Origin of the sequence: Lysinibacillus sphaericus (assembly GCF_015844675.1) — a bacterium.
Lineage (GTDB): Bacteria > Bacillota > Bacilli > Bacillales_A > Planococcaceae > Lysinibacillus > Lysinibacillus sphaericus_E.
In genome coordinates this window covers 1-57,671 of record NZ_LDGC01000021.1, presented here as the reverse complement: position 1 = coordinate 57,671, position 57,671 = coordinate 1, and the positions used below count along the sequence as shown (strand labels likewise).

The 57,671-nt window shown below is 38.3% G+C and carries 57 protein-coding genes (1 of these 57 running past the window's edge); 8 read left to right on the top strand and 49 right to left on the bottom strand.

Going from position 1 to position 57,671, the window contains the following annotated elements; all coding sequences use genetic code 11:
* Positions 1 to 980 carry the 5' portion of a Zn-dependent hydrolase gene (locus ABE34_RS07630; RefSeq protein WP_197141483.1) on the bottom strand. Its footprint begins 265 nt before the window's first position, so the window shows 980 of its 1,245 coding nt (coding positions 1-980); the start codon lies at positions 978 to 980; its stop codon lies beyond the left edge, outside the window.
* 140 nt (positions 981 to 1,120) lie between these two features.
* On the opposite strand from ABE34_RS07630, the gene ABE34_RS07625 reads away from it, so the two are divergent.
* Positions 1,121 to 2,290 (top strand): PucR family transcriptional regulator, encoded by a 1,170-nt coding sequence (locus tag ABE34_RS07625; protein WP_197141482.1) that lies wholly within the window; start codon positions 1,121 to 1,123, stop codon positions 2,288 to 2,290.
* A gap of 250 nt (positions 2,291 to 2,540) precedes the next feature.
* Here ABE34_RS07625 and ABE34_RS07620 read toward each other — a convergent pair whose 3' ends face one another.
* The gene (locus tag ABE34_RS07620; protein WP_197141480.1) at positions 2,541 to 2,897 is read right to left on the bottom strand and encodes a DUF378 domain-containing protein; all 357 of its coding nucleotides are present in this window, start codon (positions 2,895 to 2,897) and stop codon (positions 2,541 to 2,543) included.
* A gap of 533 nt (positions 2,898 to 3,430) precedes the next feature.
* Between ABE34_RS07620 and ABE34_RS25035 the strand changes: the two genes are divergently transcribed.
* Positions 3,431 to 4,387 (top strand): 7TM-DISM domain-containing protein, encoded by a 957-nt coding sequence (locus ABE34_RS25035; protein ID WP_241747166.1) that lies wholly within the window; start codon positions 3,431 to 3,433, stop codon positions 4,385 to 4,387.
* A gap of 98 nt (positions 4,388 to 4,485) precedes the next feature.
* Positions 4,486 to 4,887 (top strand): GGDEF domain-containing protein, encoded by a 402-nt coding sequence (locus ABE34_RS25030; RefSeq protein ID WP_346655535.1) that lies wholly within the window; start codon positions 4,486 to 4,488, stop codon positions 4,885 to 4,887.
* 918 nt (positions 4,888 to 5,805) lie between these two features.
* Here ABE34_RS25030 and dinG read toward each other — a convergent pair.
* The 4 genes from dinG to panB all read right to left on the bottom strand — a co-directional run bounded on the left by dinG (position 5,806) and on the right by panB (position 11,349).
* Complete coding sequence (dinG, locus tag ABE34_RS07600; protein ID WP_197141476.1) at positions 5,806 to 8,577, bottom strand: ATP-dependent DNA helicase DinG; 2,772 nt, start codon at positions 8,575 to 8,577, stop codon at positions 5,806 to 5,808.
* 696 nt (positions 8,578 to 9,273) lie between these two features.
* On the bottom strand, positions 9,274 to 9,657 hold the full coding sequence (gene panD / locus ABE34_RS07595) for an aspartate 1-decarboxylase (protein WP_197141474.1): 384 nt from the start codon (positions 9,655 to 9,657) through the stop codon (positions 9,274 to 9,276).
* Position 9,658: 1 nt separating this feature from the next.
* Positions 9,659 to 10,513 (bottom strand): pantoate--beta-alanine ligase, encoded by an 855-nt coding sequence (panC, locus tag ABE34_RS07590; RefSeq protein WP_197141472.1) that lies wholly within the window; start codon positions 10,511 to 10,513, stop codon positions 9,659 to 9,661.
* A complete protein-coding gene (gene panB / locus ABE34_RS07585) occupies positions 10,513 to 11,349 on the bottom strand; it encodes a 3-methyl-2-oxobutanoate hydroxymethyltransferase (RefSeq protein ID WP_197141497.1) in 837 nt (278 codons plus the stop codon). Before panB ends, panC begins: the two co-directional genes overlap by 1 nt.
* Before the next feature lie 628 nt (positions 11,350 to 11,977).
* Here panB and ABE34_RS07580 point away from each other — a divergent pair.
* From ABE34_RS07580 to ABE34_RS07565, 4 genes are all read left to right on the top strand, one after another.
* Positions 11,978 to 12,298: a PadR family transcriptional regulator gene (locus ABE34_RS07580; protein ID WP_197141470.1), complete on the top strand. Its 321-nt coding sequence runs from the start codon at positions 11,978 to 11,980 to the stop codon at positions 12,296 to 12,298.
* The gene (locus ABE34_RS07575; protein ID WP_197141468.1) at positions 12,291 to 12,902 is read left to right on the top strand and encodes a DUF1700 domain-containing protein; all 612 of its coding nucleotides are present in this window, start codon (positions 12,291 to 12,293) and stop codon (positions 12,900 to 12,902) included. The genes ABE34_RS07580 and ABE34_RS07575 overlap by 8 nt, the downstream gene beginning before the upstream one ends.
* A complete protein-coding gene (locus ABE34_RS07570) occupies positions 12,902 to 13,735 on the top strand; it encodes a DUF4097 family beta strand repeat-containing protein (RefSeq protein ID WP_197141466.1) in 834 nt (277 codons plus the stop codon). The genes ABE34_RS07575 and ABE34_RS07570 overlap by 1 nt, the downstream gene beginning before the upstream one ends.
* Before the next feature lie 125 nt (positions 13,736 to 13,860).
* Positions 13,861 to 14,277 (top strand): GNAT family N-acetyltransferase, encoded by a 417-nt coding sequence (locus ABE34_RS07565; protein ID WP_197141495.1) that lies wholly within the window; start codon positions 13,861 to 13,863, stop codon positions 14,275 to 14,277.
* A gap of 303 nt (positions 14,278 to 14,580) precedes the next feature.
* Here the strand turns inward: ABE34_RS07565 and ABE34_RS07560 are convergent, their stop codons facing one another.
* From ABE34_RS07560 to ABE34_RS07535, 6 genes are all read right to left on the bottom strand, one after another.
* The gene (locus ABE34_RS07560; protein WP_197141464.1) at positions 14,581 to 15,564 is read right to left on the bottom strand and encodes a biotin--[acetyl-CoA-carboxylase] ligase; all 984 of its coding nucleotides are present in this window, start codon (positions 15,562 to 15,564) and stop codon (positions 14,581 to 14,583) included.
* A 477-nt stretch (positions 15,565 to 16,041) separates the two neighbouring features.
* The gene (locus tag ABE34_RS07555; RefSeq protein ID WP_197141493.1) at positions 16,042 to 17,220 is read right to left on the bottom strand and encodes a CCA tRNA nucleotidyltransferase; all 1,179 of its coding nucleotides are present in this window, start codon (positions 17,218 to 17,220) and stop codon (positions 16,042 to 16,044) included.
* Positions 17,207 to 18,352, bottom strand: coding sequence for an N-acetyl-alpha-D-glucosaminyl L-malate synthase BshA (gene bshA / locus ABE34_RS07550; protein ID WP_197141462.1), 1,146 nt, complete (start codon positions 18,350 to 18,352; stop codon positions 17,207 to 17,209). Before bshA ends, ABE34_RS07555 begins: the two co-directional genes overlap by 14 nt.
* A gap of 32 nt (positions 18,353 to 18,384) precedes the next feature.
* A complete protein-coding gene (mgsA, locus tag ABE34_RS07545) occupies positions 18,385 to 18,789 on the bottom strand; it encodes a methylglyoxal synthase (RefSeq protein WP_197141460.1) in 405 nt (134 codons plus the stop codon).
* Positions 18,790 to 18,808: 19 nt separating this feature from the next.
* Positions 18,809 to 19,606, bottom strand: coding sequence for a 4-hydroxy-tetrahydrodipicolinate reductase (dapB, locus tag ABE34_RS07540; protein ID WP_197141458.1), 798 nt, complete (start codon positions 19,604 to 19,606; stop codon positions 18,809 to 18,811).
* Entirely contained in the window at positions 19,606 to 19,941 is a 336-nt protein-coding gene (locus ABE34_RS07535) for a nucleotide pyrophosphohydrolase (RefSeq protein WP_079559931.1), read from the bottom strand. Before ABE34_RS07535 ends, dapB begins: the two co-directional genes overlap by 1 nt.
* A 115-nt stretch (positions 19,942 to 20,056) precedes the next feature.
* Here ABE34_RS07535 and ABE34_RS07530 point away from each other — a divergent pair, with 115 nt between their 5' ends.
* Complete coding sequence (locus tag ABE34_RS07530) at positions 20,057 to 20,926, top strand: YitT family protein (protein WP_079559930.1); 870 nt, start codon at positions 20,057 to 20,059, stop codon at positions 20,924 to 20,926.
* Positions 20,927 to 21,047: 121 nt separating this feature from the next.
* On the opposite strand, the gene ABE34_RS07525 is transcribed toward ABE34_RS07530, so the two are convergent.
* From ABE34_RS07525 to tnpA, 37 genes are all read right to left on the bottom strand, one after another.
* Positions 21,048 to 21,722, bottom strand: coding sequence for a zinc metallopeptidase (locus ABE34_RS07525; protein WP_197141491.1), 675 nt, complete (start codon positions 21,720 to 21,722; stop codon positions 21,048 to 21,050).
* Positions 21,723 to 21,788: 66 nt separating this feature from the next.
* Positions 21,789 to 22,385, bottom strand: coding sequence for a DUF1405 domain-containing protein (locus tag ABE34_RS07520; RefSeq protein WP_197141456.1), 597 nt, complete (start codon positions 22,383 to 22,385; stop codon positions 21,789 to 21,791).
* Positions 22,386 to 23,106: 721 nt separating this feature from the next.
* Positions 23,107 to 23,901, bottom strand: coding sequence for a menaquinol-cytochrome c reductase cytochrome b/c subunit (locus tag ABE34_RS07515; protein ID WP_197141455.1), 795 nt, complete (start codon positions 23,899 to 23,901; stop codon positions 23,107 to 23,109).
* 42 nt (positions 23,902 to 23,943) lie between these two features.
* Positions 23,944 to 24,618 (bottom strand): menaquinol-cytochrome c reductase cytochrome b subunit, encoded by a 675-nt coding sequence (gene qcrB, locus ABE34_RS07510; RefSeq protein ID WP_049666761.1) that lies wholly within the window; start codon positions 24,616 to 24,618, stop codon positions 23,944 to 23,946.
* Between the two features lie 17 nt (positions 24,619 to 24,635).
* A complete protein-coding gene (locus ABE34_RS07505; protein WP_197141453.1) occupies positions 24,636 to 25,139 on the bottom strand; it encodes a ubiquinol-cytochrome c reductase iron-sulfur subunit in 504 nt (167 codons plus the stop codon).
* 154 nt (positions 25,140 to 25,293) lie between these two features.
* A complete protein-coding gene (locus ABE34_RS07500; RefSeq protein WP_197141451.1) occupies positions 25,294 to 25,743 on the bottom strand; it encodes a DUF2487 family protein in 450 nt (149 codons plus the stop codon).
* 164 nt (positions 25,744 to 25,907) lie between these two features.
* The gene (locus tag ABE34_RS07495) at positions 25,908 to 26,465 is read right to left on the bottom strand and encodes a ReoY family proteolytic degradation factor (protein WP_079559925.1); all 558 of its coding nucleotides are present in this window, start codon (positions 26,463 to 26,465) and stop codon (positions 25,908 to 25,910) included.
* 14 nt (positions 26,466 to 26,479) lie between these two features.
* Positions 26,480 to 27,748: a tetratricopeptide repeat protein gene (locus ABE34_RS07490; RefSeq protein WP_197141449.1), complete on the bottom strand. Its 1,269-nt coding sequence runs from the start codon at positions 27,746 to 27,748 to the stop codon at positions 26,480 to 26,482.
* Positions 27,749 to 28,065: 317 nt separating this feature from the next.
* A complete protein-coding gene (aroA, locus tag ABE34_RS07485) occupies positions 28,066 to 29,352 on the bottom strand; it encodes a 3-phosphoshikimate 1-carboxyvinyltransferase (protein ID WP_197141447.1) in 1,287 nt (428 codons plus the stop codon).
* A 92-nt stretch (positions 29,353 to 29,444) separates the two neighbouring features.
* Positions 29,445 to 30,545 (bottom strand): prephenate dehydrogenase, encoded by a 1,101-nt coding sequence (locus ABE34_RS07480; protein WP_197141445.1) that lies wholly within the window; start codon positions 30,543 to 30,545, stop codon positions 29,445 to 29,447.
* Positions 30,542 to 31,642 (bottom strand): histidinol-phosphate transaminase, encoded by a 1,101-nt coding sequence (gene hisC / locus ABE34_RS07475; RefSeq protein ID WP_197141443.1) that lies wholly within the window; start codon positions 31,640 to 31,642, stop codon positions 30,542 to 30,544. The genes ABE34_RS07480 and hisC overlap by 4 nt, the downstream gene beginning before the upstream one ends.
* An 18-nt stretch (positions 31,643 to 31,660) precedes the next feature.
* Positions 31,661 to 32,029, bottom strand: coding sequence for a chorismate mutase (gene aroH, locus ABE34_RS07470; protein ID WP_079559920.1), 369 nt, complete (start codon positions 32,027 to 32,029; stop codon positions 31,661 to 31,663).
* Positions 32,026 to 33,117, bottom strand: coding sequence for a 3-dehydroquinate synthase (gene aroB / locus ABE34_RS07465; RefSeq protein ID WP_197141441.1), 1,092 nt, complete (start codon positions 33,115 to 33,117; stop codon positions 32,026 to 32,028). Before aroB ends, aroH begins: the two co-directional genes overlap by 4 nt.
* Positions 33,118 to 33,120: 3 nt before the next feature.
* The gene (aroC, locus tag ABE34_RS07460; protein WP_197141438.1) at positions 33,121 to 34,302 is read right to left on the bottom strand and encodes a chorismate synthase; all 1,182 of its coding nucleotides are present in this window, start codon (positions 34,300 to 34,302) and stop codon (positions 33,121 to 33,123) included.
* A gap of 358 nt (positions 34,303 to 34,660) precedes the next feature.
* Entirely contained in the window at positions 34,661 to 35,431 is a 771-nt protein-coding gene (locus ABE34_RS07455) for a CheR family methyltransferase (RefSeq protein WP_197141436.1), read from the bottom strand.
* An 84-nt stretch (positions 35,432 to 35,515) separates the two neighbouring features.
* Positions 35,516 to 35,746 (bottom strand): hypothetical protein, encoded by a 231-nt coding sequence (locus ABE34_RS07450; protein ID WP_197141434.1) that lies wholly within the window; start codon positions 35,744 to 35,746, stop codon positions 35,516 to 35,518.
* 266 nt (positions 35,747 to 36,012) lie between these two features.
* On the bottom strand, positions 36,013 to 37,638 hold the full coding sequence (locus ABE34_RS07445) for a long-chain fatty acid--CoA ligase (protein ID WP_197141432.1): 1,626 nt from the start codon (positions 37,636 to 37,638) through the stop codon (positions 36,013 to 36,015).
* A gap of 504 nt (positions 37,639 to 38,142) precedes the next feature.
* Positions 38,143 to 38,904, bottom strand: coding sequence for a 3-hydroxyacyl-CoA dehydrogenase (locus ABE34_RS07440; RefSeq protein WP_197141430.1), 762 nt, complete (start codon positions 38,902 to 38,904; stop codon positions 38,143 to 38,145).
* Between the two features lie 15 nt (positions 38,905 to 38,919).
* Positions 38,920 to 40,068, bottom strand: a complete 1,149-nt coding sequence (locus ABE34_RS07435) for a thiolase family protein (RefSeq protein ID WP_197141428.1) — start codon at positions 40,066 to 40,068, stop codon at positions 38,920 to 38,922.
* A gap of 365 nt (positions 40,069 to 40,433) precedes the next feature.
* Complete coding sequence (ndk, locus tag ABE34_RS07430) at positions 40,434 to 40,850, bottom strand: nucleoside-diphosphate kinase (protein WP_142508373.1); 417 nt, start codon at positions 40,848 to 40,850, stop codon at positions 40,434 to 40,436.
* 86 nt (positions 40,851 to 40,936) lie between these two features.
* Entirely contained in the window at positions 40,937 to 41,911 is a 975-nt protein-coding gene (hepT, locus tag ABE34_RS07425; RefSeq protein WP_197141426.1) for a heptaprenyl diphosphate synthase component II, read from the bottom strand.
* Between the two features lie 19 nt (positions 41,912 to 41,930).
* Entirely contained in the window at positions 41,931 to 42,635 is a 705-nt protein-coding gene (locus ABE34_RS07420; RefSeq protein ID WP_197141424.1) for a demethylmenaquinone methyltransferase, read from the bottom strand.
* Positions 42,636 to 42,650: 15 nt separating this feature from the next.
* Positions 42,651 to 43,418, bottom strand: a complete 768-nt coding sequence (locus ABE34_RS07415) for a heptaprenyl diphosphate synthase component 1 (protein WP_197141422.1) — start codon at positions 43,416 to 43,418, stop codon at positions 42,651 to 42,653.
* A 526-nt stretch (positions 43,419 to 43,944) separates the two neighbouring features.
* The gene (mtrB, locus tag ABE34_RS07410) at positions 43,945 to 44,163 is read right to left on the bottom strand and encodes a trp RNA-binding attenuation protein MtrB (RefSeq protein WP_197141420.1); all 219 of its coding nucleotides are present in this window, start codon (positions 44,161 to 44,163) and stop codon (positions 43,945 to 43,947) included.
* Between the two features lie 63 nt (positions 44,164 to 44,226).
* Positions 44,227 to 44,796, bottom strand: coding sequence for a GTP cyclohydrolase I FolE (gene folE / locus ABE34_RS07405; RefSeq protein ID WP_079559906.1), 570 nt, complete (start codon positions 44,794 to 44,796; stop codon positions 44,227 to 44,229).
* 551 nt (positions 44,797 to 45,347) lie between these two features.
* Positions 45,348 to 45,620, bottom strand: coding sequence for an HU family DNA-binding protein (locus ABE34_RS07400; RefSeq protein ID WP_004232618.1), 273 nt, complete (start codon positions 45,618 to 45,620; stop codon positions 45,348 to 45,350).
* A 199-nt stretch (positions 45,621 to 45,819) separates the two neighbouring features.
* The gene (gene spoIVA, locus ABE34_RS07395; protein ID WP_197141418.1) at positions 45,820 to 47,298 is read right to left on the bottom strand and encodes a stage IV sporulation protein A; all 1,479 of its coding nucleotides are present in this window, start codon (positions 47,296 to 47,298) and stop codon (positions 45,820 to 45,822) included.
* A gap of 91 nt (positions 47,299 to 47,389) precedes the next feature.
* The gene (locus ABE34_RS07390) at positions 47,390 to 48,169 is read right to left on the bottom strand and encodes a hypothetical protein (RefSeq protein WP_197141416.1); all 780 of its coding nucleotides are present in this window, start codon (positions 48,167 to 48,169) and stop codon (positions 47,390 to 47,392) included.
* Between the two features lie 22 nt (positions 48,170 to 48,191).
* Positions 48,192 to 48,404 (bottom strand): DUF2768 domain-containing protein, encoded by a 213-nt coding sequence (locus tag ABE34_RS07385; RefSeq protein WP_197141414.1) that lies wholly within the window; start codon positions 48,402 to 48,404, stop codon positions 48,192 to 48,194.
* 445 nt (positions 48,405 to 48,849) lie between these two features.
* Entirely contained in the window at positions 48,850 to 49,866 is a 1,017-nt protein-coding gene (locus ABE34_RS07380; RefSeq protein ID WP_197141412.1) for an NAD(P)H-dependent glycerol-3-phosphate dehydrogenase, read from the bottom strand.
* A gap of 142 nt (positions 49,867 to 50,008) precedes the next feature.
* Positions 50,009 to 51,319, bottom strand: a complete 1,311-nt coding sequence (der, locus tag ABE34_RS07375) for a ribosome biogenesis GTPase Der (protein ID WP_197141410.1) — start codon at positions 51,317 to 51,319, stop codon at positions 50,009 to 50,011.
* A gap of 277 nt (positions 51,320 to 51,596) precedes the next feature.
* Positions 51,597 to 52,733 carry a 30S ribosomal protein S1 gene (rpsA, locus tag ABE34_RS07370; RefSeq protein WP_197141408.1) on the bottom strand — a complete coding sequence of 379 codons (1,137 nt, stop codon included), beginning with the start codon at positions 52,731 to 52,733 and terminating at the stop codon, positions 51,597 to 51,599.
* A 102-nt stretch (positions 52,734 to 52,835) separates the two neighbouring features.
* A complete protein-coding gene (cmk, locus tag ABE34_RS07365; protein ID WP_197141406.1) occupies positions 52,836 to 53,510 on the bottom strand; it encodes a (d)CMP kinase in 675 nt (224 codons plus the stop codon).
* 332 nt (positions 53,511 to 53,842) lie between these two features.
* Positions 53,843 to 54,502, bottom strand: a complete 660-nt coding sequence (locus ABE34_RS07360; RefSeq protein WP_197141404.1) for a flagellar brake protein — start codon at positions 54,500 to 54,502, stop codon at positions 53,843 to 53,845.
* Between the two features lie 85 nt (positions 54,503 to 54,587).
* The gene (locus ABE34_RS07355) at positions 54,588 to 55,871 is read right to left on the bottom strand and encodes a PepSY1/2 domain-containing protein (protein ID WP_197141402.1); all 1,284 of its coding nucleotides are present in this window, start codon (positions 55,869 to 55,871) and stop codon (positions 54,588 to 54,590) included.
* Between the two features lie 15 nt (positions 55,872 to 55,886).
* Positions 55,887 to 56,708 carry a spore cortex-lytic enzyme gene (gene sleB, locus ABE34_RS07350; RefSeq protein WP_197141400.1) on the bottom strand — a complete coding sequence of 274 codons (822 nt, stop codon included), beginning with the start codon at positions 56,706 to 56,708 and terminating at the stop codon, positions 55,887 to 55,889.
* Between the two features lie 434 nt (positions 56,709 to 57,142).
* Positions 57,143 to 57,619, bottom strand: a complete 477-nt coding sequence (gene tnpA, locus ABE34_RS07345; RefSeq protein WP_197141399.1) for an IS200/IS605 family transposase — start codon at positions 57,617 to 57,619, stop codon at positions 57,143 to 57,145.
* Positions 57,620 to 57,671 lie beyond the last annotated feature (52 nt).

The window sequence follows — 57,671 nt, the reverse complement described above, 5'->3', positions numbered from 1 at the left end:
TGAGTATCAAAATAAACTGTATCTCTCCCCCAAAGTTTAATCGGCTTAATGTTACAGCCCATATCCTCTGTAGGAAGATGTTTCAGTATATCTTCAACTTTTTGTATAATCTCTGGTTTTTGATGACGTGAATCAATCGTAAACGTCACTTTGTTCGGTATAACGGTATGGATATTTGGAGATACATTCATTCGACCAAAAGTAAATACCAACTGTTCATCAATTTTTCCGAGTTCTTCATGTAAATGCGTAATAATTTTTGAAGTTACAATCATCGGATCTTGGCGCATTGTCATCGGCGTCGTACCAGCATGATTGGACTGCCCTGTAACCGTAATTTCATAGCAAACCATTCCTAATACACCTTCAACAACTCCGATTTCAAGTTGCTTCGCCTCTAGAACAGGTCCTTGCTCAATATGCAATTCAATGTAAGCAAGAGCTTCCGTTAAACGATTTTCTTGATCCCCTTCATACCCACTCGCTTGCAGTGCTTCTTTAAAACTAGTGCCATTTTTGTCGACAGATTGCAGCATTTTTTCTTTTTCAAATTTAGATGAAATGACACCAGAGCTCATCATTGCTGGATCAAAACGAGCACCTTCTTCATTCGTAAAATTAACAATCATTATAGGGATATCTAGCTCAATCTCGTTTTCCTTTAACGTCCTAATGGCTTCTATAGCCGTTAAAACGCCTAATACACCATCAAATTTTCCACCCTTTTCAACGGAATCTAAATGCGACCCCATAACAATTGGAGCGACATCCTTTTTCCCAGGGAGAATAGCATAAATATTGCCCATATCATCGACTTTAATGTCCATTCCTAATTCATCACAACACTCACAAAAATAGTTTCTTGCTAGTACATCCTCATTCGAAAGAGACAAACGAGTTACGCCACCATTTTCAGTAGCTCCAAATTGACTAAATTGTTCAATTAACTCTTGCAATCGTCTACTATTACACTTATACATATGCAATTCCTCTCTTTCACAGTAGTTATTCACATTCTATAAAAGATAAAAATTATGAGATATAGCTAGCAAACTAAAAAAATATGTGCATCTGCACATAATATATGGTAAGTTATGTTCATAATAAGGGGGGGGAAGAAATGGGGACAATTCGCAAAATTGTAGAGGGAGTTCAATTCCCAATGCTAACATTAGTAGCTGGACATAACGGAACGTATCGAAGAGTTACAGGGATTAACGTAGTAGAAAGCATCGATTTAATTATGTTTTGTAGACCTAATGAATTAGTCGTGACTACAGGTATCAATTTATCTTCTGACGGAGATTCCTTAGAGCAGCTTGTAAAACTAGCTTTCTCTAAAAAGGTAGCAGGTTTTATCATCAATACTGGTCCATATATTCCTAATATACCAAATTCAGTCATCTCTTTTGCTAATGAACATGATTTCCCTATTTTTCTTATGCCATGGAATTATCGAATAGCCGATCTATTAAAAACAACATTTCAATTTATTGCTAATCACCATCAAGAGCTGTCTATCGAAGAAAAGGTTCTTTATAACATACTTTTTCGCTACAAACAAAACGCCAACTATATTAAGGATCAATTAGCACTACTAGGATTTCCACAAAGTAGAGAACTGGCCATCATTTCATGTACAACACATAATGTCCAAGCTAACATTGACCGTTACGAGGTCATGATCCAATTTGCATTTCAAAACAGATATAAACGCTTCTTAAAACTAAAGCATAAAAATCACCTCATCTTTTTAATCGACAAAGCACAAATCAATACACCTAATACTCCCTTCTCAAAAATTGTTGAAGAAATTTACGACAAAATTACACAAAAAAATGGTTACTTAGATATTATCATTGGTAAAGGAAATTTTCATAAAGAGCTTGAAAATGTTCGCAAAAGCTATGATGAGTCATTAACAGTAATCCATTTAGCAAAGCTTCATAACAACCGCTTCCTATATAAATATAAAGAAATTGGTGCCTATAAAATTATTATGGCTGTGCAAAATCAAACATTGATCAAATCCTATAGCCAAGATATTTTAGGTCAGCTTTATCGCTATGATGAATTGCATAACACAGATTATGTACAATTTTTACGCATTTTTCTCGAGGAGAATGGTAGTACTCGTAGGATAAGTGAACGACAATTTATTCATCGCAACACAGTACTTTATAAACTAAAAAAAATAGAGACTCTTTTAGATATGGACCTAAGTAATCCATTTACAAAAACAAATCTATATATCGCATTTTTGATTGAAGATGTATTGGCACACCAATAATTCTTCACCATAAGACTTCCAATTTGAGCGGCCCATCCGATATCCAAGTCGAGATAGATCGTGTAAATAATCCAATTTTTGTTTTATAAATCTACCTAATCCTTCACCTTTCTAAGTAATAGCCAATATCCGCTTCACTATCAGGGTGCTATCTTTGCGGATATTCTCTTATTTTTCATAGGCCACGAACAAAAAAACTGACGAACCATTGTTCATCAGTTTTTTTGGGGGAATATCAATAAACTAGGAGTTATTTTCTGTTATTGTGTTTATTTTTACTATGTGAATCCTTTTTTTCTTCTTTTACCACATCCGTTGTGTTGAATGCAGTAAAATCTTCTTCATCACCAATCTCCATGCCATAGCTTGGATTCCTGTCTATGCGCGTATGAGGATCAAGGTCTTCATCCTCATCAAATCGCATAATTAGAATCGGAATAGATATTAGTCCGGCTAACCCGATAAAAGCATAAATCCATCGAGACAATACTGCTGTTTGTCCACCGAATAAATAGGCAACTAAATCAATTCTAAAGAATCCTATAAGTCCCCAGTTGATTGCTCCAATAATGACTAACACTAGAGCGATTCTATATACTACGCTCACGTTTACACCTCCCTTATTTGTAAATACGAAGCCAGTTATACACTTGAAGTTTATTCTTCACATGTATGAAAAGCGTCGTCATTGCAAAAAAACTGTCATAACAAGCGAGAAAACAACAAATACTTATTGTAATTAAATCGCTCATTTTGACGGTCTTATTTTTAGCAATAACCGTTATTTTATACAAAGTGCATAGCAGGCTACAAACAAAGGGAATGCTAGTGAATCATATATAATAAATCGCCTTTTAATGGCTTAGCAGCATAACGTGGAGATCCTTTTTCGCTCTCTTTTAAATCATATTTTTGATTTTTATTGCTTAAGTCCTTTCTCCACATCCCTCCTGCATAGCCTGTTAACGCTCCTTTTAGTTCCCTCAAAAGCGTAAAAAGCCAATCCCCCAGCTAGTTGTACCAATTGCATTCGAAGCTCGCTTTCGCTTTAGTAATGCAGATAATAAATCCCACCATTACCTATAAATAATAGCTCTTCAGCTGAATGTAGTTCATACGAATGATACAATTTGGCTTCGATTGGATACTGAAAATATATTAAAGGATAAACAGGAGACTTACTGGTTAGAGGTAACAGACAAACTAGATAGCATTGAAATGTATTTAGTCAAAGAAGATGGCTCCTATCGTGTTCAAAAAAGAGGAATATCAAATGTGGACGATCAAAATATTCATTATCGTTCGAATTTATTTCAAATCCAAGAACCTTCCGTCAAAGAAATTTATTTAAAATTAGATGGAAAATTACCATTAAGTTCAATTTCTTTTCTTTTTGTAACGGATAGCTTCATCAATAAGATTATTGACTATAAATATTTAACAGGAATGTTTTATGGGTTCTTATTAGCTTTATTAATTTACAATTTATTTTTATTCTTTTCGTTAAAAGAAAAGGCTTACTTTTACTATGTTTTGTATATGTTTAGTTTTATCCTCTATCAGGCTACATTGAATTCTTTAGATGTTGAGCTATTAGGACAATTTTTGCCAAAATGTTTTTTTATAAAATCCTCCGCTATCAGTGGGAATCTTTTACTTTTTTTTATGATTCTATTTTGTAAAGAGTTTCTTGAACTAAAAAAATATTCACCTCGATTCCACAATTTCGGAAATTTACTATTATGGACCACTATACTTTCTTTAATTGCTTCATTCATTATCTCTGATGTGGCAATTACTAATAATGTCACAATTATTTCGGCTGTAATTGTCTTTATTTTCCTTTGGTTATCAGGAATTTTTGTATTGTTAAAAGGTCAGAAAATGGCTAGATTTTATATGGTAGGTTGGACTGTTTTACTTGGTTCTATCAATGTGCAAGCATTGGCTTTTTTAAGTATAATTCCATTCCATCCAGTTATATTTGAGGAAGTTCCTGCAGTTGGTGCTATTTTTGAATCTATATTTTTGTCATTAGCATTAGGTGATAAAATCAATATTATTAAAAAAGAGACTCAGGAAATACAACAAAACTAAATGAAACACTCGAATATAAAGTTAAAGAACGAACACAAGAGCTAGAAAGAGCAAAACTTGAGCTTGAAAAGTTAGCAAATACAGATCGCCTAACTAAAATTCCAAATCGTGTAAGGTTAGATTATGTGTTAGAAGAAGCACTTGAACAGGCTCAACATCATGAGACTACGTTTTCTATTATTCTACTAGATATTGATTATTTTAAGGAAGTCAATGATGGGTTCGGCCATCAAGTTGGTGACCTAGTTTTAATGAACGTAGCTGAGATATTGCAAAATACGATTCGAGAGCAAGATACAGTTGGAAGATGGGGTGGTGAGGAGTTTTTAGTTATTTGCCCTCAAACTACATTAGATGATGCTGTTAAGCTTGCTGAAAATCTTCGTCAACAATTAGAAAATTATCAATTCCTTCTTGTGCAGAGAAAAACTAGTAGTTTCGGTGTCACTAGCTATGTAGATGGCGATACACGAAATACTTTATTATCAAGATGTGTTTAGCATTATACAAAAGAACGAGGCAGAAACTGTGTTGAATTTTTAATAGATGATGGTAATGACAAGATTTCTTGTACGTAATAGATCACTCATTATGAGTGGTCTATGTTTTCAACTTAAGAACTTCACTACATTGAATAACTATTTTCACCTTACACTGACATTGGTCCAGATGCCAATTGAAGAGTATCTGTAATGGCAATTTGCGGCACAATCCAAAATCGTCCTTTGCAAAAATCCCAAACCTGTGTCTTAGTCTAAGCCACTTCATTGATTGAACATAGCCTATACTATATCAATTGAAGGGAGTTATAAAAATGGTAAATCCAATGCGTTTTAATGACGGACGCCGATTTTCTCCAGGCATGGGCCAATTCGGAAGACCTTTTTTCCCAGGGAGACCATTCTTCCCAGGAAGACCTTTTTTCCCTGTCAGCCCATTTTTCCCAGTAAGTCCATTCTTTCCTATATTCCCATTTTTCCCCGGCTTTAGACCTGGTTTCCGTAGATGGTAGGAATTCTTTTTTGAACTATCGATTTATTAGACAAAAATTTAAAACAACGCTATAGAACTAGACTTTGTAAAAGCTCAAGAGAAGATGCAAAAGTTTCTATAGCAATTATTAGTGGCAAGATCAATAACATTACTGATGAAGGTATGATGATTACGGGATATCTAGTCCTTTCGGCAGACCAAAGAAGTTTTATAATAGCAACTAGCCCCCGCAATCGTCGAGGGCTTTTTAGTGAGTAAATCTGATTCTTGGCTTGCAGACTATATAGCTCGGGACTCTATTTTCCTTATATTCGCTCGAGTCACCTTCGTTTTTACTTTCTTCAAAATTCGCTCAGGTAGCCTTACTTTGGGATAAATCCCATCAAAAAAATCCCTTTTAGCAAAACTACTAAAAGGGATTTCAACTATTTCTGCCAATTATTAAGTTCCTTTAACAACTCCGGTAGCTGCAATTTCTTCACATCAATCGGTGGTAACGCCTTAACAAATTCCTTACCGTACGACTTTGTTGAAATACGGCGGTCCAAAACTATAAAGGCTCCTTTATCCTGTGATGAACGGATTAAACGACCAAAGCCCTGTTTAAAACGCATGATGGCTTCTGGTAGTGATAGCTCATTGAAAGAATTGCGACCTTGTGCGGTAATATGTTTTGCTCGCGCTTTAAATACTGGCTCTTCCGGTGAGGAGAACGGCAGGCGTACAACGATCACCGATGCAAGAGCGTCACCCGGAACGTCCACACCCTCCCAGAAGCTATTTGTCCCAAAAAGAACGGCATGGCTAAACTTTTGGAATGATTTCAGAATTCGCATACGGCTACCACCCGTAACTCCTTGCGCAAAGAGCATATAGTCATCAAGGAGTTCACTATCTTGAATAAGCTCCACTGTTTTTCGAAGCATGTCCTGAGAAGTAAATAGGACAAAGCAACGTCCTTCAGTCATTCTCACGGTACGTGTAATTGCATGAGCGACTGCTTCAATATATTCGTCCTGAGTCACATGTTGAATTTCAGGCATATCGGTGACAATAAATGCCTTCGCACCTGCATAATAGGATGGTGGTGCTTGGAGCTTTATTACTTGCACACTATTAGAAATACCAAGTTGACTCGTCACAAAACGCTCATTACCTGGCACCGTTAAAGTACCTGAAGTCCACACAATGCTTGCATGCTTACGGAGAGGCGTAAGTACTTTTTCAATGATAGATGTGACATTAACAGGCTTTTTATAGATATGTAAGCTGCCAGGAACGCTTCTTACATCAAATTCTAGCCATACTGAATTAACATCCTGTGAAGATAGGAAAATTTCTTCCCATTCCGCGATTTTTACTTTTAATTCACGAATCCAATAATGCCATTCAGATAAAATAAAGAGCTCATTTTTATCTAATTGCTCAATATCATTTTCAAAGGCCAGCCCTACTTCTGTAGCAAGATCAAGCCATTGCTGTGTGAGCTTACTCACTTGTAGAAGAGGTTCTTTTGCTAGCGTTACATCCTCTAAAAACAAAGTGCATTTACTACTTGCTTGCTTCCCTTTTATTTGTTGCTGCATTTTTTGTACAGCCCGTTGCATAGTTTCATCGAATGTCCGTTGTAGACGTATAAATTGTGCATCTAGTCGCTGTAAGCTTTGCATAGAAACGCGGTGTTTTTTCTTAGCTGCCTGACTAAATTGCTGGAACAAAGCAGTTTCTTCCATCGTTCCAATTTGGCCGAAAATGTACTTCCACTGCGTATAGGAGAAGACAACTTCATCTTGCTGCATAGCAGATTGTATAAATTGATGTGCTTCGTCAATGATCCATCCGTCAATTTGTGTAAATATTGGTGTTTGACGTACTAAATCACTGAGTACCATAGAATGATTCGTTACAATACAATCAGCAAATTCACTATTTTTTAACGCTTGCTCATAAAAATCAAAGCCCTTTGAAGGTTTTTCATCAGGCATTTTGCGGATTTTCTCTAAAAATAATTGTCCGCCCCCAGATACATTAAGCTCACTTAGCACACCTGTTTCTGTTTTAGTCAGCCAGACAAGAATTTGCAAAATCGTAAACGTATCATCATAAGTTTCATCAGCATAAGCCATACATTGCTCAAAGCGGGCAACGTCAATATAATGCTGCATACCCTTAAGAACAGCAATATTTACTTTTGTGCCAAGAATTTTTTCAATCTTTGGTAGCTCTTCCTCAACAAGTTGCTCCTGCAAGTGTGACGTATATGTGCTAATCGCAATTTTTTTATCGACTGCTCGAGCATACAAAATCGCAGGAAGTAGATAGCCTGCTGTTTTACCAATACCTGTTGAGGCCTCTATAACGCATTCCCTTTTGTCATTGAGCGCTTGCCAAATCGTGTCCATCATCTCGAATTGCGCTGGTCGTTGCTCGAAATTCGACATGGCTTTTGTCATTAATGCTGTTTTATCAGCTGCTGTTTGTGGATATGATACAACCTCCGCATGATTTGTATACTTTTTTCGTCCATCACAAATAGCCAAATTGCGGTAGTAGGAGACATTCTCATTAACAGTTACATGTTGTCGTTTAATTTGAAGAGCCTCGAAGAAAAGCTGGGATAAATTTGACTTCAATCTGAATGAACGTTTATGCATTTGTTCTAGGGTTAGCTGAGGGAGGCTGAGTAACTCCTTCCAGCATCGTTTAAAGAGCTCCGCTGTTGCACGGGCATCGTCATCTGCTCTATGTGCATTTGTAAGCTCTATATTTAAATCTGCCGCTAAATCACCTAGCTTAAATCCAAGTGACATTGGGAACAAAATTTTGGCAAGCTCAACCGTGTCCATCTTTTTACCTTGCCATTTTGATAAACCCGCACGCTTGAACTCTGCTTGTAAAAAGGATAAGTCAAAATCCGCATTATGCGCGACGAATACACAATCGGCAAGCAGTTCATATATGTAGTCGGCATGTGCCTCAAACGGCAAGGCATCCTTTACATCCTCATCCGTAATATGCGTTAAATCCTGAATGAAAGTTGGAATAGCTTTACCTGGATAAATAAACTTCGTATACGTTTGTTCAATTTCCCAATCTTTCATTATAACAATTGCTATTTGAATCATTCGGTCCCCATTTGCCGGTGAATGACCAGTCGTCTCTAAATCAACAATTGCATACTTTTGACTTTCCATCATACATCTCAACTCACAGTTCACATTAGATAGATGAATTTTATCACATATTTGGCTCAGCGGCATCCCTTCACCATTGTTGATTGATCATAAAAAGACTTCTGAACAATTATCAAGATTTAAGCAAGAATCTCCAAATTAATATATTTATAAAAATATGACCTATCACCATTACGTGTGGTTGATTTCCGTTCTGGCTGTGCGCTTTGCCGCTGACGCTTCGCTTTCGCGCAGAGCAGAGCTTCCTGGGGGCGTCTGATGAGCCGCTTCGCTGCGTTCCAGGGTCTCGGGCCAACACGATGTTGGTCACGAAGGCGTTATCACAGGACGTGATGCTTTTAACCTTCGTTCCTCTATATCGCTAATCCCCAAGGAGTCGCCCAGCCGTAACGAAAATCAACTTCAAGGCATTACGTCTTAAGAAATGTTATCCACAACTTTTGATGATGAGTTAAAAACATATCTTTAACGCAATTCTAGTTTGTAAAATTTTCAAATTCACTTTAATGCTCATATGATAAACCTTTTCTTTAACAATTTTTTGACATAACAAAAAGTGTACATCAACTAATTATGCCTCGGCATAATTGCGACCGAAGGCTTTAACTTAGTAATGTACACTTTCAAATTATGATGAGTTCAATCATCTTATAAAAAAATTGTCTTTAAAGCTACAAAGCAGTCTCCACTTTTATCACATTACATCACTGTTGCTTCTGGCTCATAGGCAATCATTTCTTTAATTGTATTGCCCTCGCCCATAATAGCCACTGTTGGCTTATGATCTTTTGCCTCTTCGTTATCGACATACACGTAAGAAATAATAATGACAATATCTCCACATTGTACTAGGCGTGCTGCTGCTCCGTTCACACAAATAACGCCTGATCCACGTTCCCCTGCAATAATATACGTTTCAAAGCGTGCGCCATTATTGTTATTAACGATATGCACCTTTTCGTTTGGTAGCATTCCTACTGCATCTAAAATATCCTCATCAATCGTAATAGAACCAACATAGTTTAAATCTGCTTGTGTCACTGTAGCTCGGTGGATTTTACTGTTCATCATCATTCGTAACATTTTACAATCCTTCTTTCACATTAAAGATACAATTATCAATTAAACGAGTTTTACCAATATAGACGGCTGCCGCTAAAAGCACTTGCTCCGTTTCAGCAAATACGGGTGTTAAATCCGGATACGCCAACAGTTCAATATAGTCAATTTCGCCATGTGTACGTGCTGCAATATGTGCCTTTGCTTTCGCAAGCGCATTTGTCGCATCCCGATTCGCTAAAAAGCTATCACGAGCAAGCTGTAGCGCTTCATTAATGGCGGGTGCCTCAAGACGCTCCGCTTCACTTAAATACACATTACGAGAGGATTTCGCTAAACCATCCGCCTCCCGTACAATGGGTACTACTCGCATGTCCAAAGGAAAATTAAAATCTCGAACCATCGTCGCAATTATAGCAACTTGCTGTGCATCTTTTTGTCCGAAATAAGCTCGTGTCGGCTGTGCTAAGTGAAATAACTTTGCTACGACCTGTAAAACGCCATCAAAATGTCCCGGACGGCTCGCCCCGCAAAGAATGGTTGCCTGTTCACCCGCATGAATGCGAATACCGCCATTACTTGGATACATTTCTTCCACACTCGGTGCGAAAATAATATCTACACCGGCAGACTCTGCCAAAGCAGTATCCCGTGGCAAATCACGCGGATAGCTTTCAAAGTCTTCGTCTGGCCCAAATTGTGTTGGGTTGACAAAGATACTCATCACGACTAAATCATTTTCAGCACGAGCTGTTTTTGCTAGCGTTAAATGCCCCTCATGTAAATACCCCATTGTTGGAACGAGTCCAATTGATTTTTGTGCTTGCTTAGCTGCTTGAATTTCTACGGATAGTGCATGGATTGTAGTGACGACTTTCATTACTTTACGCCCCCATATAGCTGATCCAATGCTTCCTCTTTCATTGTGAAGGAATGCTTCGGTGCAGGGAATGTACCTGCTTTTACCGCTTCTACGTAACTAGCTATTCCACTGCTTGCTTCATGGCCCATATTAGCAAACTGTTCTACAAATTTTGGTACATGATGTGAACCGTAGCTTAACATGTCATGATAAACCAATACTTGCCCATCAGCCTCCACTCCAGCTCCAATGCCAATAGTTGGAATAATAAGATTAGCGGATACCATCTCTGTTAGCTGATGCGGAATACATTCTAAGACGACTGCACACGCTCCAGCTTCTTGACATTTTTTTGCATCTTCAATTAGCTTCGTTGCCTGTTCAGCTGTTTTACCCTGAACTTTGTAACCACCTAGCACTCCCGCAGACTGAGGTAGTAAACCTAAATGAGCTACCACCGGAATGCCAGCTGACGTTAATTTACGAATTGCTGGTAGAACATCGTCTGCTCCCTCTAACTTTAGTGCATCTGCTCCTGTTTCTTGCATCATCGATACTGCTGTTTTTAACGTCTCGTGTACATCACCGTGATACGAACCAAATGGCATATCCACAACAACAAACGTATCTTTCGCCCCGCGGCGCACTGCTTTTGCATGATGGACCATGTCTGCTACTGTTACTGGCATTGTAGAATCATAGCCTAGTACGACCATACCTAGTGAATCTCCCACTAAGATCATATCGACGCCTGCCTCTTCGGCAAATTTTGCAGCTGGATAATCGTATGCAGTAAGCATCACGATTTTCTCATCTGCTGTCTTCATCTTTAAAAAATCTGAAGTTGTTTTCATCATGTAGTCCTCCTTTTTTAAGGGAAGAAAACAGAAAAACCCCTCTGTTCCTAAATTGGACAGAAGGGTAGTGTTTCGTTCGTTATCAAAAACACCTCTCATTGTTGATTAGAGGCCATAACTTAATAAAGGGAGGGAATGAAATGAATTGCCCATTCCATTAAATTAAGTTATATTTTTGAACGCTTGTTTTCTTCCGTCCCTGTCATTAAAAGATCAAGGCAGATATTTATTGTAAATAAGTCTAACGTTTTTGAAGGTGCCGTTCACAAAAGGATACTGCCCTTCGCACATACTATAACAGATTCCCCTAGTAATCTTCAAATATTATTTTCTAATAATTACGATCAATAACTATTACTAAATTTAAACCATTCGTTTCTGAAAGCTTGATTTTCGATAAACTTCAAACATTGTAAATAGGAACAGGGCAAATAATACTATAAATAAACCAGACGATACTTTTGTAACTGGTACATAAACATCCCAAAATGAATTGGTTAAAGCGTTTCTCTAGAGCTCTATAATGCAATTTGACAATTAATGCTATATATAATATACTTCCACCATACTATACGGCATATAATATAAAATCTCGTATAGGTAAACCATTGTGAGGTGAGAAAAGATGACATTTCAGCTTGGCTCAGCTTTACTTGACGCTTGTGTACTCGCTATCGTCGATAAGGAAGATGCTTACGGCTACTCATTAACACAGCAAATACAATCTGTGATGGAGATATCAGAATCTACGCTGTACCCTGTATTACGTCGTTTACAAAAAGCAAATTACTTAACAACCTACGATCAGCCTTACCAAGGCAGGAATAGACGCTATTACAAAATTACTGATCAAGGTCGAATACGTTTACTTGAGCTATTAAAAGAATGGCAAAGGTATAAAGAAATGGTCGATTGTGTACTTATAGGAGGGAACAAGGATGAATAGAGCAAGCTATTTGAAAAAGCTACGTGGGAAATTACAACGTCTTCCAGCGCATGAGGTTAATGCTGCGCTTGCCTATTATGAGGAATATTTCGATGAAGCAGGAGAGGAAAACGAACAGCGGGTTATTCAACAGCTAGGGTCCCCTTCTCATGTTGCATCACAAATAATGGCGGACTATGCATTAAAGGATTTAGAAGCAACTTCAACTTCAAATTCAACTTCGACTAAGAAGAATATGTCCGCGATTTGGCTTATCATTCTAGCAATCATAACTGCTCCTCTTTCATTACCGTTACTTGTTGTTGCTATAGCACTTATTTTTTCATTTGGAGCAGTAATATTCAGCATTATTATTGCGATTATCGCAACTATGCTTGGTATCTTTTTCGGTGGAATTGTTGCACTTATTTCAGGCTTCTTCATTTTAACTCAGCACTGGCAGACAGCGTTACTCTTTATGGGTGTTGGCTTTATTGTTACGGGTCTTGGCATCTTGCTTTTCCCAATCGTTGCTCGTTTGATCAAAACAATCGTTGTTGTTTGTGTTGAAGCGTTAGGTAATCTATTCCATAAAATAATGAAGAAACGGAAGGAGGGATACTAATGACGTCTCGACATACCCATATCGCCATTACTATGATTGCTTTCGGCATGCTATTAGCTCTAGTTGGTTATTTCTCCGGTGGGAAATGGAGTTTTGTGTTAACTGATGAAGGCATCCAATTGCCAGAGAGCAATAAACTAGTAAACAATTCCTATAAACTAGATGATTTCACTAACCTCAATGTTATCAATAACTATGGAGATGTTGAAATTGTTACTAGTGATCATTATGCATTAGAAACAAATGTTATTAAAGAAGATGATGTGACGTACAGTATTAAAGATCATACATTAACGGTTGAAACAAAGAGTAAAAAGAAGAACGGTTTCGAATTCGGATTTGGTAACTTCAGAAGTCCTTCCATCAAAATCTATGTTCCTTCAGATGTAAAATTGAAAACCGTTGTCCTTGATAGTAATTTTGGGGATACAACCATTCGTGGTTTGAAATATCATGAGTTAAATCTAATTGAAGATTTCGGAGACATTATACTTAAAGACACTACTGGTGAGAAAACAGAAATTACACAATCATTTGGTGATATGAAGCTACAACAATTTTCAAGTAATGGTTTCGTTGCCGAAAGTGAACATGGCGATATTAACATTGATGGAACATTAAATGGTCAATCCAATATTACGTCTGATTTTGGAGATACTACACTGCATTTACAAAATAAAAAAAGTGAACTTGGCTTTGAATTAGAAACTGACTTCGGGGATCTTACAGTCGATAAGAAAGATCAAAACGGCAAAGTATCACAATTATATAAGGGTGATAACCAGTTAAAAGTAACTCTTTCATATGGCGACTTACAGTTAACCTTGAAATAAAGTAAGCTCCCAGTTCAATTTTCTTCACTGATACGGCAGAATTACACTTTTTGTGATTCTGTCTTTTTAATAATTTTTATATAATTAAGTTCCTCCCCTCAAACAATAGCAATAATTCCTAGTTTATTTTATCTTACGAGCAGCGAACAGAGCTTTGGAAGAAGAATATTTCAGATACTACGAATTATGTACTGGTAGTTGAAAATGAACAAGAAGAAATAATCGGCTTTGCAACTGGTGGTACACGAAAGACAAATTCAGTTGTAAATTCAACTGATTTGACTTCTATATATCTTTTAGAAGAATATCATGGAAAGGGCATCGGTAAACAACTACTCAAAGAAATATTCACCTATTTTAATCAAAAAGGATATGAAAAAGTATTTGTCGAAGTATTGGCAGAAAATAAAACACGTTATTTCTATGAATATTATGGTGCACAATATATAAATAACATCGAAATTAAAATTGGCGGAAAAATAGTAGAAGAACTTATTTATGTATGGAATGATATTGATAAGTTAATAGAAAAAATAAAATAAGCGTTTTTTATTGGGGGCATGTAATGAAAACTATAACGGGAACGATCTCTTTATCGGTCTCTTTTACATTATTCATTTATTTGTTCAGAAAAAATGGAGCATTTAGTTAAATACGACTCCAGATTCCTTTTTCTTCCAATTATTTTACTAATATTTTCTCTGATCTTTTTTAGACACGACTACAAACGAGAAAAAAATAGACGGAGCTAAATGTATTTCAAAAAATATGAAAGAACGTATATTTTTAGATTCGAAAATATACGTTCTTGTTAGATAAGTAAGTGCACATTGTATTTTATGTTTCTATAAAATTTTTATATCTCCAGCATAAATTGTTCGGACAGTGCCGTCATTCTCTGTTAGCTGCAGTACACCTTCATCGGTAATCCCACTGGCAATGCCTTCAAAGCGCCCACGTAAAGTTGTCACTTCAATACGTTGTCCAATAGTACATGACATTTGTTCCCATAGCTTTTTAATGCTAGCAAAGCCCTCCTTCACGTATAAATCCGTGAATTGTTCTAAATATTGAAGAATAGACGCAACAAGGGCTGCACGATTAATTTCCTCACCCGCTTCTAAATGTAAAGATGTTGCAATATCAGCTATTTCTGGGGAGAAATCTGATTCGACTTGATTTGCATTAAGACCTATGCCTACTAGTAGTGCTTGTACACGGTCTGCCTCAGCCTGCATCTCTGTTAATATACCTGTACATTTTTTACCGTTAATGAGCAAATCATTTGGCCATTTAATGGCTGGTTCAATTTGTTTATATAATGTTTTGATCGCCATCGTAACCGCAACTGCTACGACAAGCGTATACGATGAAGCTTGCTGCGGAGTAACATCCGGTCTTACAATAATCGTCATCCAAACCCCTGTGCCATTTACAGATTCCCATGGTCGTGCCATACGACCACGACCGGCAGTTTGCTCCTCACCGATTATAATCGTGCCATGTGGAGCGCCCTCTTGTGCAAGCTTATGGGCGATGATTTGTGTCGAATCTACAACATCAAAATAATGAATTTCACGTCCAAAACGTTCCGTATTTAAAAATAGTTCAATTTGTGTTGGACTTAAGCTATTCGGCACACCCGTCAGTACATAGCCCTTTTTCTTTACCGTTTCAAACGTATAGCCTTCCTCCTGTAATGACTGCATATGTTTCCATACAGCAGTACGTGATACTCCAAGGGAATCGGCTAGCTCCTGACCCGAAACTGCTTCACCATTAGCAGCTAATATTCTTTTTAAAATTTCATCCTTCATAGAAATACTCATGCTAATCAATCCTTTAGTAAACTCTGCTATTTAAATTATTGTGTTAAACCTTAATTAGTATTAATCATACTGTAAATTATGACAATTGACCACAATCTATCATCAAATATCTTTTAGCTACTAATTATTCGATATTTTTAACTATCGTTGGATCACCGTCATAACGTAGGGTTGATTTCCGTTCCGGCTGGTCGCTTTGCTTTCGCTACAGAAAACATTTGCCGCTTTCGCGCAGATAAAACATTGCCACTAACGCTTCGCTTTCGCGTTGAGCAGAGCTTCCTGGGAGCGTCCGATGAGCCCCAAGGAGTCACCCAGCCTCCACTACAATCAACTTAGCACATAGTATGCATTTTAACAAATATCACATCCAACTTTTGAAGATAAGCCAAAAATAGAGCTTAAATTAATAAGGAACCGTCTTATTCTTTTTAAGACGGTTCCTCATCATACAGAAATGATAAAAATCAACGTTTATCATTCTTTTTTGAAATAATCATGTTCTATCCAATTCTTTATGTGCTGTCGGTCATTTTGAAGTTCACCTTTGACAACCGCTTCAAGCATTGCCTGCAACACTTCTTTTACCCATGGTCCACCTTTTATTCCAGACCATTTTAATAAATCCGTCCCCTTTACAATAAGCTCTTGCTTGTGTCTAATAGGAAGCTTTGTCTGTATTTCTTGAATACTTTGCTGTGGTATTTGAACGTCAAGCTGTCTCAGCTCCGCAAAATAACAAGCTGCCTCGAGTTCCTGTTGTGTATGCGAAAAGTAATCCATATTCGTCCAGCCATTTTTTAAAGCCTTTAAAGCTGTTAGCACACCTTTTACAAATGCCATCTCTTTATTCGATAAACGATAGTCGCCTAGCACTTCTCGCCAATGATCACCCTGTAACATTGAAAAATATGCCCAGCCTAATAGTTTGTCCTGTGTGTTAAAATTACACCAGTCATCTGCTTGAAAAGTACCACTTAAATGATTCACTAAGCTACTTTCCTCAAGCTTTCTAATACCATTAAAAACATCTTTCCCTACCCATAGCTTATCTAGCTCTGCCTTTATACGCTCCTTTGCAATCCAAGAAATAGTATTAGCCTTGTCCTGCATTGCTCGCAAGGTCTCTGATTCAATTAGAAAACCTAGCTGTGCTGAAAAACGTACGGCTCGCAGCATTCGTAATGCATCTTCCGAAAAGCGTTTCTGTGCGTCACCTACAGCTCGAATGACACCAGCCTCAATATCTTTGCGCCCCCCGTAAAAATCAACAAATGAGCCATCACGACGCATAGCAATGGCATTCATCGTAAAGTCTCGGCGCTGTAGATCATCTTTTAGCGAACGTACAAATTGCACTTCCTCTGGTCTACGGTGATCCGTATATTCCCCATCTGTGCGATATGTCGTTACCTCCACCGATCCAGCTGGCACGATAACAAGTATCGTCCCATGCTGAATTCCTATATCAACCGTGTGATTAAAAACAGATTTTACTTCGTCTGGCATGGCATTTGTTGCAACATCTACATCATGGGCAGGGCGACCGAGTATGGCATCTCGTACCGCACCACCGACGATTACTGCTTCAAAGCCCGCGTTTTCTAGTTGTTCAATAACTGAATAGGCCTCTTGCCATTCTTTATTGTTTTGCATGATTTCTTTCAGCAACCTTTTCATACAATTTTTCATATTGTTCTACAATTTTTGATGAATGGAATTTTTCATCAACAGCACAAATGGCTGCCTCACGGAAACGTTGTAATTTCTCTTCATCACTCAAGAGGTTCACAGCATATTCTGCCACAGCGTCTGTATCTCCTAATTCCACTATAAAACCGTCTACACCGTGTTCAATGACTTCTGGAATACCGCCTACAGCTGATCCAATACAAGGTACACCACAAGCCATTGCTTCAAGTAAGACTAACCCGAATGATTCTTGCTGTGATAGTAATAATTTAAGGTCACTGATTGCATACAATTCAGCTAAATTTTCTTGTTTACCTAAAAATAGAACATCCTTCATGTAAGGACTTTCCTTTACTTGATCCATTACACGATGCTTTTCAGGGCCATCTCCTACAAGCAACAGCTTTGCCTTCATGTTTGCGCGAATCTTCATAAATGCGTCTATTATATGAGGAAGATTCTTAATTTTACGGAAGTTAGATACGTGAATAATAACTTTTTCGTCTTCTTCAATTCCGAATTGTTCCTTTAGGCTTCCTGAATTGCGCGGGAAATATTCACGTTCATCAACAAAGTTGTAAATCGTATTAATCGGCTTTACTGTATCGATAAGCTCATAGGTTTGTTGCTTTAATGCTTCTGACACTGTCGTTACGATATCAGATTTGTCAATGCCATACTTAATTGCCTTTGAAAGAGTGGAATCCTGCCCAAGTACCGAAATATCTGTACCATGTAGCGTTGTGACAATCCCAATGTCACGACCACTCATTTCACGAGCTAAGACAGCACAGACCGCATGTGGTATCGCATAATGCACATGAAGCACATCTAGCTCTTCATCCTTAATCACGTCCGCCATTTTACTCGCTAATGCTATATCATACGGCGAATATTGAAATACTGAATAATTATTAACTTCTACTTCATGGAAAAAGACGGTTGGATAAATTTTATTCAATCGAAATGGTACGCTTGAGGTGATGAAATGAATCTCGTGTCCTCTCTCTGCAAGCATTTTTCCTAATTCTGTTGCAATAACACCAGAGCCTCCAACAGTTGGATAACAGGTAATGCCGATTTTTAGCTTTTTCATTCGATTATCATCCTTTCTAAATCACGTCTTTTTTAATCTCGTCTTTCTTGAATCAGTCTCCAATCCACAAAGCCTTCCTGTAGGCCTTTTAGTAATATTTCTGCAGTTCCCATATTTGTGGCCAGTGGCACTTGGTAAACATCACAAAGTCGAATCAGTGCAGAAACATCTGGCTCATGTGGTTGTGCTGTTAAAGGATCACGGAAAAAAATGACCATGTCCATATCATTATTGGCAATCATTGCGCCAATTTGTTGATCCCCACCGAGTGGTCCAGAACGGAAACGTGTTACCTCTAAGCCTGTAGCTTCAATAACACGCTGTCCTGTTGTACCTGTAGCAAACAACGTATGCTCATTTAGAATATTACGATAAGCAATAGCAAACTGTACTAAATTATCTTTTTTGCGATCATGTGCAATTAATGCGATTTTCATAAAGCTTCCATCCCAATCTTTAGATGATGTTTTCTAAACCATATACAAGTTGATCCATTTTCATGACTTCTTCTACACAAAATGCAACACCAGACATAAAAGAATTACGGTTTAATGAATCATGACGAATTGTTAAAAGCTGTCCGTCTCCACCAAATAACACTTGTTGGTGTGCCACTAAACCTGGTAAACGAACAGAGTGAAGGCGCATGCCGTCCAATTCTGCCCCTCTCGCACCCTCAAGTGTTTCTTTTTCCTCTGGATGTCCTTGCATTTTTTGTGCACGCACCTCTTGAATCAATTGTGCTGTTTTAACAGCTGTTCCAGATGGTGCATCTAACTTTTGATCGTGGTGCATTTCAATAATTTCAACATCAGGTAAATATTTTGCCGCTTCCTTAGCAAACTTCATCATAAGGATTGCCCCTATCGCAAAGTTCGGAGCAATAATGCAGCCAAGCTCTTTTTCTTTAGCCATTGCTGATAATTCCACTAGTTGTGCATCTGTAAAGCCCGTTGTACCAATTACAGGGCGTACATTTAAATGCAAGGCTTCTTTAGTATGTTTATATACTGCATGCGGGTTTGTTAAATCAACTAATACATCTGGTGCAGTTGCCTCTACAAGCTCTGACATGTCTGTAAAGATTGGAGCAGTATAACTCGCTGGAAACATTTCCAAATCAGCTAATGTTTTTCCTACTTCTTTATAATCTAGTACAGCTACTAATTCCATTTTGTCATGCTTCATGACCATATGTACAGCCTCAGCCCCCATCTTTCCCCTAGGTCCTGCAATAGCTACACGAATTGACATTATTCTTCATCCTTTCTAGTCCAGCGATCTTTATCCCTTGTTTCAAATTTATGTATAACGCGTAAAAGTGCTTCATCTAATTTAATGCCTTGTGCATTTGCAAAGCAAACTAAAACAAAGAAAAAGTCACCTAATTCTTCTTCAATGCTGTTAGCATCCTCTGTACTCTTTTTCTTCTTTTGCCCGTAAACGTCCTGTACCTCACGAGACAATTCGCCAAGTTCCTCAGTTAGACGAGCCAATAACTCAAATGGTGGGAAATAACCTTCCTTAAATTGTCCTATATAATCATCCACACGCTGCTGTAAAGCTTGCATTGTTACTTGTTCAGTCATTTAAATCACACTCCTACTTACCATCGTATATAATTTACACCATTGTTGTCAAAAACAATAAAATGTCAGATAATAGATAGCACAACTTCAATTGTTTGGGACTACAGGAGGTCATATGCTAAAACAGATCAAAGTCATCAATATCATCGCAATAATGCTCGGAGCTGCAATTTTTAGCTTCGGCTTCGTCCACTTCAACATGCAAAATCAACTTGGTGAAGGTGGCCTAAGTGGGATTACACTCATACTTTATTTTACACTAGGCTGGGACCCTGCCTTCATGAATTTACTATTAAACATTCCTATGTTTATTATTGGTTATCGTTTACTTGGGAAAAAATCATTTATTTATACGCTCGTTGGAACTTTATCTGTTTCAGTTTTCCTAAAAATTTTCCAAAAGTATCAATTTACTATTCATTTAGAGGATGATTTACTACTTGTTGCACTTTTTGCAGGAGTTTTTGTTGGACTAGGACTCGGTATCGTCTTTCGCTTCGGTGGTACAACTGGCGGTGTAGATATTTTAGCTCGCCTTGGGCATAAATATTTTGGCTGGAGTATGGGTAAAACGATGTTTATCTTTGACGCAATTGTCATTACACTGTCATGGATAACGTTTTTAGATGCACGCTCTATGATGTATACCCTTGTCGCGGTATTTGTTGGCGCGCGCGTCATTGATTTTGTTCAAGAAGGAGCATATGCAGCACGTGGAGCACTTATTATATCTGAAAAATCTAGCGCCATTGCTGAAATGATTGCATTACGAATGGAACGCGGCATTACTATACTTGAAGGCCATGGCCATTTTACGAAGCAACAAAAAGAAGTTATTTATTGTGTTATTGGTCGCAATGAAGTTGTACGTTTAAAATCTATTGTTTATGATGTCGATCCTCACGCTTTCGTCTCTATAATAGAAGTACGAGATGTGGCAGGAGAAGGCTTCACGCTCGACGACCAAAAACAACCACTCCATTAAAATGAACGATTAGCCTGCTCTCTCGAATAAAACTTTCGTTGAGGTAGGCTTTTTTACATATTACAGTTTGACGGATTAAAAAACTTGCTATAGTGAAATACCACTACAACAAGTTCTTTAATTAGTCGTCACTTCGCATATTTGTAAAGATTAATACTAAACGTAATAATTCTAATACAGCTACTGCTGCGGCGGCAACATATGTTAATGCTGCAGCGCTTAACACTTTACGCGCTGGACGCTCTTCTTCATTTGTAATAATCCCTAGGGAATTCATTTGTACTAAAGCACGCTTTGATGCATCAAACTCTACTGGCAACGTTACTAATTGGAATACCACACCTGCTGCCAATAATATGATACCTAAAAGTAACATATTTGTACTACTTGCAAAAATACCAATCATAACAAATATCCAAGACATATTTGATGAAATATTTGCAACCGGCACTAGCTTACTACGTAATGTTAGCATTGAATAAGCTTCTTTATGTTGGATGGCATGGCCAACTTCGTGGGCAGCAACTGCAGCTCCAGCAATGCTTGCTTCGTAGAAGTTACTCTCCGATAAAGCAACCGTTTTTGTCGCCGGATTATAATGATCAGATAACACACCTTGTGTTGGAACAACTCGTACATCGTATAAGCCGTTTGCATCTAAAATCGTACGCGCTATCTCTGCACCGGTTTGTCCCTTCATTGTACGTTCTTTTGCAAACTTATTATACGTGCCCTTTACTTTCATCTGTGCGTAAAGCGGCAGTAGCATTATTATTGCAAAATAAACAATATACATGGTTGTTGTTGTTGACAATTTTCTAACCCCTTTCTATCTCGATACTATAATTCTATAATCAATTACCTAATTCGGCAAATATTTGCGCCACCTAATTGAGAAAATCGCTAAAAAAATACATGCGACCGATAACCAAAAAGTAAAATAGCCAATATAGCTTGTGTAATCAGCTAAATCACGGTACATCGGCATTTGGCCAAATACATAATCAATCACATCATTATGCAATGTCCATACGGCTGCCACGGCAATATGCCAATATGAAAAAACATATTTACCAAGGTATAGTACTGCTTGGAAGGCCATCATAAAATGCGAGCCTACAAGCATCCAGCCTTGCCAATCAATAGATCCAGTTTCAATCAACGTCCAAATATTCATCACATCAGCCCAAATTCCATACTTTACTAATGTTATCAGTGCTAGTACTTCCATTAGAGGCCATTTTTTCCCCAAAATCCAAGCTAACAATACAAAGCAAAAGAATAAGCTGGCTGTCGGACTATCCGGAACAAAAATATAAAAAATCGGTTCCGTTATTGCAAGCTGCCACCCGTACCAATAATAACCGTAAATAGTTCCTAATAGATTGATAATAAGTAAAAGTATTAAAAATGACTTATGTGTAAGGAGATACCAGACGTTTGCACGTGTAATTTGCATAATTAAAACTCCTTTATCTTCTGTCTTTACTAAGATGCCTTTTTTATCTGTTATTATGTATTAATTAGTCTTTAATTTGCCACATTCTTTCAATATTGAATATTGGCAGTATTTTTGCTCATCACCATAATGTAGGGTTGATTTCCGTTCCGACTGGGCGCTTTCCTGGGGGCGTCCGATGAGCCGCTTCACTCGCGTTGCTCGCTCCAGGGTCTCGGGCCAACACGATGTTGGTCACGAAGGCGTTATCACAGGACGTGATGGTTTTAGCCTTCGTTCCTCTATTGCTGATCCCCAAGGAGTCGCCCAGTCGTAACGAAGATCAACTGATATATAGCTTATGTTTTAACCAATGTCATACCTTACTTTTGTAGATGAGCTTTTTTCTAACATTCCCTTAAATAGACTTCATCAAAAGTTGGGGTGTTACACACTTTGTAGCAACTAGCGTGTATTTTGGCTAAGCGACTACATAAATTCTGGTGACTTCCCTGCTATTTTCGACGACTTGCCGCCTAGCTTCCTCGGTTTGTTCACAGAAACAATCTTGACTGGCTCGCAGGAGTGACTGGATATTTATCTCTATTTTAAATAGTATGTATATCCCTACAAATATTATTGCAACAATAATATATTTTTCAGGAACTTTTTTGAAGTTGTAACAGTCACATTATTAGACTAGAAAAAAAGAGCCAGTTTCCTGACTCTTTTAAAATAAAGCTTATTCCTTAGCCTTTAAGCTCGCAATAAATTCAGCTAATTGCTTCGCTTCTTCATCGGTACCAGCGAAAGCACCAGCTGGCATATTGCCACGACCATTGTGGATAATCTCTTCTACTTCATCAGCTGTTAGTTTATTACCAACTAATGCTGGAGCAGCTGGACCACCTTTTAAGTCAGCAGCATGACAACCGATACAAGTTTTAGCTTGTTCACCAGTGTCACCATTCCAAATTGCAAATCCTGGTAGAGATTCATCAATATCAACTTCAACCTCTTCTACAATTGCACCCATAGCTTTTTGAGCTTCCCAGTCATGGTTAACAACTGACTCCCATGTTAAGTAGAACATAGCAGCCAACGTCAATAACATAAACGCTGTTGGTAATGGGCGTTTAGATGGACGACGTTCTGGACTTTTATCTAAAAATGGCATTAATAATAGCGCTCCAAATGCAAGACCTGGAATTACAATTGCTCCAATAACATTATATGGACCTGAAGCATATGAGTATTTTAGTAATTGATACATGAATAAGAAGTACCAGTCCGGTAATGGCACGTATGCTCTTGTTGGATCAGCTGGTCCTTCAAGAGGTGATGGATGTGCAACTGTTAATAATAAATAAGCTATTAAAAATACAGCACCAACCATCCATTCTTTTAGTAAGAAGTTCGGCCAGAAAGCTTCCGTCTTACCTGGATATTCGGAATAATCCTTTGGAACGTTCGGCATTTTGTGATTCGCTTTAATACGAGAATCACCAACAAATTTCATTCCTTTTCCGCGATGCATTATGTCCCCTCCTTTAAAAAATCATCGAACCGTCAAGAACTATTACAACGGCCCTGAAATTCCTTGACGACGAATCATGATAAAGTGTGCTGCAAGTAACCCAAACAATACTGCAGGTAAGAAGAATACATGAATCGCAAAGAATCGTGTTAACGTTTGAGCACCAAGAATAGTTGAGTCACCCGCTAATAAGATTTTAATCCATTCACCGATAAACGGTACAGATGCAGCAATTTCGATACCTACTTTTGTAGCGAATAATGCTTTCATATCCCATGGTAATAAGTATCCTGTAAAACCAAGACCCATCATTACACCAAAAATACCTACACCAACCATCCAGTTTAATTCACGTGGTTTCTTATAAGAACCTGTGAAGAATACACGAAGTGTATGTAAGAACATCATTACGATTACTAATGAAGCTCCCCAGTGGTGCATACCGCGTACGATTTCACCAAATGCTACTTCGTTTTGTAAATAATAAACTGATTTCCAAGCATTCACTACGTCTGGTACATAATACATTGTTAAAAACATACCTGATAGTATTTGAATTACCGTGATGAAGAAAGTTAATCCACCAAAACAGTAAACGAATGCTGAAAAATGATGTGCAGGGTTCACGTGCTCTGGCACTTCGTGGTCGGCAATATCACGCCAAATAGGTGTAATATCTAAGCGTTCATCGACCCAATCATAAATTTTATTTAGCACTATTTTGTACCCCCTTACTAAACTAGAGTATTTGCTTTAGTTGGACCAAGCAATAAGTAACCATCTTCTTCTTTAACTTCATATTCATCCAACGGTCCTGTTGGTGGTGTTCCTGGTATGTTTTTACCATTCTTCTCGTAACGTCCCGCATGACAAGGACAGAAGAATTGATCTGGGTGTGCAGAATCTTCTCCCCAGTTCACCATACAACCTAAGTGCTTACAAACAGGAGATAATGCAACGATTTGATCGCCTTCCTTGAAAACCCATGCTACGTTTGTTACCTCTGATTTGTACCACGCATCAACTTGTTCAAATTTTAAGTCAACTTTAATAGGCTCTTTAGTAATATCAGCGATTTTATGCTCTGTCTTTATAAAGTCCCCACCAGTATGTTTTTGTAGTACTGGGTCAATTGCAAAACGAACCATCGGCATCAGCATACCTGCCGCCATAAAGCCACCTACACCAGTTAGTGTATAGCTTAGGAATTGACGACGTGAAACTCGATTATTACTCATTTTTTTCCCCCCTCTAACTTAAAGGTCAGTCCAACGGACATTCTTTTACAAATAGTAATACTAGGACATATCTATGATATATCAACTCCATAGCTTGGTCAATATAGCATTCTGTGGAAAGCTGGAGAATGTGAACATTTATTGAAACAAATTGTTAAATCTGTGCCCATTTGGTCGAAAGCATCGGAATAACTTGTCGCAATTGATCTTCAAGAATAGAGTTTTTCACACCTTTATCCATACTTTCTAACGGAATCGCTGGTAGCCAAACAACATTTACTTCCTCTCCAATATTTGTCCAAAAATGGTCACAAGTAATGAAGAACACATGCTTAAAACCAGCATTATGTAATTGTGCCTCTAATTGCTTAGGCATATCTTCGTTTTTTAATGTTGCACTATACGAAAATGGTGGCATCAGTAATAGACGGCCTTTAAACTGTTGTTCAATAAAAGATGTAAGCGATAACAAAAAATCTGCCTCTGTACCACTCTGTTTCATTTTTTCAGGAGATAAATCGACGGTTACGAGTGGAACAATTGCTGTATCGATAAAATCCTTCTGTGCCATAAACGATGTCACATCGCTTGCATTAAAATACATCTCACAAACCTCCTCATGTTACATATAACTTAATTGCGTAATTAAAATAAAAAAATGCCCTTCTCCACTCTTCAATAGGATAACCAATAAAAAGTGAAAACAATCATTCACTTGTTATGTTATCATATTGAGGTAGATAAAGGACATTCAATTTTTGCCTATAACTAATGTAAATTAGCAGTTTCCTTTAGAGCTTGTAACAAATTAGACAATTCATAAAACCGCTCTTCATCTCCTTGATCGAGAGCTTCATCAATTTGTGCGAGTAATTTTTCTTCTTGGAATACGAGTAAGCTGTTGGAAAGCAGCTCTTCTGCCAGTAAACGATCTTTTTCACTGACAATCAGTGCTTCCGGCATATAAGGGTTTTCTTCAAGAACTGCTAAGTATTGTGCACTTGGAGGTACATTAGGAAAATTCAATTGTATATACATATCTTCATGTTCATGTAAGCGTAAATCATGAAAAGATTTCTCAGCATCTGCTGTCATTACATTACCTTTGTAGAAACGAAATGGCACACCTGTTGAGTCAACTGTTGACATTACCATTGCTCTAGGGCAATAATGAGCTTCTTCAACAAATCGAATTCGTTTTAATAACTCATCGTTGCTTAATAAGTAATTCAAAATCCATACACACTCACGACGTTTCAATTGATAATTCTTTAAAAACCATCTAACAAATGCTTTTTTATCGACAACTGATACAGAAGCAGTCATACCCACTCCCTCCTTTACTCAAATTCTAAGGTTTCTAACTTCTCTTGCCACTCTAGTTCACCAGGTTGAATAGTTATTAATTGGCCAAGTACTTCTTTTGCTTCTGAACGCTTTCCTTCTTCTAATAAGAAATAAACATATTTTTCTAAAAATGTTGCGTCTTCCTTAAAATCATTATATGCCAAACGGTAAAATTCGTATGCACGGTCGTACAATTCTAAATTTTCATATGCAGCCGCAGCAAATGGGTATAATGTGCTCCATTCAAAATCATTTGTTTGCAACTCTTCAAATAATTCTATTACATCCTCATGACGCTCTTGCTGTGCCAACACAGAGATTAATGCCAATACTGCCTCCATGTATTCAGGATCTAAGGCAATAGCTTCACGTAGATGCTGTTCACCCTCATCTGGCAAACCAGTTTTTAAAGCCATTTTACCTGCAAATAAATATAAGGACTTATCATATTCATCACGCTTTAATCCTTCTAGAATGGCAGCATAAGCTTTTTTATTGTCCTCCGTCATGGCATAGCTTTCAGCAAGCAATAAATAGGCAGAAAAATAATCAGGGTCTAATTCTTTTAATTCTTCTAATTGTTTAATGGCCATCTCATATTTTTGTGATTGAAAGGCCGAATATGCGGCACCAAATAAAACATCTGGCTTTATTTCATCGTCAAGTGCTTTTAAATAGTAATCTAAAGCCGTTTCATAGGCAGCTCCAGCACGATACACCTCAGCAAGTCGTTCAACAAGACTTATCCCTGCAAACTCAATTTGTTGTTCATATAATTCTTCATATAGTCTCGCAGCCTCTAAAAAACGACCCGTTTCAAATAAAAGCTCCGCTTTAGCAAATTGTAATAATGGCTCGTCTGGTAATATAGATAGGGCCTCATTAATACGCATTTCTGCTACTTCGAATAATCCTTGCATTTGATAATAATCCGCTAATACTAATAATGCTTGGGGATATTCTGGAGACGTCTCCTCTATTTCTAATAAAAAATCTAGCGCTTCATCTTCAGCACCAAGCTCCATTAAGACGTTTGCACGATCAATTTTCAACTGTGCCTCTTCTGGGAATAAAAATTGTAAATGCTCCAGTACACGGTCAGCTTCCTTCATATACCCATACTGCATAAACATTTCTGCTAGCGTATAAATTTCCTCAGGTAGCTCCTTCGTTAAAAATGATTCAAGTAGCTGTTCAATTAATGCTAAGTCTCCTTGTTCAAGTGCTTGCATCATTTCAGTCATCGCATTGTTCACAGTCATTCACCTATTCTTTCATTTATATCTTTATGCTACAAAACATTTTCTTTCGAAACAAGAAAAAACTCCCCAAAAGACTTGGAGAGTCAGGATTAATTTCGCTTTGGCGTAATTTCGTCCGGATTTTGAATTGTGCCCAGGTCTGCACACGATGGCCGACACGATGTCGGCCATTTCGGTATTGGCACAGATCGTGGCATGTTGAAGACTGAGTTCCTATATTTCAGTAGGCGTTTGGTACATCCACTGAAAAGAAACCTCAACCGCAATCATCTCACCACAGTCAGAGGTAGGAGTCTTCTGCTGAATAAAGATAGACTTTACTTTACTTCCTCTATGTGCTCGAAAAACGATGGATAAGAAACCGCAATACATTCTGCATCATCTAAAGTTACAGACCCGTCAGTTATTAATGCAGCAACAGCGCCCATCATTCCTATACGATGATCACCGTAAGTTTTAAGGCGAGCACCACGTAATGCAGTTGGTCCTTCAATAATCATTCCATCCTCAGTCGCTTCAATAGATGCACCTAGTTTTTTCAATTCATCCACTACAGCCGTTATCCGATCTGTTTCCTTCACTTTTAACTCCTCGGCATCTTTAATAATCGTTTTGCCATTTGCCTGCGTTGCTAATAAAGCAAGAATCGGGATTTCATCGATAAGACGAGGAATAATATCTCCTCCAATTGTAGTTCCTTTTAATGCTGACGTTTCTATTGTAATTGTTGCTGTCGGCTCTGATTGGCTATCTTCATTCGGCATAACCGATATCGATGCGCCCATATTATGAAGCACTTCGATGATACCATCTCGTGTTGGATTAATTCCGACGTTTTCTAGCGTTATTTTACTACCTTCACAAATAGCTCCTGCTACTAAGAAAAAGGCTGCTGATGAAATATCACCTGGGACTGAAACATGCGTCCCGGTTAGAGTTTGCCCTCCTTGTAATGCAATAACTCCATCCACCACGTCAACTTGTGCGCCAAATTGACGTAGCATTCTCTCAGTATGATCTCGAGATACTTCCGTTTCTCGCACAATTGTAGTACCTTCTGCGCGTAAACCCGCAAGTAAAATAGCTGACTTCACCTGAGCACTCGCAACAGGCATGTGGTAATCAATAGCTTGTAATGTTGTACCTTGAATGGCTAATGGTGTATATTGTCCATCTGCCCTTCCAGTAATGTGGGCACCCATTTGACGTAAAGGATCAATAACACGGCGCATCGGTCGTTTTCCAATGGACGCATCTCCTGTCATTACTGAGTGGACATTAGATCCTGCTAGAATCCCTAACATCAAACGCGTCGTCGTACCAGAGTTTCCTGTGTATAGTACCTCTGTGGGCTCTTGCCATCCCTCTATACCTGGACTGTCGATAGATACATTTGTTCCTTCCACGTCAATCTTTACACCAAGCTTTCGGAAGCAATCAATTGTACTCAAACAATCCTCCCCTAATAAAAAGCCGTCAACTGTCGTTTTACCCGTTGCAATCGCTCCAAACATAACGGAACGGTGAGAAACAGATTTATCACCTGGAATCGTTAAAGTCCCTTGTAAGGAAGGTTTATCATATTGTAATACTTTTTCACTCATCGTTTTCTTCCCCCCAATATGAAGATAGAAAGCGCCGTAATTTCGACGCTTTCTTTATAAAATACATTTCTTATTAAGCTTTTCTAGTCTGCCTATGAAATATATGTTTCATATTTAGCACGCTTTTGTATACACGCTGCTGCTCGTTCACGGTCACTTTCGCTTTGTAAGCTAATAACAAGGATTCCGAACACGTCCTCTCGTGACTCTACGATGCGTAAATTCGTAATACTAAGCGCTTCATCTGCAAGTATGCCTGTCACCTCAGAAATAACACCCGGATAGTCAGGAACATCAACATATAAGTCAAATGATGTAAACATTGCTCCAGCACTAATCGGTAATTCATCTCTTAGCTCTTTGGCAACTGCAAAGTATTTTTCAATGTCCTCCGAGCTACCATTTAAAAGGAGCTCCTTAACACGACTCATTTCCTTTTCCCAGCCATCTAGCTGTGCAATAAGCTCATCTCGATTTTGTAATGTAATATCTCGCCATAAAATCGGATTGGATGACGCAATACGCGTTACATCACGGAAGCCCCCTGCAGCAAGTGAACGCGTCATCGGATACTCACCATTTTCTTCGCCCAACTGGTGCACAAGAGAAGCAGCAACTACATGCGGGAAGTGACTAACTACAGCTGTCATATGATCATGCTCACGAGCAGATACACTTACAACCTTTGCATGTGTAAACTTTAATAAGCTTTCAAGCTGTGCCATATGGACAATTTCTTCACCGGCAAGTGGTGTTAGCATATAATACGCATTTTCAAAAAGATGAGCCTTTGCAGCTAAAACACCGCTTTTATGTGAGCCTGCCATTGGATGTCCTCCAATAAAGGTAATGCCTAACTCACGTAGTTCCCCGGCCTTTTGCATAATCCTCTTTTTTGTACTACCTGTATCTGTTACGATTACTTTATTTTTCAACGGCCATGTTTTTAATTGTTCCATCCATTCAAGTGTTGCGTTAACGGGAGTTCCAAAAATGATAACATCTACGTCGTCCGCCACTTCTTTTGGATCTGTCACAATATCATGCACAATATTTAACGTTTTCGCATGTTCACGTGTTTTCTTATCCATATCATAGCCAATAATTTTTGTTTCGGGTGCCTTTTGTAACGCTAGGGCAATTGAGCCTCCAATGAGGCCTAGCCCAATAACGAGCACTTTACGGGTCGTCATGCAAAAACTCCTTGCTCTTTTAGGACGTTTTCAAGGTGACCTAGCAACGCTTCATTTTGAGCCTCTGTTCCGATTGTCACGCGGATAAACCCAGGTAATCCTAATGCATTTCCACTACGGATGATAAAGCCTCTTTTCATTAGCTCATTGAAAACAACATCACTTTCGGCATTCGTATTAAAGAAAATAAAGTTCGTATCAGACGGGAAGTATTGCAAATTATGCTTTTCACAAAATTCAACATATTGTTTTTTACCTTTTTCATTTGCTTCTCGGCAAGCCTTTATAAAATCTTGATCACTTAAAGCGATTGTCGCAACCGCTTGACTTAGAATTGTATTATTAAATGGCGATCTTACGGGATCTAGTTTTGCAATCACTTCTGGTTGCCCAATTGCATAACCAACTCGGAAGGAAGCAAGACCATATGCTTTTGAGAATGTACGCAACAATAGTACATTTGGAAACTCGTCAATAATAGGTAGAGTATCTTTGTGACCAGGATGTGTTACGTATTCGATGTAAGCCTCATCTAATACTACAAGCACATCACTTGGTACTTTAGCTAAAAATGCTCTTAATTCAACATCTGGTATCACAACACCTGTTGGATTATTTGGACTACAAACCCAAACGACCGATGTGTTTTCATCAATTGCTGCTATCATTGCTGCTAGGTCATGTGTACCTTCGATACAAGGAATTTTACGTACCTCTGCGCCTTCTATTGCAGCATTGTGCCAGTATTGAGAGAAGGATGGGTCTGCCATCACTGTGTTTACACCTGGATACAACAATGCACGAGTAATAATCGCAATGATATCGTCAGAGCCGTTACCAAAAAGAAGCTGTGTTTCCTTGACACCTAGATAATTTGCAACAGCTGTACGTAAATTTTGCGCATAGCCGTCTGGATAGATAGCATGATTTACTGAATTATTTTGTAGATAAGCAGTTACCTTAGGTGAACATCCAAATGGGTTTTCATTAGATGCTAATTTTACGACTTCTTGTAAGCCATATTCCCGTTGTACTTCTTCAATTGGTTTACCAGGCTTATATGCTTGCATACCGTCCAGTTGTTGTTTCCATTTCATCTTAAACATCTCCTCTAATTATTTAGCTTGGGCTAAATCTGGTCTTAATTTCACTGCATCATTGAGATACAAGTGTTTTACATCTTTTTGTGCCACTTCTACATTCGCATGTATTAATACGCGAATACAAAGTGGCAATGCGTTCGGCACGTCCATTTCATGCGTACACATGACAGGTACATATTGCCATCCGTCCATTAACCGTACAGCACGTGCAGGAAATGCTGACGTAATATCAGGTGTTGTGGAAATTAGTATGGAAGCAATATCATCTATTTCCACATTATTTGCTGTTACTACTTCACGCACTAATCTTGCTGTCTCATCCCATACAAGCTCTGGCCTGTCAGATTCAATTGTAATTGCTCCTCTAAGTCCACGAATCATACAAGCACCTCCGCTAATAGCTGTCGGAATTCGGTGTCTACTTCTCTGCATTCTGCTAAATCAATTGGTTGTACAAAAGGTTTACCAATTTCATCCAATAACACAAATTGTAGAATACCATACTCCGCTTTTTTATCTTTCATTAAATACTCTGTTAACTGATCAAAAGTATACATTTTCATCGAGTCAAATGGATAGCCATTCCTCACTGCAAAATGTAAAAATGTTGTAGTGAAGTTACGGTCTAATTTTCCGTATCTTTCACTTAGTAATAAACAATACACGAGCCCAATCATTACAGCCTCGCCATGCGCTACTTTTCCATAACCAGCAGCCGCTTCAATGGCATGACCATAAGTATGACCTAAGTTTAAAAATTTCCGCACGGATTGCTCGGTTTCGTCCTCTGCTACTATTTGCGCTTTTACTTCAATTCCTTTTCTAAGCTGATTCGCTAATTCTTCTGTGCTGAAATGAATAACCGTCTCTACAGCCATTAATTCTTCTAACCACGCTGCATTCGAAATCATCGCATGCTTGATCACTTCAGCTGTTCCTGAACGTACTTCACGCTCAGATAAGCTGTCGATAAATATAGTATCGTAAATGACTCCCTCAGGTTGATAAAACGCACCAATCATATTCTTACCTAGTGGATGGTTAATTGCTGTCTTACCGCCTACTGCTGAGTCATGTGCTAAAATCGTTGTTGGAATTTGAATAAACGGCACCCCACGCATATATGTGGCAGCAACAAAACCTGTTAAATCACCTACAGCACCCCCACCAAATGCAAAAACAAATGATTTACGTGAGCATTTTTGTTCAAGTAAAAACGTTTGTGCCGCAAAGTATTGTTCGAAGGTTTTACATGCCTCGCCACCTGGTAAGACAAAGACCTCAAAATGATAAGGGAAATTAGCCTTGAAATAATCTCCTTGCGCTGCCCACACATTAGCATCCGTAAAAACAATGAGTTTATCAGCTTTTTGAAGCTGATCATCGAACTCTTTTACTGCTTCTGCCAAAAAATTATGACCAATGACAACCTCATATTGATGTGATTTCGTCGCTACTGGTACTCGCATAAATTAGAACCCCTTTGTAGATCGACGGTGTTCATCGATTTGAGCTTTTAGTTGAGGTAATTGATCGCTATGGAATTGTTCTACAATCGCATTCGCTATTTCCCAGGCAATAACGTGCTCAGCAACAACTGATGCTGCTGGTACTGCACAGCTATCAGAGCGTTCTACACTAGCTTTAAATGGCTCTTTCGTTTCAATATCAACACTTTGTAACGGTTTATATAATGTAGGAATTGGCTTCATTACACCACGTACAACAATTGGCATTCCAGTAGACATTCCACCTTCTAAGCCGCCAAGTCGATTCGTTGCACGTGTATAGCCTTCTTCCTCTGACCAAATAATTTCATCATGGACTTCAGAGCCTTTACGGCGTGCCATTTCAAATCCGATTCCAAATTCAACACCTTTAAATGCATTGATAGATAACATGGCAGCTGCTAATTTCGAATCTAGCTTTCGGTCATAATGAACATAAGAACCAACACCGGCTGGCATTCCTTCTACAATGACTTCAACAACACCACCAATTGAGTCTCCTGCTTTTTTCGCTTCATCGATTGCTGCTACCATTTTTGCGGAAGCCTCTGGGTCAACACAATAGCAAGGATCAGCTTCAACAATGGCACGAATTTCATCTGCTGATTTCCCTTCTACTAAGGAAGTGTCTGCTTTAATGCCAATGATTTCTGTTACATGTGCCACAATGGAAATACCTAATTCATTTAAAAGCGCTTTTGCAACAGAACCAACAGCTACACGAACTGTTGTCTCACGCGCTGAAGAACGCTCTAACACATTACGTAAATCACGGTGTCCGTATTTCATGCCTCCTACTAAATCTGCATGTCCTGGGCGAGGACGTGAAATTTGACGTTTAATATCTTCAGGATTCACATCTTCTGCTAATGGTTCTGCTCCCATAATTTTCGTCCAGTGCTTCCAGTCATCATTCGTGACTACTAGCGCTACGGGAGAACCAAGTGTTTGTCCATGACGAACACCAGCAACGATATCTACTGTATCCGTTTCGATTTGCATACGGCGACCTCGCCCATGTCCTCCTTGACGACGCTTTAAATCATGGTTAATTTTTTCTGCTGTAATTGGTAAGAGCGATGGTAAACCTTCAATAATTGTTGTTAATTGGGGGCCATGTGACTCTCCCGCTGTTAAGTAACGCATAAACACTTTCTCCCTTCAACTCGCTAAAGTATGTATTTTTCACTATAACATATATTCTCTAAAAAAACAGTCCTTTTGCAAATGTCGTTTAAGACTCGTTTCAATTGTTTGTAAATTCCGAATTACCCATCAACTTCACCTTTTTAAATTAGAATATTCTGAATGATGTACATAGAAAAAATCTCTACTAATTATTAATTTTCACCAACCATACTTTTAGGATAACTAATAAAAAAATACGCTTTTTGCTTATGGCAAAGCGAAAAGCGTACGATTCATCTATGTCTAAAGCCTTTTAAAAATATGTACATGCTATTTATACTGCCTTTTTGTACGAATGCTTTTCTCATATTATTAACTAGGTCCTTCTATAGAAGAATGTATCCTCGACTTCAAACTCATAACGAGATGGGTTAAAAATTTGCTCAGTAGATCCAACAAATAAAACCCCATCCTTGCGCAATGCTTTACTAAAATTCGTATAAATCTGATCCTTCGCTTCTTCAGTAAAATAAATCATCACATTGCGGCAAACAATTAAATCATAATTAGAATCGTAATTGTCATTTAGTAGATTATGCTTTTTAAACGTCACACAACGTTTAATCTCATCCTTAACCCTATAAAAGGAACCTTCTTGCTCGAAATACTTAGCTTTAATATCACTCGGCACTTCTGCTAATGAGCGCTCTGGATACACACCTAATTTCGCCTTTTGAATGACATTCTCATCTAAATCAGTAGCAATAATTTGAATTTGAGATAATGGCAATAGCTGAGATAATACCATAACTAAAGAATAAGGTTCTTCACCTGTTGAACAAGCAGCACTCCAAATTTTTAAACGCTTATTAGATTGCAGTAATTTCGGAAATATTTTTTTCTGTAACACTTCCCATCGTTTCCCATTACGATAAAATTCGGAAACATTGATCGTCATGCGATCTAAAAACTCATTCATTAAATCACGATCTTGTTCAAGTGCCTTTAAAAAGTCCACAAAATTACGATATCCTTTTTTCTCATACAGAGATGTTAATCGTCTTTTCATTTGCGCTTCTTTATATAGTGCTAAATCTATTCCTGTTTTGCGCTTTATACCTTCTATAAACTGTTCATAATCAGACATGCGGTCTTCTTCCCCTCTAGCGTCGTATTTCCATTATAGCGGAAAAGTGCCATTCCTGAAATACTCTTTCACATGTAATCCAAGTTACTTAGTTGAGTTTTGTTTTTCCTCTAATAGTAACACTTTGGATTGCTCTAATTCTAGACGTAATTTTTCTGTTTCCATCGTATACGTTTCTAATCTTAGCTTTTCTAGCTCTATTTCCTTCTCAATAGCCTTTAAATTTACTTTTTGTTTTTTTGTTAGTGTATCTGTAATAATACCTGCTAAAGCGATAACTACTCCACCCATAATCGCAACGATCGCAACTGACAATACGTCCACATCCTCTCATTTAATAATGATTATACGGTAAAATGAAATAAATAGTTTCATTTTCTTTTCATTCTTTCACTATTTTATCAAAAATATTCCATTAGTTGTTTCATGTTCTTGGATAACTCATTTGTGACATAACATCCTTATGGTTCAAGCTACTACGCATTGTCGAAAGGAAAATTACCCTACGCTATGGAAATGTTCCTATATTTTAAATAAAAATTTTGAAGGTAGTCAGTCACCACCTTCAAAATTTTTGCCTCCTAAACCTCTACACGATAGTCCTTTAAATCTTCTCGCAATTTTACCTTCATGAACTTTCCTACAGAAGTTTTAGGTATCTCATTTAAAAATACAACATCATCAGGAATCCATGTTTTATGGAATTGCGATTGTAAATCTTCTAGTAGCTCTGATTTCGTAATGGAATCCTTACATTCAGGCTTCGGTACAACACACGCTAGAGGTCGTTCTATCCATTTTTCGTGAGGAATAGCTATAACAGCTGCCTCCAACACTTTAGGATGTGACATCAAGGCATTTTCAAGGTCTACCGAAGAAATCCATTCTCCACCACTTTTTATTAAATCTTTCGTACGATCTGTAATTTTAATATAACCATCTACTGTCACTACAGCAATATCACCCGTGTAGAGCCAGCCATCTTTAAAGGCTTCATTTGTTCGTTCATCGTTATAATACTCAGCAGCAATCCATGGACCCCTAATTGTCAATTCACCCATTGTTTTGCCATCCCAAGGTACTTCACCGTTTTCATTGACTACACGTGTTTCAATGAGTGGCACTGTTATTCCTTGCGTAGTACGAACATCCATTTTTTCATCCAACGTATAATCTTGCATATGAGTTAAATACGTCGATATACTAACAAGCGGCGATGTCTCGGTCATACCGTAGCCCGTCATATAAGGAATTTTAAACTCCTCCTCAAAACCACGAACTAGACCGTTCGGCGACGCTGAACCACCACAAACAATCAACCGTATTGAAGACAAATCACGAGGATTTTTACGTTGCTCCTGTAATAGCCCAAGCCAAATCGTAGGTACTCCTGCAGTCAGCGTTACCTTATATGTTTCAAATAAATCAAGTAATAGCTGTGGTGTAAACATTGGCCCAGGGAGCACCTGTGTAGCACCAAATAATACACCCGCAAACGGAAATCCCCACGCATTCGCATGGAACATTGGTACGACAGGTAATACAACGTCTGTCTCGCTAATACCTATACTATCAGAAAGTCCTGCTGCCATAGTATGGAGGACAATACTACGATGAGTATACACAACACCCTTTGGCATTCCTGTAGTTGCGCTTGTGTAACACATACCAGCAGGTGTATTTTCATCTAAATCATCTGGGAATTTAAAGTCTTCATTCGCCTCATCGACTAATGCTTCATAAGACAGAGCATTCGGTAGTGGGATATTTTCTAGCACGATATCATCTCCCATTACGATAAAGTGCTTGACTGTTTTAAGCTGTGAGACAATTGGTGCAATAAGTGGAACTAAATTATCATCAATTAGTAATATTTCATCTTCTGTATGATTAATAACATAAGCAATATGCTCAGGCGCTAATCGAATATTAATCATATGCAATACGGCTCCTGCGCATGGCACTGCAAAATATGCTTCTAAATGACGGTGATGATTCCAAGCGAAGGTACCTACTTTCATCCCTCTCTCCATTCCCAAATTTGTAAGGGCATCTGCTAGTTTACGAGTTCGTTTTACATATTCTTTATAAGTAAACTCGTGAATTGTTGTAGGGCTTGTCCTCGAATATATTTTTTTCGCATGGAAAAATCGTTCTGCTCGATCCAAAAAACTTGTTAATAATAAAGGTGTATCCATCATATGCATAATAACGCTCCCCTTTGTTTATATAATTTTTGAATCGTCCAAGGCTGAATGCTACTACCAATAATTACATATAAAAGAATCACCATCAAAACGTGTGGTTGATTTCCGTTCCGGCTGGGCGCTTTCCTGGGGGCGTCCGATGAGCCGCTTGGGCCAACACGATGTTGGTCACGAAGGCGTTATCACAGGATGTGATGTCCTTAGCCTTCGTTCCCCTACCTGCTCGCTCCAGGGTCTCATCTGTGACGCTAATCCCCAAGGAGTCGCCCAGCCTCCACTCCAATCAACTTATTTACAAAGTAGACGTTTTAACGAAAGTCAACCACAACTTTCGGTGATGAACCATATAAAACAAATTAATTTTTTCCCTCGCTAACCGCAGACAAGTACCTTTTCACTTCAGAGCTTCACAAATGCATAATCACAGGAGCTTTTGTTCATTCTCTATGCTCTATATGAACAGTCTAGCTTATTTAGCTAGAGTCGAGCACTTTCATGTTACCCCTATTTCGGCTGCAAACGAATCGCACCGTCCAAGCGGATGACTTCACCGTTTAATAAACCATTTTGGATAATACTTTCTACCAATAACGCATATTCTGCTGGTTTTCCAAGTCGTTTAGGGAAAGGCGTCATTTGAGCAAGTGCTGTTCTTGCTTGCTCTGGCAGCGACGCAAACATTGGAGTTTCTACTAATCCTGGAGCAATCGTCATGACACGTACACCGATTTCAGCAAGCTCTCGAGCAATCGGTAACGTCATCGCTGCCACACCACCCTTTGAGGCACTATATGCTGCTTGTCCTATTTGCCCATCAAACGCCGCTACAGATGCAGTATTAATAATAACACCGCGCTGACCATCCTCATTTTGCTCATTCAGTTGCATCTTCTCGGCTGCTAGACGAATCACATTAAACGTACCAATTAAATTGACTGAAATCACCTTTTCAAATAAACCTAGAGCATGCACACCACGCTTTGAAAGTACTTTACTTGCATCAGCAATTCCAGCACAGTTCACCGTGACGTTAATGGACCCAAATGTCGCTACCGCTTGTTCAAGCCCTACAGCTACATCAGCTTCTTTTGTCACATCAACACGTGCATATCGGACATTCTCCCCTAACTCCTCTACTAGTGCGTGTCCTCGCTCGTCGTTAAGATCAAAAATGACTGCTTTGCCACCTTCTGCAACAATTTTGCGAACAGTAGCCTCTCCTAAGCCAGATGCTCCCCCTGTTACAACTGCTATTACTTCCTTCATCAAACACAACCCCTTTTACAATTTTTCAATAATAGTAGCGTTCGCCATTCCCATACCTTCACAAATCGCAAGTAAACCATACCTTAAATTTTCTCGTTCCATTCTGTACAGCATCGTTGTTAACAGTTTTGTACCCGTTGCTCCTAATGGATGTCCTAATGCAATTGCTCCTCCATCCGGATTCAATTTATCGGGATCTGCTCCAATTTCGCGTAACCAAACAAGTGGTACTGGCGCAAAAGCTTCATTCACTTCATACGTATCAATTTCCTCAATCGTAAGACCTGAACGTTCCAGCGCTTGTCTAGTTGCCTCAATTGGACCAGTTAGCATTAACGTCGGATCTGAACCAACGACAACTCGTGTAACAATTTTAGCAAGCGGTCGGATGCCAAGTTCCTGCGCTTTTTCTAAAGACATAATAACTACAGCTGAGGCACCGTCACTCATTTGACTTGCATTACCGGCTGTTATCACACCATCTTCCTGGAAAACGGTTTTTAGTCCATTTAATTTATCAACTGTCGTTTCTGCCCGTGGCCCTTCATCAACAGAAAACGTTGTCACTGTGCCGTCTTCTTGCGTAACTTGGACAGGCAATATTTCCTTTTTAAAATGGCCTGCCTCAATAGCACCCAATGCTCGTCTATGACTATTGTAAGCAAAGTTATTGAGCCGCTCCTTCGACAAGTTCCATTTTTTCGCTATTTTTTCGGCTGATAACCCTTGATGAATAATTGTATAGTTGTCTTGTAGTCGTTTACCTGCGTGAGCACCTTTCATGTTAGACCCCATTGACACCCTCGTCATGCTTTCAACTCCACCAGCAATAACAATGTCCATATCGCCTGCTAAAATAGCCTGTGCTGCGAAATGAACCGCCTGCTGACTTGATCCACATTGACGATCAATTGTCACACCTGGGACACTCTCCGGAAAACCTGCCATTAATAGGGCCGTACGGGCTATATTTGCTCCCTGTTCAGCAGTTTGCGTCACACAGCCAAAAATAACATCCTCCACCTGATCCTTGTTGATACCTGCTCGTTGTACCACTTCTTGCAGTACATCTGCCGCTAAGTCATCTGCTCGAACATTGCTTAATGCCCCTTTACTTCTGCCAACTGCTGTACGAACTGCTGATACAATTACCACTTCTCTCATAAAATAACCCCTTTGCGCTGTCAATTCTCTCTCATTTCCTATCATCCAATGTATTTAGATGCTATGAAATATATTCTTGATAATAAACTATTCAACAACTAAAATTATCAGAATATTACATCTTTTATTTTACATGACTAAGAAGTATTTAACAATTCTATATGTATTTAGAAAATTTCCACCACGGATTTTATAGGTCTATTTTTTGTTATAGGCTTCTTTTTATTAAGTAACCTCATTCCATTTTCAGAGCAATAAAAAAAGCAATCTCAATTTGAATTGAGATTGCTTAATCTATTTGCAAATTCAAGTTTGCCTTAGCATAATTGTTATCTCACTAAGTCAGAGATACACGCTGAAAGAAATTAAACTAAATCTTCACCGAAGAATAAAGCGATTTCACGCTCAGCAGAAGCAAGTGAGTCAGAACCGTGAATGATGTTGTGAGAAACTGTTGTTGCATAGTCACCACGGATTGTACCTGGGTTAGATTCTTCAGGTTTAGTTGCTCCCATCATTGTACGAGCAAGCTTAATTACGTTTTCGCCTTCCCATACCATAGCGAAAACAGGACCAGAAGTGATGAAATCAACTAATTCACCAAAGAATGGACGCTCAGCATGCTCAGCGTAGTGCTTTTCTGCTAATTCTGTAGGAATTACCATTAATTTAGCACCTTTCAATACAAAACCGCGACGTTCAAAACGATCTACGATATCTCCTACTACTTGACGTTCTACGCCATCAGGCTTAACCATTAAAAAAGTTTTTTCGATTGCCATGTTTAAAACACTCCTTAAATTCGTATAACAGGTTTTACACCTACCGATAAATATTAACAAAAAATCGGGCTTTGTACAACAAAAAGCTAGAATTTACGCTTACCCATAAATAAAGCGACATCACGTAATTTTTTCTTGACGGGATGTTTTGGTAATGCATCTATTTCCTGCAATGCCTTTTTCAAATATTTATCACTCATTTTATTAGCTAGCTCAATCGCGTCGGATTTACGCACATAGCGCAACATATTTTGACGTTCTACCTCTGTCAAAGTACCTGCAAACACTTTTACCAAATAAGGTTGCATTCCAGGATCATCTTTTAACAGTAGAATCGGTAATGTAATATTCCCCTGCAATAAATCACTACCGGCCGGCTTCCCTAATTCTTTATCTGTTGCCATTATGTCTAAAACATCATCGATAATTTGGAAGCTCATGCCTACAAAATAGCCGAAGCGTTTCAAATGTCTCACTGTTTTGGGATCGACACCTGCTGCTACTGCACCAAGTTCACAACTAGAAGAAATTAGTAATGCCGTCTTGCGTTTGATTCGTCTAAAATAATCCTTTAAGCCTTGATCTAGTCTAAATTTATCTTCGATTTGAATGACTTCACCGTTACAAATTTCCACCATCGTACGTGCTAAAATTTGATGAACTAATGGGTCTTCAAGCTTTGTAATATATTCAAGTGCACGCGCAAAAATAAAATCGCCCGTGTACATTGCAACTCTATTATTCCATTGTGATTTGACAGTCGGGCGTCCTCTTCGCATATTGGAATCATCAATTACATCATCATGCACAAGTGATGCCATATGAATAAGCTCTACTGGCACGGCTACATCCTTCATCTTTTCGATATTATAGTCGCCAAATTTTGCGCCAAGCAACACAAAAATTGGTCGTATCCGTTTACCACCAGCTTGCAATAAATGGAGAGAAGCATCATTGATTAAACCAGAAGAAGAGTTCACTGCTCTTTCTAATTCTTTTTCAATGATTTCGATATCTGATTTCAAATCGGAATAGAGTAGTTTTAACTTCATCTTTTCCACTTGTGAAAACCTTCCCCCATTAACGTACCTTTTTAAAGCCCATATGCATTGCCGCAGCACCGCCACTGTATGCTTTGTACGTTACTTTTTCTAAACCTGCCTGTTCAAACATTGCCGCTAACTTCTTCATACCTGGGAAATCATTTGCTGATTCCTGTAACCAAGAATATTCTTTAAAGCTTTTCGCAAATATTTTACCAAATACCGGCATTATATATTTAAAATAAAAACGGAATAGTTGTCGATAGCCGGGAATTTCAGATTGAGATGTTTCTAAACAAACAACCATTCCCCCAGGTTTTACAACACGATTCATTTCCTTTAAAACTTGTAAATAATCTGGTACATTGCGAAGCCCAAAACCAATTGTTACATAATCAAATGTATTGTCTGGGAAAGGTAATTCCATAGCATTTCCATGTATTAGTTCAATTTGTGGGTATGGCTTTACTTTTTGCTCACCAACCTTCAGCATGTTTTTACTGAAGTCTACCCCTTTTACTTCTCCGCTTTCACCAACTGCTTCAGCTAAGGCAATTGTCCAATCTGCCGTACCACAACAAACATCCAGTGCTTTCGCTCCAGGTTTTACTGCCATACGCTTCATCGTATCATTGCGCCAGCCAACATGCATCTGGAAGCTAATAACACCATTCATTTTGTCATAGCTTTGCGAAATACTTTCAAATACTTCGTGCACGTGCTCTTCTTTCGTTTTAGCCATTTCGAAAAACCTCTCTTATCCATTAGTAGAAGCAATGGATGCCTCTACATACGCTTGTAGAGCTTGTTTTACATCACCTTGTAAAAATGATGCATCTTCTAACACCTGTAACAGCTCTGTTTTTAATTGCACAATTTTGTCCTGTATAACGTTGCCATAGGTCACTCCAGCATATCTCGCACTTTCTTCAAGAACCTTACTCATTAACGTTACTTGTCCACGTTGATGTGTCGCCCATTCTCTTTCTAAACGCAAGATTAATAAGCTCTTCTCCACAATTGGAATATAGGTACCAAACGAATATAGCTCAAAAAATTTTGAGATTAATCCCGATTCAATGTTAGTTATTGAAGCATACCATTGTTCGAGTGTTCGTTTTTCTGCCTCATATACTTTAATTTGGTGTTCACAACGTTGCACAATCCCTTGCGACAAATTTCTAATCAATGCGACATTTCCCGACTTCGCTAAAATCTCATAATAACGACCACTATAAAAGTCCCCAGCTAAAACGGTTAGCTGCTGTTCTTTTGATGTGGCATCTAATTCTTTAATATGATCGTGCGCCGCTAAAGCTGCGTAAACAATCCCAACCGTGATTGCAGCTTCTCTTTCCTCTTGTTGCCACTCTTCACCATTCAAAAAGGGAACTAACAAGTAAAATAATTGATTTTCATCGAGCACAGGCACTCCTGTGTATTTTTGCAAAGTTCTATGACGAACATCCATGAAAATCTCTGTTTTTAATTGTGCGATTGAATTTTGAATGTATGTTGCATTCATAGACCTTACTCCATTTCACTTTCAAATACGTTAGCCACTTCAAGGATCTAACGCTTACTTACTGAGTCATTATAGCACACGCGACGATTCGGAATAAAAATTTTTTGCTTTATTCAACATGATAGGCAGTAGAGCTTTCCCAATCAAATATGCCTCGACATATTTGATTGGGGAATCGGCTTTTTGCTTAGTCCTTCACGATGTCGATCATTTCGGTTATACCACAGGGCGTGATTTTTTACCGATGCAGGTCAGTTAGCAGTTATCACATGAATGCGATGATCTTAGGGCTAACAGCCTGTATTAAACTCCATGCCGAGTTCATGACATCCGCCGGAGGCTTTAACGTTTCTATACCTGCCGTTGCACTATCGCAACAAAAGACATTTGCAGCTGACGCTACTTAAGGTATTTGCTGAAAAGAAGTTAAAAACAGTTTTACACATTTAGTCGATTTATATGTGCATCACTATTGCCATCAACACAAAACCATTTTAAAAGCACTTCTGCATGTCATTGTTTTTCATTACTTTTTCGTTTCGCTATTTATAACACCATGAGCTGTATGAATCTGCGCTTTCCCACGAATTTTCACGGCAGATGTATGTTCAGTAAATTGAGCAATCATAACTTCGCCTGCATCTAATTTCTCAGAATGATGGAACTTTGTATCTGTACCTCGAGTTAAACCGATTACATGCACGCCATCTTCCTCTGCTTGAATAACAATATAATCTTGTGACATTGTCTTTACACTCCTTAAATCCGACAAATTCTTAGTCCATCATAACATAATTAGACATGCATATTAAGACATTTGAATAAATGATAAAACTTCTCTACGTTTTACTTCATCTTCTTCGTAAATACCACGTGCAACCGATGTCACAGTTTTAGATCCAGGCTTCTTAAGCCCTCGCATCGTCATGCACATATGCTCTGCCTCAATCACTACATAAACACCTTTCGGAGAGAGCATTTCCATAATTGTCTCTGCCACTGAAGAGGTAATACGTTCTTGTAATTGTGGACGACGAGCAATAGTTTCTACAGCACGTCCTAATTTACTTAGTCCAGCAACTATGCCATCGTTTGGTATGTATGCGACATGCGCTTTTCCATAAAAAGGCACTAGATGATGCTCACACATCGAATAAAACGGAATGTCCTTTACAAGTACTAATTCCTCATGGTCTTCATGAAATACTGTTTTAAAATAATCTTTTGCGTCTTCATGTAAGCCACTAAACATTTCTGCATACATTTTTGCTACACGTTTCGGTGTATCGAGTAAACCTTCACGATTTACATCTTCGCCTACCGCCTCTAATATCATTTTTACTGCTTCTTCTATTTTCAATAAATCAACATTCGACATCCGTAAAAACCCTCCTCCGTATCAATACATTACACATTTCCTTATGCATCGTAGCATATCCAAAAGGTAAGCGCAAAATGACTTACTTGATTCAAAAGAAATTCAACGCTATGTAAGTAAAATCGCCACTTTACTCTTACTAATTAGTAGTATATTTTGCAAATTTTAGTTCATCGCAATGACGTCAGGTTGACCATTCCGACAGGGCGCTTCTTTCTTGAGGAGTCGTGGTGACAGTTTTTTCTGCGAAAGGTCATGACAAATGTGTTGATTTTAGCATTCGTCCCCCTACTCGCTAGCATTCCAGTGACAGTTGCCCTATAAGGAGATGCCCTATCTCCACCCTAACCAACTAAATATATCTACAAGTTTCAAAAATAGATCCCGACTTTCATCGATAGGCCTAAATCGGGTATAGGAATTCTATATTGCTTACACTGACGTTTATTCATCTTTCAGTTATCTATGCAACACTCGCTGAAATAATTTAAAAAGAGCAGCCTCCATGTTCATATACATGAAGACTGCTCTATGTAACTACTAGACGTGTATTATTTTACAGCATCTTTAAGCGCTTTACCTGGTTTGAAAGCAGGTACTTTGCTAGCAGCGATTTCGATTTCTTTACCAGTTTGTGGGTTACGACCTTTACGAGCCGCACGTTCACGTACTTCAAAGTTACCAAAACCAATTAATTGTACTTTGTCACCCTTTGCAAGAGCATCTTGAATTGTATCAAATACAGCTTCAACTGCTTTAGAAGCGTCTTTTTTAGAAAGACCTGCAGCTTCAGCAACAGAGTTTACTAATTCTGTTTTATTCACACCATTCACCTCCTCTCAAAGGGTCATGAACCAATTCTGTAAAAAGATTAACACATAGAAAACCGCTACGCAACTGTATTCATTCATGATTATAACCAAAAAATACGTTTTTCACCCAAAAAACAAAAATAACAGGACTTTTCGCATAAAAACGAAAAGCCCTGTAATAATTTTTTGCGCTTTATTTTTCATTTTATCACTACAAAATAAATGTAACTAAACCTCTATCGCCTTCGTTCACCATACGTTCAATTGTTTGTCGCATCCGTTTTTTAGCTGTATTTGGTACTGCATCCATTTTATAGCGTATTCCTTCTTTTAACACTTCATGTAACGGAGTTCCAAAAAGCTGCGTGTTCCATAATGCATCTCGATCATGTAAATAAGCATGATTTAAATCCTTAAGTAATTGTTGACTATGGAATTCTGAGCCTATTAGTGGCGCGAATTCTGATTCCATATCTACACGAATGATATGATATGATGGTGCTTTTGCCTTCATACGGACACCAAAAAAATTATTTTGTTTAATGAGCTCTGGTGCTGTCGGCTCAAACTCCTGCATCATTGGCAATGTGACACCATAACCAGTCGAATCTGCTTCATTAATTGCACTTTTAAAGCGTTTTTGTGCCTCTTTTGCTTCTGCCGCCTCTTTAATAAAGACTAGCCAATCTCGCTTCGTCTCAATTGGTTCATCTAGCCATTCGTTACAAACCGACTTATATAGCTCGCCTTGTAATGATACTCGAATGACCGCAGTTCCAATACCAGCATCCACATGTACCACTTCACTTTGATCAATATAATCAATGGCTTTAAAGGCATCTGACGCCTGCTGCACATCTCTAATTTTCATAATAGATGACAACACTTCTTCCATCGAATCAATTAGTGCAACATTTAATGGGTGTGTTGCATCTAAAACATCTAACCAATCTGGCTTTTCCACCTCTATTGTTCGAATTGGAAATTCAAATAATGCTTCTTGCAAAATATACTGAATATCAGATGCACGCATTTGATCAATCGAAATAGCAATTACTGGAACGTTATAGCGCTCAAATAGCTCATTTCGGAGCTGTACGGTTTCCTCTCGCGCCGGCATTTGGCAATTTAATACAATAACAAAAGGTTTTCCAATATCCATTAATTGCTCTACAATTTCCTCTTCAGCCTTCTCTGCCGCACGACGACTTATACCATTGACCGTGCCATCTGTTGTTACAACAATTCCAATATTGGCATGGTCACGAATTACTTTATCCGTGCCTATTTTCGCCGCTTCTTGGAAAGGGATAGGCTCCGTATGCCAAGGTGTATGCACAAATTTCGGACCATTTTCATCCTCATAGCCTTTTGTACCGTCAATGATATAACCAACGCAATCTGCTAAACGAATTTGGAATGTCATTTCATCTTCACCGACCGCAATACGTGTTGCTTGGGCAGGCACAAACTTCGGCTCAGCAGTCATAATGACTGGCCCCGGCGAGCTTTGTGGCAACTCGTCTTGTGCACGCATTCTTTCTGTATCATCCACAATATTTGGTAACACGACCGATTCCATAACCTTTTTTACAAATGTAGATTTACCTACTCGTACTGGACCGACAACACCAATATAAACATCGCCATTTGTGCGCTCTGCAATTTCTCTAAATACTGCTTCACTCAAGGTTTCTGCCTCCTTTATCTACGCTTTTTCACTATATGCGAGCTGTTAGATAAATATGAAAAGCCCCTCACAAATGTAAGGAGCTTATTGACTAATCTTTTTTATTTTTGGATTCATACTCTTGAATTAATTTTTCTCTAGCTTTTTTTGCGTCACTATTATAGGCGTCCATAAAATAAATCGGCTCACCTTTTTCATCTACTGTATATGGTAAAGAATAAGCTGGCACTACTGGATATTTATCGATAAGTAGCTGACGAATATCATCTCCAGGTTTTACATCATGTTTTTCTTCTTTTAGTAGTTGCCCTAAATCTACTGAATAGTCGACATGCATTTCTCCATCGCCTGTCATAAATATTGGTAATTCAGCACCAGAATAGGGGCTCTTCACAGTTACATCTGTTTTATAGCCCAATTTTTCAAAGTTAATTTGAAATACATTATCAGAAGATACACCCTTTATCGGTAAATATTCGCTTGAAAGTTTACGAATATTAATTTCACGAATTCGCTCTGCAGCATTTAAATCTACCAATTTTACTTTAGCTTCATTTTCAGGATCCCAAATAATATACTGGAATATCCCACCCTTTTCATAGGCGTTCCCAGGAATTTGCGCAAGATATTTAGGCATTAATTTTTCAAAATCAATTAAATATTTTATATATATATCTGTATCTAGCTCGCTATTTTTAATTGGAACTAGTCCACCATTTGCTTCACGATATTCATCAACCGCACGCTGAACCGCAGCTAAATTATCAGCATCCGGCACTACTTTTGCCCTTTTCTCGTCTTCTGGATATGCACAACCTACTAGAAGTACAGCGGTTACAATTACCAAAAGAAAAGCACTTAGTTTTTTCATGTCACTTCCACCTCATCATTTTTTATGCTGGCCATGTGGCTACAATTAGAACCATTAAAAATGTGCCAAGTCCAAACAGTATGTATGCAATTAAATTTACGATTGTACGTAAAAAAACGTTTGAAACCTTATTACGACCGAAATAAATTAAACCAATAGATATAATCAAAAAGCCAATACAATAAAACGATACCCACATTACATCAAGCGCAGGCAAATGTGCTAACGGACCCATTTAAAACAACCACCTTTCTACAACGTCACAAAACAATCAAAATATATTATACTATGTGCTTTCGCTAAAAAGAAATAGTTGTCCAATAACTATCAATCAATTATGCCTCAGCATAATTGCGTACGAAATCGGCTTTGGGCCAACATGATGTTGGTCACTCAGTCATTGCCACAGGACGTAGCGTTCTTGGACTGATTTCCTCTATTTCAGCGGGTGTTTGGACATTCGCTGAAAAGTAGCTTAAAACCGCATCATACAACCGTCTATAGCGGTCGGAGACTTTTGCTAGAAGTTAAATGGACATCCTTTATAAAATAATTAATTAAAAGCACACAATAAGGCGTCTCAGATATTCTCTGAGACACCTTATTTATGTCCATTTTATGACAAACCTAATCAAATAGATTAGGTTTATTGAATAACCTGATTTATCAATTTCCATTAATTAGTATATCATGTCATCGATTTCTCGCTTTTTCATACGCATCATTAATGTATCAACCGCTATTTTAGGTTCGATATTATTAAATAGAACACTATAAAGCTCCGCTGTGATTGGCATAGCAACATCATATTTCTCCGCTAGCTGATAGGCCGCTTTTGTTGTGCGTACTCCCTCAACAACCATGCCCATTTGATCGAGTACCTCTGGTAGTTTCATTCCTTGCCCCAATAAATTACCCGCGCGCCAATTACGAGAGTGTACACTTGTACATGTTACAATTAAGTCCCCCATGCCTGAAAGTCCTGAAAATGTGAATGGATTCCCTCCCATTACAACACCAAGACGTGAAATTTCAGCTAAACCTCGAGTAATAAGTGCTGCTTTGGCATTATCACCATAATTTAAGCCGTCTGAAATACCTGCCGCTAATGCAATTACGTTTTTTAATGCGCCACCTATTTCTACGCCAATCACATCTTTGCTTGTGTAGACACGGAAATATTGGTTCATAAATAAATCTTGCACTTTTTCTGCGGCTTCAATGTTTGCACAAGCTGCTGTAACCGTTGTCGGGTGGTGTAAGACAACTTCCTCTGCATGACTTGGACCTGAAAGTACAACAACTTCTTCTACAAATTCTGCAGGTAGACTTTCTTCTAAAATTTCTGAAATTCGTTTTAATGTATCGGGCTCAATTCCCTTTGATACATGCACAAACAGTATTTTTTTATCGAGTGTTGCGCACATTTTTTCACATACTTCTCGAATAGCCTTAGTTGGCACTGCTACGATAATTGTTTCCGAATGAGCAACTGCCTCAGCAATATCACTTGTCGCATACAAATTTGTCGGCAGTACAGTTTCAGGCAAATACTTCCTATTAGTATGCAGGTTGTTTATTTCTTCAGCTTGATCTGCTCGATGAGTCCATAGAAGTGTATCATGCCCATTTTCTGCAAGCACCATCGCAAGTGCTGTACCCCACGAGCCTGCCCCTAACACACAAACTTTTTCCATTCAAAATCCTCCCTTGTTAAGAAAAGACAATTCACTCTTATTAGTTACGAAAAATGCTAGAGAAAATTATACTTTCCTCTCTTGTAAAAAGACGCCACCCAACAATATTGTCGGGTTGGCGTATTGTATGTGTATATTTTTCCTAAGCACGAGCTCGGGTAATTAATCGAATTGGCGTTCCTTCAAAATCAAATGTTTCTCGGATACGGTTTTCTAAAAATCGTTCATAAGAGAAATGCATTAGCTCTGGTTCATTAACAAACACCACAAACGTCGGTGGCTGGATCGCAACTTGGGTAGCATAGTAGATACGAAGACGTCGGCCTTTATCAGTTGGTGCTGGGTTACGTGCTACAGAATCCTCAATCACCTCATTAAGGATAGATGATTGAATACGCATTGCATGGTTTTCACTTACACGTTGTATAATCGGTAAAATTTGATGTACACGCTGCTTTGTATTAGCCGATACAAAAATAATCGGTGCATAGTCTAAGAATAAGAAATGCTCACGAATTTGCTGTGTAAAGACGTTCATTGTTTTTTCGTCTTTTTCAATGGCATCCCATTTATTTACTACAATAACAATTGCTTTTCCTGCTTCATGCGCATAGCCTGCAATTTTTTTATCTTGTTCTTGAATGCCTTCTTCAGCATTTAGAACGACTAAAACAACATCAGAGCGTTCAATTGCTCGTAAAGCACGTAATACAGAGTATTTCTCTGTCGTTTCGTATACTTTCCCTTTTTTACGCATACCTGCCGTATCTATAATGACATATTCCTGATCATCATACTCATACGGCGTGTCAATAGCATCTCGAGTAGTCCCCGCGATATTACTCACAATAACGCGATCTTGGCCTAAAAATGCATTTACTAATGAAGATTTCCCGACATTTGGACGACCAATTAACGAGAATTTAATAACCTCGTCTCCATATTGCTCTTCATCTTCATTAGGGAAATGATTAGCACATTCGTCCAATAAATCCCCTAAGCCTAAGCCGTGAGAACCAGAAATTGGCCAAGGCTCACCAAAGCCAAGCGCATAGAAATCATAAATCATTTCGCGCATGTCCGGGTTATCAATTTTATTAACTGCTAAAACGACCGGTTTTTTTGTTTTGTATAAAATTTTAGCTACTTGCTCATCAGCAGCTGTTACACCTTCACGACCATTCGTCATAAAGATAATAACGTCCGCTTCATCAATGGCGATTTCCGCTTGTTGACGAATTTGTTCTAAAAACGGCTCGTCCCCAATCTCAATACCACCTGTATCAATAATATTAAAGTCATGTGTTAACCACTCTGCCGAACTATAAATACGGTCGCGTGTAACGCCTGGAATATCTTCCACAATCGAGACACGTTCTCCAACGATACGATTAAAAATCGTCGACTTACCTACGTTCGGACGACCTACGATGGCTACTACTGGTTTCGTCATCTGTACTTCATCCTTCCAACTTCTTGTCTTTCGCTATTATACACGAAAAATGCCATTATATCATATCATATCCATGAATGTGCGCGCTATGTACCGTTCTTTCCATCTATTTAAAAATTTTTATATCATTTCGGCTGAGCTATTTGAATGTTCGATGTGATGTGGTTATCTTCGTTCTATAAGTTTAACTTTGATTGTTCTTTTCGTCTCTTTGGCTTTTCTATTCGTTTCCTACATAAAAAAGCGAGGACACAAACTGTATCCTCGCTTGTCAAGTTTATTTAAAGTTTTTCAGCTTATCGCCAATGACATCACCGAAAGAGAAACCTGTGTTTTCTTCTGGTAATTCATAGTCGATTACTTCCTCTGCCTCAGGATTTTCAAGTAAATCTTTAATGCTTAATGCTAAGCGGCCATCTTCAGCATTTACGTCAAGCACTTTCACCTGTACCTCTTGTCCCTCTTTTAAAGCTTCATGAGGCGTATTAATATGTTTATGCGCGATTTGCGAAATATGCACTAAACCTTCTACACCTGGGAAAACTTCCACAAATGCTCCGAAAGAAGTAAGACGTTTTACTTTTCCTTCTAACACTGTACCTTTAGCTGCACGCTCTTCAATGTTCGACCAAGGACCAGGAATCGTTTCTTTAATAGATAACGAAATACGCTCATTTGCTGGGTCTACAGAAAGGACTTTCACCTTCACCTCTTGTCCCTCTGATAATACCTCACTCACATCACTCACATGCTCATGAGACACTTGTGAAATATGCACAAGGCCATCAATACCACCAAGGTCAATAAAGGCACCAAATGATGCAATACGCTGTACTTTCCCGTCTAAAACATCGCCAGTTTTAATTTGGTTAATAACATCTTTCTTTTGAGAAGCTTTTTCAGCTTCTACTACAGCACGATGTGATAAAATCAAGCGATTTTTTTCTTTATCAAGCTCAACAATTTTAAAGTTAAGAGACTTACCTTTATAGTCTTCAAAATCATCTACAAAGTAGTCTTCTACTAGGGATGCTGGAACGAAGCCACGTACTCCTAAATCTACGACAAGACCACCCTTAACAATATCTTTTACTTCCGCTTCGAAAATTTCCTCAGCGATGAATTTTTGCTCGAGTGTATCCCATGCTTTTAACGCATCTACTTTACGTTTTGATAATACATAGTTTTCTTCTTCAACTTTTGTAATCATCAACTCCAACTCATCTCCGACAGAGATTACGTCAGACGCTTTTTCGATGTGTAAGCTTGATAATTCACTTATCGGTACAATACCGTCAAATGGTGCACCTGGGATTGAAACAGTTACCGCTTTTTCATCAACCTGCTCAGCAATACCTTTGACGATATCACCTTCGTTAAACGTTTGTTCTACATTGTTCATTTCTTCAGACATATGTAACCCTCCTTCGCATCTTCCCTTACTATTTTATTCGATATTGAAGACAAAGACAAAAATAAATCCTTTAAATTCAAAAAATGTCTGAAATTTTTGGATTTACTTCATTTTTTCTTGCGCTAATTTTAAAATGGCCTGTGCTGCATCATCAATTGATAATGCTGTCGTGTCTAAAAATATGGCATCTTCTGCTTGAATTAGTGGTGATGCTTCACGCTCACTATCCATTTTATCGCGCAGCGCAATTTCTTCTTGAAGCTTTTCAACGGTAGATTCAATTCCTCGCTTTTGATTGTCAATAAAACGACGTCTTGCTCTCTCTTCTACAGTTGCAGACATAAATATTTTTAGTTCTGCCTTTTTTAATACATGTGTAGCAATATCGCGCCCATCCATCACTACACCGCCATTAGCTGCAAGCTTTTGTTGCTGCTTTACTAATAGTTCGCGTATTTTAGCATGAGCTGCTACTTGTGAAACAGATGAAGTTACCTCATTTGATCGAATTTCAGCAGAAACGTTCTTTCCATCTAAAAAGACAAGTTGTCCTTGAGAAGAAGGCTTTAAGTCAATAGTGCTAGATGCTAGCATTTCTGCTAATTTTGTTTCATCATCTAAATGTATGTTTTGTTGCATTGCTTTATACGTGACAGCACGATACATAGCACCTGTATCGATATAAGTAAATTCAAGTGCCTCTGCAACGATTTTTGCGATTGTGCTTTTCCCAGCGCCAGCCGGTCCATCAATCGCAATTTGAATGTTTTTCTTCATATTTTCCCCTACTTTCTATCACACCATATTGTATCATAAAAAAGCCCTCTTCAAGGAGAGGGCTTTCTAAAATCAAATTACTACTTGAGTTGAAGGTGTAAACTTTCTATCAATTAGTACTCGGCATAATTGCGTCCAGAATCTACTTTGTACTTTTCCTGCACGAGGGCCGACTGATGCCGGTCATTTCGGTAAAAATGCCCTTGGACGTGGCGTTGTTAAACCGAGTTCCTCTATTTCAGCGGTTTTTTGGACATCCGCAAAAAAAGCAGCTTAAGTCTGCATTCATCTCACCACATATAGAGGTTGAGATCAATTAATAAGCGAAAAAATCAATCATCAAAAGGATTTATTTCTTTACGACGATTCACTAACTGACGTTCAAAGCAGAAACGAACAATATGCTGTTGGTCTACATCATCAGTATCTGTTAGTTGTATAGTGGCAATTTTTTGGGCATCTTTTTCGAATATACGAACAACCGTCGCATCCGTAATCACGTAATTAACATCTCCGTTAGCATATGGTAAAACGATTGTTAACTGAACATCATCACCAGCTTGGAATTTAATTGCCCCTTTCAAGAGAACTGCCAAACCACCGGCGCTAATATCCGTTGTCACTAGCTGATATTTGGCATCTTGAAACTGTATCGCTATATCTACAGACGTTTCCACACGTACATATTCACGACGCTGAATTTTAATAAAGTCATCTTCCTTTGGACAATGCAACATAATCATAGGAATATTACCAGCTTTACGTCCAACCACTTCAGTACTAAAAGCAAATGATTGTTTATCATCCGTGCGAAAAGTTGCTCTAAATTCAGATCCATCTATTAAAAAAGCTGTTTTGTTTGTGGCAACATTTATTGGATAATCGATGTAAATAATATTTTCATTTTGTTCTACAACTTTACAGCGAAATTTTTCAACACTCTCTGTATAAGTTGGTTCAAGTTCTAATTGAGTACCAATTTTTATTTCCATGAGCATCTCCTCGAACACAAATATACTTTATTATCGCATGAGATGCCCATCCTGGCTATATAAAAACTGGTAGTTTTTTCTTAGATTACGTTAAATATTCCACTTTCAAAACATTGTGATTTTCTGCGTCAATAACAACTCTAAACGTTTCTTGCGTATTTTTATCACGTACCGCAATTACCTCATAACAAAGTCGCTGTTCAAATTGACCATTATCTGTATAGATATTTCTTACTTCTTCTACTTTCACGTCGGCATCAAAGAAAGTTTTCCAATCAATTGGTCTTGCTGTTTGTTGCTTAATCGTCTCTTCCTGAATATATTCCATCGCATTTGCACCAAGTAACTCGCCTGTATCCTTAGCAAGTTTTAATTGCACCCCATCCGCATAAACCAATGCATTATCACCAGGGTGAACCCGTGCAAATGTAACATGCCATGCTTGATGATTTTCACGACTTTCCACAAATGCAACATCATTCATTCCAAGTCGCTTTACATATTCTTCAGCTTTTTTCATAATTTCATCCTGTGATACCCTTGCTTCATCTACCGGACGTTCCACTAAGTAGGAAATTAAATGCCCGCCCTTTTCTGTTAGATCGACATATCCTAAACGAATGCCTTGGTGGAATTGGATATGATAAAACGGATATGGTGCAGTATCGTTACTTTTTGTAACAGTAAATGTTGCATCTTTTATGATAGGGAATAATTGTTTTACTTTTTCCAATGCTTCTTTTTCACTAATGACTGAATCTTGTAATGCTTTAAGTTCTATTTTTTTCTGCCAATCCGATTCACTTAATGTAAGCGGGAAATCTTTTTCGCCGTAATCCTTTAATGTCTTTTGTACATTATCAAATGTTGTATTTGGGTTCTTCGTATCTACTTGTCGTAACCAGACATCCATTTTACCGTTATTTTTATAAAAATCTACTGTTGCAGCTGACCATTCATCTGAAAGTGATTGTAAATTTGTAGAGATTTGTGGCATTTTTTCTCGCCAAGCTTGGTAATCACCTGTTTTAGATGTTTTCTTTGCCTCATCTCCTAGGCGCCCTAAGTAATTTAGCCAGTCGCTCGACATTTCCTGCCCGATAGGAATATTAGACATAGACGATCGAACGTCAGAGCTTAGTCGCCAAACAGAATCTAACTCATTGTGAATCGCTTGATCATCTCGAAACAATAGAGATTGTGAAACAGCTCTTTGTAGATGCGATAATTTCTCAGATGCATCCGTTAAATTATCTGTGTACTGAGCTAGCACAGTACGTTGTAAACTTTTATTTTCTCCGTGCATATTAATGCTATATGCCCCTAAGCCAATAACTGCCGCAGTGAGTATAACGAGCATAGTTCTCATTTGTTTTCCTCCTTTCTATGAACAGAAAATGTGTTCTCCAATTCGTTTAATTTGAGGTCTTGACCAGATCCACTTACTTGTAGCTGTTTTCGGATTAAAATAATAAAGTGCATTTTCTGAAGGATCCCATCCATTCATAGCATCAATAACCGCTTCTTTTGCACGTTCGTTTGGTTCAAGCCAAATTTGTCCATCTGCCACCGCAGTAAAGGCTAGCGGTTGGAAAATGATTCCTGAAATAGTATTTGGGAAATCAGGACTCTCTAAACGATTTAAAATAACAGCCGCTACCGCTACCTGCCCTTCATAAGGCTCTCCCCTAGCTTCACCATAAACCGCATTCGCGATTAACTGAATATCTCTGTCAGTATATTTTGGAGGTATTTGAGTTTGAGTACCATTATTATTAGTACTACCACTGCTTTTACCGCCGCCACCACCACCGCCAGTGTTTGCTTTCACTTGCTGTTCAAGTGGAACTCCACCATAATAGGTGAATTGATTTCCTGCATTTAATTGCGCTTTGACCCATCCTTCATCGTAATCTGAATAACCTGATAAAGTTTTTTTAGTTTTAGCACCAGCTATCCCATCTATTGGTAAACCGTATTTTTCTTGGAAATTACGCAAAGCCCAATATGTGTTATAGCCAAATTTGCCATCAATTTTACTTTTATAAAATCCTAAGTATTGTAGCCTTGCTTGTAGCTCAATTACATCATCTCCATAAGCACCACGAGAAATCTGTTGCTCGGTAAATGCAATGGCATCATTTTGCGGAATAGCAAATATACTAATCCCCAACATCAAAGCAAAAATTATGCTTACTAAACGCACTATCATCACTCCTTTTTTACATAGCTTGAAACAAACGACTCATTTTATACATAGCAATTTTCCCTCGGTAAAATTGCGTCCGGCATCGGCTTTGTGCTTAGGGCTGCAGATGTCTATTGTCCGAAAGCGCAGTGCTAACGTAGCGACAGCAACACTTTTTTGTCTGTGCGAAAGCGAAGCGACAGCAACAGCACGAGGGCCGACACTATGTCAGTCATTTCAGTAATGCCACAGGACGTGGCGTTCTTAGACTGAGTTCCTCTTTTTCAGCATGTTTTTTGGACATTTGCTTAAAAAAGTTAAAATCAGAACCACCAGTCTAACTGGTGGTTTGCTCTACGCGTGAAACGCTGGGGTACTGACCCACGTCTAAAGACATATTGAAAGGTCCGCCAACCGCACTCCGTTTTCACGCTACCACTAAAGTGGTTTTATTATCTTCGCTTTTTTGCTTTTATTTCTTCTCCTGTAAATGGATCAATGAATTCTTTCATGGTCATTTGATCCTCAAGAATATCCTCTTGTAATTGATTTTTTATATATTCCTGAATGATTTTTCTGTTTCTTCCTACTGTATCTACATAATATCCACGACACCAAAACTTCCTGTTTCCATATTTGTATTTCAGGTTCGCATGTCGATCAAATATCATTAAACTACTTTTCCCTTTCAAATAACCCACAAACGATGAAACACTTAATTTTGGTGGAATACTTACCAACATATGAATATGATCAGGACATGCTGTTGCTTCAATAATTTCTACGCCTTTTCTTTCACATAACTGGCGAAGAATTCTACCTACATCTACTTTGATTTGCCCATAAATTATCTGCCTTCTATATTTTGGCGCAAAGACGATGTGATACTTACAATTCCATGTTGTGTGTGCTAAACTTTTATTATCCATTTGGATCCCCTTTCGTACGAAGTCGGTTGACCAGACCTGAATTCATTGTACG

Excerpts from the sequence above, each read along its gene's own strand:
- ABE34_RS07625 (WP_197141482.1), top strand. The coding sequence starts at position 1,121 with ATGGGGACAATTCGCAAAATTGTAGAGGGAGTTCAATTCCCAATGCTA.
- dinG (WP_197141476.1), bottom strand. The coding sequence starts at position 8,577 with ATGATGGAAAGTCAAAAGTATGCAATTGTTGATTTAGAGACGACTGGT.
- panD (WP_197141474.1), bottom strand. The coding sequence starts at position 9,657 with ATGTTACGAATGATGATGAACAGTAAAATCCACCGAGCTACAGTGACA.
- panC (WP_197141472.1), bottom strand. The coding sequence starts at position 10,513 with ATGAAAGTCGTCACTACAATCCATGCACTATCCGTAGAAATTCAAGCA.
- panB (WP_197141497.1), bottom strand. The coding sequence starts at position 11,349 with ATGAAAACAACTTCAGATTTTTTAAAGATGAAGACAGCAGATGAGAAA.
- ABE34_RS07580 (WP_197141470.1), top strand. The coding sequence starts at position 11,978 with ATGACATTTCAGCTTGGCTCAGCTTTACTTGACGCTTGTGTACTCGCT.
- ABE34_RS07575 (WP_197141468.1), top strand. The coding sequence starts at position 12,291 with ATGAATAGAGCAAGCTATTTGAAAAAGCTACGTGGGAAATTACAACGT.
- ABE34_RS07570 (WP_197141466.1), top strand. The coding sequence starts at position 12,902 with ATGACGTCTCGACATACCCATATCGCCATTACTATGATTGCTTTCGGC.
- ABE34_RS07560 (WP_197141464.1), bottom strand. The coding sequence starts at position 15,564 with ATGAGTATTTCTATGAAGGATGAAATTTTAAAAAGAATATTAGCTGCT.
- ABE34_RS07555 (WP_197141493.1), bottom strand. The coding sequence starts at position 17,220 with ATGCAAAACAATAAAGAATGGCAAGAGGCCTATTCAGTTATTGAACAA.
- bshA (WP_197141462.1), bottom strand. The coding sequence starts at position 18,352 with ATGAAAAAGCTAAAAATCGGCATTACCTGTTATCCAACTGTTGGAGGC.
- mgsA (WP_197141460.1), bottom strand. The coding sequence starts at position 18,789 with ATGAAAATCGCATTAATTGCACATGATCGCAAAAAAGATAATTTAGTA.
- dapB (WP_197141458.1), bottom strand. The coding sequence starts at position 19,606 with ATGTCAATTCGTGTAGCTATTGCAGGACCTAGGGGAAAGATGGGGGCT.
- ABE34_RS07535 (WP_079559931.1), bottom strand. The coding sequence starts at position 19,941 with ATGACTGAACAAGTAACAATGCAAGCTTTACAGCAGCGTGTGGATGAT.
- ABE34_RS07530 (WP_079559930.1), top strand. The coding sequence starts at position 20,057 with ATGCTAAAACAGATCAAAGTCATCAATATCATCGCAATAATGCTCGGA.
- ABE34_RS07525 (WP_197141491.1), bottom strand. The coding sequence starts at position 21,722 with ATGTATATTGTTTATTTTGCAATAATAATGCTACTGCCGCTTTACGCA.
- ABE34_RS07520 (WP_197141456.1), bottom strand. The coding sequence starts at position 22,385 with ATGCAAATTACACGTGCAAACGTCTGGTATCTCCTTACACATAAGTCA.
- ABE34_RS07515 (WP_197141455.1), bottom strand. The coding sequence starts at position 23,901 with ATGCATCGCGGAAAAGGAATGAAATTTGTTGGTGATTCTCGTATTAAA.
- ABE34_RS07505 (WP_197141453.1), bottom strand. The coding sequence starts at position 25,139 with ATGAGTAATAATCGAGTTTCACGTCGTCAATTCCTAAGCTATACACTA.
- ABE34_RS07500 (WP_197141451.1), bottom strand. The coding sequence starts at position 25,743 with ATGTATTTTAATGCAAGCGATGTGACATCGTTTATGGCACAGAAGGAT.
- ABE34_RS07495 (WP_079559925.1), bottom strand. The coding sequence starts at position 26,465 with ATGACTGCTTCTGTATCAGTTGTCGATAAAAAAGCATTTGTTAGATGG.
- ABE34_RS07490 (WP_197141449.1), bottom strand. The coding sequence starts at position 27,748 with ATGACTGTGAACAATGCGATGACTGAAATGATGCAAGCACTTGAACAA.
- aroA (WP_197141447.1), bottom strand. The coding sequence starts at position 29,352 with ATGAGTGAAAAAGTATTACAATATGATAAACCTTCCTTACAAGGGACT.
- ABE34_RS07480 (WP_197141445.1), bottom strand. The coding sequence starts at position 30,545 with ATGACGACCCGTAAAGTGCTCGTTATTGGGCTAGGCCTCATTGGAGGC.
- hisC (WP_197141443.1), bottom strand. The coding sequence starts at position 31,642 with ATGAAATGGAAACAACAACTGGACGGTATGCAAGCATATAAGCCTGGT.
- aroH (WP_079559920.1), bottom strand. The coding sequence starts at position 32,029 with ATGATTCGTGGACTTAGAGGAGCAATTACAATTGAATCTGACAGGCCA.
- aroB (WP_197141441.1), bottom strand. The coding sequence starts at position 33,117 with ATGCGAGTACCAGTAGCGACGAAATCACATCAATATGAGGTTGTCATT.
- aroC (WP_197141438.1), bottom strand. The coding sequence starts at position 34,302 with ATGCGTTACTTAACAGCGGGAGAGTCACATGGCCCCCAATTAACAACA.
- ABE34_RS07455 (WP_197141436.1), bottom strand. The coding sequence starts at position 35,431 with ATGTCTGATTATGAACAGTTTATAGAAGGTATAAAGCGCAAAACAGGA.
- ABE34_RS07445 (WP_197141432.1), bottom strand. The coding sequence starts at position 37,638 with ATGCATATGATGGATACACCTTTATTATTAACAAGTTTTTTGGATCGA.
- ABE34_RS07440 (WP_197141430.1), bottom strand. The coding sequence starts at position 38,904 with ATGAAGGAAGTAATAGCAGTTGTAACAGGGGGAGCATCTGGCTTAGGA.
- ABE34_RS07435 (WP_197141428.1), bottom strand. The coding sequence starts at position 40,068 with ATGAGAGAAGTGGTAATTGTATCAGCAGTTCGTACAGCAGTTGGCAGA.
- ndk (WP_142508373.1), bottom strand. The coding sequence starts at position 40,850 with ATGGCAATCGAAAAAACTTTTTTAATGGTTAAGCCTGATGGCGTAGAA.
- ABE34_RS07420 (WP_197141424.1), bottom strand. The coding sequence starts at position 42,635 with ATGGCTAAAACGAAAGAAGAGCACGTGCACGAAGTATTTGAAAGTATT.
- ABE34_RS07415 (WP_197141422.1), bottom strand. The coding sequence starts at position 43,418 with ATGAATGCAACATACATTCAAAATTCAATCGCACAATTAAAAACAGAG.
- mtrB (WP_197141420.1), bottom strand. The coding sequence starts at position 44,163 with ATGTCACAAGATTATATTGTTATTCAAGCAGAGGAAGATGGCGTGCAT.
- folE (WP_079559906.1), bottom strand. The coding sequence starts at position 44,796 with ATGTCGAATGTTGATTTATTGAAAATAGAAGAAGCAGTAAAAATGATA.
- ABE34_RS07390 (WP_197141416.1), bottom strand. The coding sequence starts at position 48,169 with ATGAAAAAACTAAGTGCTTTTCTTTTGGTAATTGTAACCGCTGTACTT.
- ABE34_RS07385 (WP_197141414.1), bottom strand. The coding sequence starts at position 48,404 with ATGGGTCCGTTAGCACATTTGCCTGCGCTTGATGTAATGTGGGTATCG.
- ABE34_RS07380 (WP_197141412.1), bottom strand. The coding sequence starts at position 49,866 with ATGGAAAAAGTTTGTGTGTTAGGGGCAGGCTCGTGGGGTACAGCACTT.
- der (WP_197141410.1), bottom strand. The coding sequence starts at position 51,319 with ATGACGAAACCAGTAGTAGCCATCGTAGGTCGTCCGAACGTAGGTAAG.
- rpsA (WP_197141408.1), bottom strand. The coding sequence starts at position 52,733 with ATGTCTGAAGAAATGAACAATGTAGAACAAACGTTTAACGAAGGTGAT.
- cmk (WP_197141406.1), bottom strand. The coding sequence starts at position 53,510 with ATGAAGAAAAACATTCAAATTGCGATTGATGGACCGGCTGGCGCTGGG.
- ABE34_RS07360 (WP_197141404.1), bottom strand. The coding sequence starts at position 54,502 with ATGGAAATAAAAATTGGTACTCAATTAGAACTTGAACCAACTTATACA.
- ABE34_RS07355 (WP_197141402.1), bottom strand. The coding sequence starts at position 55,871 with ATGAGAACTATGCTCGTTATACTCACTGCGGCAGTTATTGGCTTAGGG.
- tnpA (WP_197141399.1), bottom strand. The coding sequence starts at position 57,619 with ATGGATAATAAAAGTTTAGCACACACAACATGGAATTGTAAGTATCAC.